Raw genomic sequence first — 57,671 nt, forward strand, 5'->3', positions numbered from 1 at the left:
GAAGTGAAACCTCTTAGCGCTGATGGTAGTGTGGCACTTGCCATGTGAGAGTAAGTCATCGCCAGCTTTTAAATTAGAAACACCCCTAACTAAACGGTTAGGGGTGTTTTTTATTGCGTGGAATTTTTATAAATAAGAAGAGCGTCAAACCAAGACGTTAAGAGTCGGACGAGTCTGTTATTGCTACTCAAAATCCAGCATGCTATAGAAAAGAGATTTTTAATGGCATTATGCAAGAAAGACCCTATACAGATCTGTAAAGTTGAAAGCTCCTGAGAGCTTGGATTGGGCCAGTTATCCCTATGTTATTCCAGCAGTGAATGATCTGGAAACTATTGAATTTCATCCAGAAGTTACATTTTTTGTTGGAGAAAATGGTTCGGGAAAGTCTACTATTCTTGAAGCACTGGCACTAGCATTGGGCTTTTCAGAAGAAGGGGGTACACGTAATGTTCAACTTAATACGGCAACGACCAGCTCGGTTTTACATCAATCTCTACGCACAATAAAAAGTTATAAAAAGCCTCAGGATTATTATTTTTTGCGTGCTGAAAGCTTTTATAACGTAGCAACTTACATGAAAGAGATTGATTATCTAGTTGAATATGGAGGAGATATTCATCGTCGCTCTCATGGAGAGGCTTTCTTAAAACTCTTAACGATGAAACTGAAAGGGAATGGATTATATCTTCTAGATGAGCCTGAGGCAGCTCTTTCTCCTACCATGTTGATGACAACGTTATCGGTAATCGACCGTTTATGTCAGGCACACTCTCAATTTATTATTGCAACACATTCTCCCATTCTTCTGGCTTATCCAAATGCAAAGATTTACCAGTTTTCGGAATCGGGAATTAGACAAGTGAGCTATGAAGAAACGGAACATTTTCGGGTAACAAAGGACTTTCTCAATAATTATCAAAAGAGAGTAACGCAAATTTTGGAACAGTAGTTAAAACTTTTCCTATTTAACCATTTGAAAAATATTTCTTTTTTATAATTTTTATTTTTCTACTTTCTTCATAGATTCACAAGCCTATAATGATTGAGAATCATTTTAAATCTAATAAGGAAATAACATGTCAACTGATCAGCAATTTCCAACACCTACTAACTTAGGTATCGCGGTTTACTCAAATAATGCGGAAGCGATTGGTAATACACCTTTAGTGCGTATCAACCGTCTTATTAAAACGGGTGCAACTGTCTTAGCAAAGGTTGAAAGCCGTAATCCTGCATTTTCAGTGAAATGTCGTATTGGTGCTGCTTTGATTGCGGATGCGGAAAAACGCGGTGTACTGAAAGCTGGCATGCATATTGTTGAACCAACCAGTGGTAATACAGGGATTGCCTTAGCATTTGTGGCAGCGGCAAAAGGTTATCCAATTACCTTGACCATGCCTGCAAGTATGAGTTTGGAACGTCGAAAAGTATTAAAAGCATTAGGTGCAAATCTAGTACTGACGGATCCGGCAAAAGGGATGAAAGGTGCGGTGGATGAGGCTGTTCGTTTAGCTACTGAAAATCCTGAACAATATTTCTTACCGCAACAATTTGAGAATCCAGCCAATCCACAGATTCATACAGACACCACTGGCCCTGAAATTTGGCAGGCAACCAATGGTCAAGTGGATATTCTAGTAGCAGGTGTTGGTACGGGCGGGACCATTACTGGGATTTCACGTTATTTTGAACAGGTTCAGAATAAACCACTGTATTCAGTTGCAGTTGAACCTGCTGAATCGCCGATCATTACCCAAACCAAACGTGGTGAGAGCATTACACCTGCACCGCACAAAATTCAGGGCATTGGCGCAAACTTTATTCCTAAGAATCTGGACTTGGATTTGGTGGATGAAGTGTTACCAGTGAATAGCACTGATGCAATTGAGTGGGCAAGAAAATGTGCAACTCAAGAAGGGATCTTGGTCGGTATTTCGAGTGGCGCAGCATTGGCTGTAGCAGCACAGATTGCAGAGCGTCCTGAAAATGCAGGCAAAACCATTGTGGTGATCTTGCCTGATAGTGGAGAGCGTTATTTATCTTCAGTTTTATTTGAAGGTTTATTTGAGGAAGCTTAATTCCATTATTTAGCCAATAAAAAAAACCATGCTATTTACGCATGGTTTTTTATTTTTGATTATTTTTAAAGTGCTTTTTTCAAGGTTTTTTCGTGATGTTTAACCGAGCGAGCATACTTTTTCCCTTTATGGCGCGTCCAGAAACTACGTTGATATCCTGTAGGGCCGACATTGTAATAAGCTACAGCTTTAGACCAGCTACCCGCTGATCGATAGTAGGTTGAGAGGACATGCGCGCCACAGTTAATATTGACATTTTCATCATAAAGATCGCCTGGGCAAGACTGGCGCCAATGACTGGAAATGATTTGTGTTAACCCAATAGCACCCGTTGGTGAGCGGGCAGCGCTATTGTAATTGGATTCCTGACGAATCAGGGCAGCCAGTAAAGTTGGTGAAACATCGTAACGTTCAGCACTCTGGATAATCATGGGTGATAAACGATTTGCCGTGTTTGGGGAAACAGAATAAGCAGTTTGTAAACCAGACGAGAGTTGATTCGAGCGATTTGCAAATGATCCACTTAAGCTGCTACACGCAGAAAGGCTCACCGCGATGATGATAAGACTAAGCTTTAAAAATATTGAGCCGAGTGCGTTAGAAGCAATACCTTGATTCGATGATGTAGAGACGATTTGCAAAACCAAGACCCGAGACAAAATAAAATTATTAGGATGGTATGCACTCGGTTTAGGTGAGTCAATAGCAGTTGTTTTACCGTATTTATTCTTTTAAAGGTCATATAAAAAAGCCCCAACGTCCTGTTGAGGCTTTTCATATTTGGTTTCTTGCCGCCAACTCCTGTCGACGACCACATCCTGTGTTCTTGTTATTCTGAATGAGACATCCTGTCTCTGTATGATTCATATATTAATGAATGGAAAACGAACTGGATATTCGCCAATCACCCCAACCGATGTAGGTTTTTACTGACAAATTTTATAAAGCTTCTTTTAACGATTGTTCATGTCGTTTGACTGAACTGGCATAACGTTCGGCTTGTTGGCGCATATATGGGCTTCTTCGATAGCCTGTCGGTCCAACATTGTAATAACCCAAGGCTTTTGCCCAATCTCCAGTCGATTGATAGTAATTCGCTAAAATATAGGCGCCACAATTAATATTGACGTGTTCGTCATACAAATCGCCTGGGCAAAATTGCTGCCAGAATTTTGGACGAACCTGAGTTAAACCAACCGCATCAGCAGAAGATCGTGCAAAAGTTCTATAGCTAGATTCCTGACGAATCAGTGCAGCTAGTAAATGGGGTGAAATATTATGTTTTTCTGCTGTTTTTAGAATGATGGGGGCAACGCGATTCGCAGTGGTGGGTGGAACGGAATAAGCGTTCTGAATGCCCGTTGCAAACTGTTGAGACTGACGTACCGAAGGGCCTTGAGTACTGGTACACGCAACGGTTAAATAAGTACTGAAAAGGATAATACTCAATTTGACAAAAGTAATTTGAAACCGAGAAAAGCTAAATTTGTTGTAAATTATCATCGTAAAAAAAGACTGACCATCATATATAAAACATGCGGATAGTAGGTAGCAAGTCGTTGAGAGTCAATGCAGAATAGTAAGTTAAATCGTTTAGTTTTATGTCTTAAGAAAAATGCTAGGACAATAAAAAAGCCCCGACATCCTGTCGAGGCTTTTCATATTTGGTTTCTTGCCGCCAACTCCTGTCAACGACCACATCCTGTGTTCTTATTCTTCTGAATGAGACATCCTGTCTCTCTATGCTTCAAATATTAGTGGATAGCGCACAATGTGTATATTCGCCAATCACCCCAAGTATTGTACGTTTTAACTTACATTAGTTTTCGGTTGGCGTTTGTTCTGGATGAGTTGTCATTTTTCCGCCATAAAGAATTCATGCTATTGCAGTAAAAACGTCATCAAAGCTTGCTTAAATTTGCATGATTTTTTTACCAAACGAATAAAATGATGAACAAGAAAACCTTTTTGGCTGTGATGTGCTGCACAGCTTTTGGGCTGGTTGCCTGTAATGATGATAATAAGCAAGATCAGACCACACCCACAGAAAAAGTGACCGAGCCTACCTTAGTCTCTTTTGCCAAACTTCCTGTAAAAACTTATACAGCTGGCCCAGACTCGGGTAAAGCTGTGAGTGGTGCCAATGGGATTTATCCGCCATTTAAAGGGCAACCCGTACAAGGTTTTTCTGCTGCTTTAAAAAATGATGACGGCAGTTATATGGCGATGGCAGATAATGGTTTCGGCACGCAAGACAATTCAGCCGATTTCTTATTGCGTATTTATAAAATCAAAGCAGACTTTAAAACCAAGAGCAAAGGTACAGGACAAGTGACTGTGCAAGATCTTATTCAATTACGTGATCCGAATAAGTTGACTCCTTTTGAAATCATCAATGGCAATACCACTGACCGTTTATTGACTGGCGCGGATTTTGATCCAGAATCTATGCAACGTGGCGCAGATGGAACGTACTGGATTGGTGATGAGTTTGGCCCTTATCTGCTGCATTTCTCGGCAGACGGTGTGTTGCTAGATGCGCCGATTGGATTGCCGAATCCATTGAATCCGACACAAGAATTACGTTCACCACAAAACCAGCTCAATAAGGCCAATATCAATTATGTTGAGCCATTGGTTGGACGGAGTAGTGGTTTTGAAGGGATGGCAATTTCACCTGATGGCAAGTATTTATATCCATTACTGGAAAAGCCATTGCTCAATGACTCGACTGGACGCTTGTTAATTTCCCAATTTGATATTCAGAAAAAAGCTTATACAGGTCTTTATTATTGGTTTGAGCTGGACAGTAAAGCTACCAATATTGGTGATTTTCAACTCTTTAATGATAAAGAAGGCATTATCATTGAGCGTGATGCCAGCCAGAATAATCTCGGCGGACATAAAAAGCTGATTCGGATTAAGTTCAATGAACCGAAACAAACGGTAGCGCGTGAAGATCTGGTCGACTTGATGAAAATTGCCAATCCAGATGCGCTGTACGGCACAGCGCGAGTAGGGGATATTGGTACAGGTAAAGTTTTTGCTTTCCCGTTTGAGACCATTGAAGATGTGATTATTGAAGATGGTACGACCCTGACCGTATTGAATGACAATAATTTCCCTGGTTCATCGGGACGCAATGCCAAAGAAGCTGATGATAATGAAATTATCCAGATTCGTTTACCCAAAGCATTATTTTAAACAATAGGTAAAAATCGCCGAAATGATCATTCCGCATTTCGGCTGAAGGCGTATACTGATTGGGCATAAGGAGTCCTCATGTCTGAATCAGTGTTGCGCCCAACCCATATCGAGTATGGTTCAAAATCGTTTACTGCGATTTTATGGTCCTTGTTCTTTGCCGGTTTTGCGTCATTTTCATCGTTGTACTGTGTCCAGCCAATGATGCCGATCTTTGCAGAATTCTTTCATGTGACACCCACTCACAGTAGTTTCCCGTTATCTTTTTCAACCGTTGCGCTTGCGATTGGTCTGCTATTTACAGGTTTTATTTCTGATCGTTTTGGCCGTAAGCCGATCATGGTCTTTGCCTTATTCTTGGTCTCAATTTTATTGCTGGTGAGCGCTTCTTTTCCTGTTTGGGAAATTTTCCTGACCACCCGTGTTTTTATTGGTTTGGCTGTTAGCGGCGTTGCTGCGGTAGCGATGACTTATATCGGTGAAGAAATTGCGCAAAAAGATATTGGTTTTGCGATGGGACTATATATTTCAGGCACTGCGATTGGTGGCATGGGCGGACGTTTGATTGCAGGGGTGCTGGTTGATTTTATCTCTTGGCAAGCAGCGACCTATGCGATTGGTTTTATCAATTTCATTATCGCCTGTCTATTTTATTTGTTATTACCAAAATCACAGCATTTCAAACCCTATCCATTCCGCTTTTCCCGTTTTAAGGCAGCTTTTGAGCAGAATTTAAAAGATCCAAAATTACGTATTTTATTTGCCCAAGGATTTATTTTAATGGGTTGTCTGGTGACTGTATTTAACTATATTAGTTATCACTTGCTGGAAGCACCTTTCAATCTTTCACAAACATGGATTGGTCTGATTTCGATTGCTTATCTGGCAGGAATTTACAGTTCACCTAAAGCTGCGCAATGGGGCTTTAAATATGGGCGCGATAAGGTATTGCCAGTCTTGTTATTGACGATGATGCTAGGGTTACTGATTACTTTAATTCCTTCTCTCTGGACGATTCTGCTTGGGCTGATTATTTTTACTTTTTCATTTTTTGCCGCGCATTCCACCGCAAGTAGCTGGGTCTCGGTGCAGGCTGTGCAATACCGTGCAGTCGCGTCCTCGCTGTATTTACTCTGCTATTACATCGGTTCAAGTTTATTGGGCAGTAGCGGTGGGTTGGTCTGGGAAAATTTTGGCTGGACGGGCATCACTTTTATGGTTGCGGTGTTTTTAATCTTTGGTCTTTTGCTGGCATTAAGATTGAAGTCTAGGGCTGTTTCAGAATAACAAGGGAAGTGCCGATTTTATTATTGATTCAAGGTTTTTAACTCTGATCGTGATGTCTGAACAAAAGTTGATACTTCCTTTATTGAAAGTATTGATAAGGTAAAGCAGAAAATAATGCATAAAATATGAACATAATCGTTGTATAAGTGTAAAATATAAAGATAATGATTCTCATTTTATGTGGAGAGTCTTATGCATCGTTCTATCTCTCAATATCGAATTTTTCCAAAAAGTGCAATTTATCTGGCGCTTTATACGTGTTGGGTTGGAACAGCCTATGCTGCCACGGAGGCGGCAACAGCACAGACCAATATTTTGCCTACAATTGTAGTTACAGCAGATGATTCATTGGAAAATAATTACACCAAGAAAAATGCCAGTACTTCGACCAAGCTCAATTTAAGCGTTAAGGAAACCCCTCAGTCGGTCTCGGTGATTACACAAAAACAAATGGAAGATATGGGGGCAACGAATCTAGGGGAAGCTTTATTAAATACTACAGGGATTATTCTAACGGGGGACAATACTGAACGAACCAACTTCTCGATACGTGGGTTCAACATGGGGGATGGCTGGAACTCTAATTTGATGCAGTACGATGGAGTGGCTGTCAATGCAACCAATGTCGCTTCGTCAAAACCCGATATGGCTATGTTGGAAAGCGTTGAAGTATTACGTGGGGCAGCGGGTTTGTTGCAAGGTTCAGGAGAACCCGCAGGCACGGTGAATCTGATTCGTAAAAAGCCAACGGCTGATTTTCATGCTAGCGGTGCAGTGAGTTATGGATCATGGAATACAGTCCGTGGGGAAGTCGATGTTTCCAACCGTTTAAATGAATCAGGAACAGTAAGAGGGCGACTGGTTTTAGCTTATCAAGATGGTGATTCATGGATGAAAGCCGTTACGCGCGACAGTAATTTACTTTACGGAATTATCAGCGCGGACCTGACAAAAAATACTTTACTTAATTTTGGCTATTCCCAACAGAAAGAACATGCGGTGCCAGTGAACAGTTTGCCTCGTTATTCAGATGGATCTGATATTGGACTGGATCGAGATAACTGTGGTTGTGATTACCGAGACTTTTGGGATAAGAAAAATAGCCAGGCTTTTATTGATTTGACCCACCAGTTCGAAAATGGATGGATGGTGAAGGGAAGTTATTTAAGAGCTGATATTGATATGGACATGGCCTTTACCAGCCTTGCCTTTGCTAGCACAGGTGCGATTGATAAGAGTAATCCAAAGGCAACGATCAACAAATATGGCTATCGTTATAATCAGCAACTTGATGTGTTTGATTTCTTTACTAAAGGTACATTTAACTTGTTAGGCCGTGAACATGAGTTAGTTGCGGGGATCAATCATCAGAAAAGTGATATACCTGGACAATGGACCAGCTGGGATACCATGATGGCGGATGGTTCATTGTGGGATCGTCAAGCCAATACCAAACCTGTTGGTGTTGAGCAAATGCAAGTAAATGTGTTTGACTTTGATCCTTATGGTCTACCTTATGCCGCGCCACGTTATGATCAAGATGGCGGCCGTTCGTATGTACAAACTGAGCAAACTGGCCTTTATCTGACGACACGTTGGAACTTGGCTGATTCACTCAAGTTGATTACGGGTGTCCGAGAAAGTAATTTTAAATATGATTCAGAATATCAAAGTAATGTGACGGGTAAATTTGTCGACAGTCGTGCTGTTCATTATAAAAAAGATAATATTTGGACACCTTATGTCGGCTTAACTTATGATTTTAATGATACCTATACGGGGTATGCGAGTTTCACAGATACATTCGTTGTGCAGAATGTCAAAGATCGTAATGAAAAATTGCTTGATCCAGTTCAGGGTAATGTCTACGAAATTGGGGTGAAAGGAAGCTTTAATGACGATAAACTGATCGCATCAATTGCAGCTTTTAGAACAAATCAAATTAATCGAGCTATTCAGGATCAGAGTAGTAAAGGGCAGTGTGCCTTTAATGGTGGAGAAGGATATTGTAATACCTCTGCTGGCGAGGTGATCAGTGAAGGGATTGAAACCGAATTACGTGGAGAAGTATTACCAAATTTAAATCTTTCAGCAGGTTATACCTACAATACAACAGAATATAAAAAAGATATCGCCAAGCAGGGCCAAACTTTCAATGAAACTACACCTGAACATATTGCTCGTTTATTTGCGACGTATAAGTTACCCAACAACTTAACTGTGGGTGGTGGAGTAAATTATCAAAGTGAGTGGTTAATCGGACGTTATGGCTCTAAACCTGCAAAACAGGAAGGCTATGCACTGGTTAACTTGATGGCAAGCTATCCATTGAGTGAAAATATTACGATTGCTGTTAATGCCAATAATGTCTTGGATAAAAAATATTATTCATATTTAACAACAGACTCGAATCGTTATGGCGATCCACGGAACATGAAGTTAACCCTCCGCGCTAAGTTTTAAAATCGTTTGAATCATAGAGGGGTGGTATTTTCAGCCCTCTATGAATTTTGTGTAGGTATTATAAAATTTCTTGGGAATATTTATATTTTGTTTAAACTTTATACAAATAATTTGTTATCTCCTTGTTCTTGAATATTTTATAAACAGGGAAAATGAATGAAATTCATGTTAAAATGATCGGCTTTCATCTTTAGATGTCTCTCCTCCATCTGCTAGCCGAGATTCGCAAGCTATGTCTACTGCCTATACCACGCAGACTGCGCCAAAAGCGCTGTTTGATTACGACAAATATTGGGCGTCGTGTTTTGAACCCGCACCATTTTTGCCGATGTCACGAGAAGAAATGGATCTGCTCGGCTGGGATGCATGTGACTTTATCTTGGTGTGTGGGGATGCCTATATTGACCATCCTTCATTTGTATCGGGTGTGATTGGGCGTGTGCTTGAAGCACAAGGCTTCCGTGTCGGCATCATTGCTCAGCCAGACTGGACCAATGTCGAGAGTTTCCGTGTTTTAGGTAAACCGACCATTGCATGGGGTGTGACCGCTGGAAATATGGATTCGATGATTAACCGTTATACGGCAGATCGTAAAATCCGTTCTGATGATGCGTATTCACCAAATAATGAACCGAACAAGCGTCCAGACCGTGCAGCAACAGTGTATTGCCAGCGTTGTCGTGAAGCTTTCCCTGATGTGCCTGTCTTGCTTGGCGGGATCGAAGGCAGCTTACGTCGTATCGCACATTACGATTACTGGTCAGATAAAGTCCGTCGTTCTATCTTGATGGATTCGAAGGCTGATTTATTGATGTATGGTAATGGTGAGCGTGCCATTATCGATGTGATGCATCGTTTAGCCAAAGGTGAAAAAGTTCACGAGATTACCGATGTTCGCGGTACCGCATTTATTATCAATAAACATAACAAACAATCGAAAGCTAAATTCGTTGAGATCGCAAGTAACGATGTCGATACGATTGGCCGTGTTGATCAGATCATCAACCCTTATGTGATGACTGAAGATATTGACGGCTGTGAAGTTGAAAAAGAAAAAGGCAACTCACTGGCTCAATACCAGAACTTCCAGAAAGAATTCGTTGCCAACCCAATTGTCCGTGAAGGCGACAATCTAGATCCAGATACCCAGATCGTACAGCTTAAGCCTGCACCATCGAAAGCGATTAAACATAAATTACCGCCACGTGAACTTGCTGTGATCCGTTTGCCTTCTTATGAAGAAGTCGCCAATGATCAGGTTCTGTATGCACATGCCAACCGTATTTTGCATCTTGAAACCAATCCGGGTAATGCCCGTGCCTTGGTACAACGTCATGGCGAACGTGATGTCTGGATCAACCCACCACCAATTCCTTTAACTACTGAGGAAATGGACTACGTTTTTGATTTACCTTATGCACGTTTACCGCATCCTGCTTATGGCAATGCGCGTTTCCCTGCATTCGATATGATCAAATTCTCTGTGAATATCATGCGTGGCTGCTTCGGCGGTTGTACTTTCTGTTCGATTACAGAACATGAAGGTCGTATTATTCAAAACCGTTCGGAAGATTCAATTTTGCGTGAAATTGAAAAAATCCGTGATACCGCACCAAATTTCACTGGCATTATTTCAGACTTGGGTGGCCCAACTGCAAACATGTACCGTTTGCACTGTAATGATCCTGAAATTGAAAAGAATTGCCGTAAACCATCTTGTGTTTACCCAGGGGTGTGTCAAAACCTGCATACCGATCACGCACCGTTGGTTCAGCTTTATCGTAAGGCGCGTGACATCAAGGGTGTGAAGAAGATTCTGATTGGCTCAGGTCTGCGTTATGACCTTGCGGTATTAAACCCTGAATATGTGAAAGAGCTGGTTCAACACCATGTCGGCGGTTATCTGAAAATTGCGCCTGAGCATACCGAAAATGGCCCGTTATCGAAGATGATGAAGCCTGGTATAGGCACCTATGACCGTTTTAAACAGATGTTTGAGCGTTTCAGTAAGGAAGCAGGTAAGGAACAATATTTAATTCCGTACTTTATTGCTGCGCATCCGGGTACCACTGATTACGACATGATGAATCTGGCGATCTGGTTGAAGAAGAATGGCTTCCGTGCCGATCAGGTACAGACCTTCTATCCATCACCAATGGCAACCGCGACCACAATGTATTACTCGGGCAAAAACCCATTGTCTAAAGTGGCGCGTTATACGGAAAATGTGGATATTGTTAAAGGTGAAAAGCGTCGTCGCTTACACAAAGCGTTCTTGCGTTACCATGATCCAAACAACTGGCCTCTATTACGTGAAGCCTTGAAAGACATGGGGCGTGTAGATTTAATCGGAAATTCAAAACAGCATTTGATTCCGACTTATCAGCCACAAGGTACGGCTGAAGGTGAATATAAGTCTGCCCGTAAAAAGAATTCTTCTGTTGCAGGAGATTCGGCAAAACGTGGTCAAGGACAATCTCGTTCACAGTCGGGTCAGAAACATCCGCAAAAAGGTCAGGTATTAACCCAGCACAATGGTTTACCACCGCGTGAAACAGGTGAGAAAAGACCTTTTTCGGGCAAGCCAAAGTCTAAAGCAAAAGCCCATCGTTAATTTGATGGCAAAAAAGGCATGATATTTCATGCCTTTTTTATTTACATATTGGGTAAATGTTTATAATTTGACCACAAAACGCGCTGTATTCGAAACATAAACTGACAATAACGACTTGAATAATCAAAGCGTAATGATTATAAATAAAGAGCAGAGGGCAGTTACGACTTTGGTCGTCTGGGAAAACACGATTAAAAAACTTAAGTTTGCACTGCAAAATGAATTTGCTATCGCTGTTATTGATTAAAAAAATTGGCTTAAAGCCAAAAATGATTATAAAAAATCTAAAGGGATTGGTTAGTAATGTATTATTTCATAACAATAGTTGGGTTGCTGTTGATCACAGCACTCGCACTTCGCCGCCTACAACAAAACAGGCGCCAAGATAGTCCATTAAAACGCCGCGGTATTTTAAATATTGCCGAGCAGATTACCCTAATGCGTTTACAAGCCGTTTTACCGCGTCATACCGTATTGGCACATGTGTCTTTTGACGCCCTATTAACAACCAAATTTGCGCATACGCGCCGTAAATATCAAGGTTTAGTGGCTGATTTTGTGGTGCTAGACCAGCAACATCAAGTACTCGCGATTATTGAGATTGCAGACGAGTCTTATGTGAATCGTCTGCATCAGAAACATTATCAGGACAGTTTGCTTGAGTTAGCAGGCTATCGCGTATTGCGCTATAGCAGCATTCCGACCGAGCAGGAATTGAGAGAAGATCTGGTGCCGGATTTGTTTGAACCGATGACAATTCCCACCACAGTGACATCAACCTCAATGCCTAAGATGGAGCGGATGATGAAATATAATGAATTCGCCGTGAAATCGTATTAATCAGGGCGAACAGCGGTTACTGTCATTTCAACCAAAACATCAGGTGCATAGAGTTTAGATTCTACACAGGTACGTGCTGGGGGATGTCCCTCAGCAATCCACGCATCCCATACGGCATTCATGGCTGCATAATCTCGTTCGATATCTTTTAAAAAGATCGTAATCGATAAAATATGAGTCTTGTCTGTACCCGCATCTGCCAGAAAACGATCAATATTATCTAAAGTTTGCTGTGTTTGTGCACTTACGTCGACACTGGTGTCATCTGCCAATTGGCCTGCGAGATGAACAAGATTTCCTGAAATTGCGACTTCGCAAAAACGTGAAGTGACATGAAGTCGTTGCACAGACATAGCTATTCCTTAATCAATCATATACTGACTGGATTGTACTTGATGCGATTGAACAGCAGTGTAATTTTGTATAAATCAGGCTAAAAAAGTTTCTATTTCCATTAAAATATCAGTAGGTGAAGAAGAAATGGAGAGCTGAAGATGAGGGATTTTGATTGGAAAAATAAGCAACTAAAGAACATCGGAAGTGCCCTGTAATCTTCGGATTTGATCGTCACGCCAACCACAGGAGCAGATGCTAAAAGCGAGGTTTTCTTTAGCAAGGCACATAACATGGATAATGTTACTGCGTTGTTTAGAGTACTGAAAATTGCATAAAAAGCAAACATAAATTTGAGCAATAATCACGCTTTTGTATAAAAAAACAGCATTACCATAAAGAAAGCTGTGATTCGTCTTGTGCCGTTTGAAGCTGGTAAACACCTACCCCGACCAGACGGAATTGAAACGCTGGATCGATATGCATTTCATTGAGTAACTGTAAAACCACTTGCCCTAAATCCTGTTGTGATTGTAAGGCCTGTTTAAAGCTTTTACTGTGCTGCAAAACCTGAAAATTCTTGAGTTTAAGTTTTACATTGACCCCGCGTGCGGTCAGTTGTTTTTTATTCAGACTCCGCCAAACTTGCTCAGCAAGAGGCTGCCATGCATGGCGACATTGTTCGAGTGTATAGTCATCATCAAAGGTAATTTCTTTGGAAATTTGCTGGCGTTCGCGTTCCGCTTTCACAGGTCGATGGTCAATTCCCTGCGCATATAAATAGAGCTGTTTGCCATATTTCCCAAAATGATGAATCAGGATATTCTCTTCGATTTTTTGCAGATCACCCAGTGTATGTAAATTGAGCTGGCTTAATCTTTCCTGAGTGACTTTACCGACACCGGGAATTTTGTTTAAGGCTAAATCCTGAATAAATTTCAATACTTGATGTGGTTTAATCACAAATAAGCCATTGGGTTTATTCCAGTCCGATGCGATTTTTGCCAGAAACTTGTTGGGCGCCACACCCGCAGAGGCCGTCAGTCCTGTGGTTGCAAAAATATCGGCACGGATTTGCGCCGCCACTTCGGTCGCACTCGGAATATTCTTTAGATTTTCAGTCACATCCAGATAGGCTTCATCTAAAGATAAAGGTTCAATCAAAGGTGTATATTGCTGAAAAATATGATGGATTTGGGCTGAAACTTCACGATATTTTTCAAAGTTTGGTTCAATCACCACCACATGTGGGCAGAGTTTTCTGGCTTGTCCCATCGACATGGCAGAGCGAAGTCCAAAGACACGGGCAGGATAGGAGGCGGCAGCAATGACGGCACGCGGATGGTGTGAAGATACCACGACAGGTAAATCTTTGAGATCAGGGCGTTCTCTCAGCTCGACTGATGCATAAAAGGCATCCATGTCAATATGGATGATTTTTCGTAATTCATTTGGCATCTTGAATGCCTTGCTGTTTCAGAAAAATCCGCCATTGTTTAGGCGATTCGGCATAAACGTTTAAATCCACAGCTTTGGGAATACCTGCAATTTTTCCCTGACTGCTATGTTGCCAAAACGTCCATTGGCGGTCATCTTTGAGCTCAGGTTTGCCGTCATAATCTCTAACCCAAAGCGGCGTTTCAGTGAAATTCCCCATCAATACAATATGGTAGAAGCTTTTCGAGATATAAAAGATTGGCTGTTTGCCATAATGCTTGTGTAGTTGGTCGTGCATGACCTGAATTTCTTTCAGTAATTGCTCTTTGGTATAGGTGTTAATGCAATTACTGTCATACTCAAGATCAATGGCAGGCGGTAAGGCATCCGCTTTTTTAGGTACGGTCGCGATAAAGTTTTCAGCTTGTACCTTGCCATCACGACACAGACGGTAGAAATGATAGGCACCGACATGTAAGCCTTGTTCACGGGCCTTGAGCCAATTTTGCTGAAAATTACTATCACGAAAATCACCACCTTCGGTGGCTTTGAGATAGACGAATTGATACTGCATCGGAGAGATTTTTTTCCAGTTGATCTCACCTTGATGATGCGAAACATCAAAACCACGAATGGCATAGTCTTGCGCAACAGCTTTCTGTTGGTAGAACAGTCCGAAATAACTCACCACACCCAGCATGACAGCTAAACCGACACTGGCATAGGTCGGATAGTGTTGAGAGAAGGAAGAAGCTACGGATTTCTTTGCCATATTATCAGTGATTATGCGAGGTCGAGATGAGTGCCAGATTTGCAGTATTGATCATGTAGTGATTGTACCCGTTTCGCCTTGGCATTGACCATCTGACTACCAAATTGTTCCACAAATCTACAGGAAGCATAAGGTTCTGCACGTTGCTGATAATCACGCACCCAAGCTTCCCTGATTGCCAAACCTTGAGAATCCACAGGCCATACACCGAGACGCAATCTGTTCATTCCAATGCGCCACGGTTTTGGACTAATTCGGGCTCGAAAACAGTTCTGGTTTTTACACATCCGTACATAGTTAGGATCAGCCTGAATGGCATTAAACAGTAATTGAGCATCCTTTCCATTGGCTTCAAAAGTTTGATGCATTGCCAGAATACGATAACCCTTAGGCGTGCGGTAAACACGCAAATGCCAGTGAGGATGCTGTTGAGAAAAATTTCGGATCAAGGCGAGTGAGCGCTGTTCAGGTGTCGTTGTAAAACGTTGTTGCAGTCTGGATAAGCTTTTGGCAAAAATACGGGTGAATAGCAATGAAATAATCAGTCCAATGACCAAAATCATCCATGACATAAAATAAGCAGCCACAGTGATTGAAAGTAACAATAGCAAGAAAAAAGCAGCAAAATGAACAGTCAAATGAGAGGACTCTGCAAAGTCGATATCAGCAAAAAGCACATCAGGGGTATTTAAACACAAGGCACCATAGCCATTACGCGTAATAATTACATCATCATGCTGAGCAATAATTTCTTCACGAATTGGCAGACCTTCGGCACCGTTATAGGGGACTTTATGCTCAATTCGACGGATATGTTCGCCAGATTTGATTTTCTCAATTGCCTCGGCAACACGTTGTTCCGCATGGACATGTGCTGCCTCTGCACTTTGATCAGACCAGCCAAAACGCTTAAGCGTGTAAGGACGTCCTGCAATGCTAGTTTTTATTTTGGCTTCAGCCCAGTACTGGGGAATAATCATTGAATATTTTCCTTATTATTTTTAATTGGTTTTAATCACAAAGCCTTTATTCGGTGGTTTCTTTTGGAATCTGCCAAAACACCCATGCGGTCAGGATATTGATACAACCCAAAGCAATCAAGGTGGCATGGAATGCAGTACTAATAGATGCGGTCGAGAAATATTGTCCAAAGACATTGATCAAGGTACCTGCCAGCGCCACACCAATACTCATGGAAAGCATCATAATCATCGATAAGAAGCTGTTACCGCTGCTGGCATCCTGTTGAGGCAAGTCTTTTAAAGTTAAGGTATTCATACCAACAAACTGGAGTGAATTCAGTGTACCAAAGATAAAGAGATGCAGGATTTTTAGCCACAGGGGTGTTGCCGCCGTCATCAGGGAAAAACTGGCGATACATAGACCGACTAAAACGGTATTGGTCAGCAGGAAACGGCGATATCCGACCCGTTGAATCAATGGACGTACAATGGGCTTGGAAAATAATGAACCTAATACCATTGGAATCATCATCAAGCCTGTGATGAAGGGTTCGAAACCAAATGCGACCTGTAGCATGAGCGGTAAAATAAATGGAATTGCATTACTACCCAAACGGGCAAAGAAATTACCCAGAACCCCGATTGAGAAAATCTTGTAGCGAAATAATCGCCCATGAAATAGCGCGTTTTGATGGTTATGCGCATGATAGGCATATCCCACCGCAGCAATCATTCCAGTCGTCAATAAACCGAGACTCACCAAACGTGGATATTGTGGTGCTGCGATATTTTCGATTCCCAAAGCGAATCCGACCATTGCCACCATCAATAAGATAAAACCGCTCAAATCAAATGATTTTACCGTCGGTTCTTTCTGGTTAGGCATGACTTTAAGGGTCATGATCATACCCAAAATACCCATCGGAATATTAATCAGGAAAATCCAGTGCCACGTGGTGACTTCGACTAGCCAGCCCCCTAAAGTTGGGCCCATTAAAGGGCCAACCAATCCAGCAAGACTCATCAGGCTCATCGCAGAAAGGAATTGTGAACGTGGAATCAGCTTTAACAGGGCCAAGCGTCCTACAGGCATGAGCAGTGCGCCGCCGATGCCTTGAATCACACGGAAAAATAACAGTTGTTCTAAGTTCTGGGATAAGCCACAGCCGAGCGATGCCAAGCTGAAAATGATCATGGAACTGAGATAAATATTACGGATACCAAAGCGGTCTGCCAGCCAGCCACTTAGGGGGATACAAGCTGCAACGGACAACACATAGGCCACAATAACGCCGTGCATTTGCAAGGGATTTTCATTGAGCTGAACAGCCATTGCTGGAATTGCGGTATTGACGATCGTGGTGTCCAGTGCCTGCATAAAAAAGCCAATGGAAACTAGAAGGACCAATAATCGAAATTCGGGCTGGACTGCTTGATGTGTTGTGGTTGTCATGAGCCTTGATGAGTAAAAATTCAGCTTTAGTTTAATGCAAATAGGCGTGAAATAAAGACAAAAATTGTCAAATAGCGGTCATGAAACTGACATTAAAATGTCATCGAATTTGCATCACCTGATACTAGATTAGCCATACAAAATAAATTGTATGGAATTTGATCATGAAATTTAAAATTTCAGTTTTATTGACAGCGTTACTGTCGGTGGGGTTAGTGGCGTGTAATGATGATAACGACAACACAACGCCAACACCAGAAATCGTTGAACCGACACCAGAAACAATTAAGCTGAGCTTGTTGGGGCGCTACGAAACCAATATTTTTGCCCAAAGTGCGGCTGAAATTCCAGCCTATGATGCTGAAACCAAACGTCTATTTGTTGTCAACGCACAAAAGGGGCTAGTTGATGTACTAGATGCATCTAAACCTGAAAAGCCAATACATATTGCCGAGCTATCTGCACGTACTTATCTGGTCAATTCGGAAGTGAATAGTGTTGCGGTGAAAAATGGCATTGTTGCACTTGCGGTTCAGGCTGAGCAGAAAACGGATACGGGAATCGTGGTATTTTTTAATGCCAAAGATTTAAGCTTTATCAGCAAAGTCAGTGTGGGTGCTTTACCCGATATGCTGACTTTTAGCCCTGATGGTAAAACCGTTTTGGTGGCTAACGAAGGTGAGCCGAATGATGATTATTCAGTTGATCCAGAGGGCTCTGTCAGCATTATCGATATTAGTAATATCAAGCAACCTAAGGCCAGTGTGGCAGACTTCAAAGCATGGAACACGCAAAAAGCTGATCTATTGGCAAAAGGAGTACGTATTTTTGGGCCAAATGCGAGTGTCGCTCAAGACTTGGAGCCTGAATATATTACGATTTCGGCGGACAGCAAAACTGCATGGGTCACATTACAAGAAAATAATGCCATTGCACGGATTGATATTGCTCAGCAGAAGGTCACTGATATTTATCCATTGGGCTATAAAGATCACGGTGTTGTGGGAAATGAGCTGGATGTCAGTGATAAGGACAAGAAAATTGATATCAAAACATGGGCTGGCCTAGTGGGGATGTATCAACCTGACTCGATTGCCAATTATCAAGCCAATGGTCAAACCTATTTAGTGACTGCCAATGAAGGTGATAGCCGTGAATGGTTAAAAGATTCCAAAGCGTATTATGCGGGTAATACCCGTCAAGGTTTTGTTGAAAATATTCGGATGAAGCATTTATTTAACAGTAAGGGCTTCAATACAGGAGGCGACTATCCTGCGCATCTGCAAAAGCTGGCAGTCGGCGTGAAAGGTGCCAAGCTCAATCCAGTCACTTTTGCCTATTGTGGTGCAACAGAAACAGGTGTAGGTGGATGCCGTGATGATGCGCAATTAGGTCGCCTGAATATTGCATGGAATATGGGTTATCAGACCAATGCGGATGGTTCTCCGAAACTGGATGCCAATGGTCTGCTGACTTATGACAAGCTTTATGCATATGGCGCACGTTCATTCAGTATCTGGAATACCCAAGGTCAATTGGTCTGGGATTCGGGTAGCGAGTTTGAAAAGAAAACGGCTGAGTTGTTTCCTGATTATTTTAATAGTGACCATGAAGCAGTTGCGTTTGATGATCGTAGTGATAATAAAGGGCCTGAACCAGAAGGGATTACTGTCGGTACCATTGGTCAAAAAACTTTTGCCTTTATTGGACTAGAGCGAATGAGTGGCATTATGGTCTATGACATTAGCACGCCAAATAAACCGAAATTTATTGAATATTTTACCACGCGTAATTTTACTGAAACCGAGACTGCAAAACAGGGTGATTTAGGGCCAGAAGGTCTGATCTTTATTGCTGCAAAAGATTCACCAAATGGTAAGCCTTTGCTTGTGGTGGGGAATGAAGTGAGTGGTTCCACCGCAGTGTATCAAGTCAATGTGCACTAAACGCTAACCATAAAAAAGCGGATCAAATCGATCCGCTTTTTTTATATTCAAGTCTTAAACTTCAATATGGCTAGGTGCATTCAAGTTTTTAATGACGCTTGAGATGTGTTCAAGCGTTTCACAAACAATCACTTTGGCACGATGTTGAGGCGGTAAAAAGCCTTCTTCAACAGCATGATCTAGTTGTGCAATCAGTGCATCGTAAAAACGGTTAACGTTATAGATAATCATGGGTTTCTGGTGCTGGTTGAGTTGTCCCCATGTCGCAATTTCCAGAATTTCTTCAAAAGTGCCTAAACCACCTGGTAAAGCAATAAATGCGCTGGCACGTTCAGCCATAAGCGCCTTACGCTCATGCATGGTCTGAACAATATGTAGCTCAGTCAATCGATGATGGGCAATCTCATAGTCCAGCATGAACTCAGGAATGACACCAACGACTTCACCGCTATGTTCAAGCACGGTATCGGCGACTTGTCCCATCAGACCAATGCTGGCGCCGCCATAAACAATACCAAAACCTTGAGTAGCAATATGCTGGGCCAGTTCGATGGCCTTATCACGATAGATGGGCTTGTTGCCGGTACGTGAGCCGCAATAAAGGGCAATGAGAGATTGAGTGGTTTTTATGGGAGTAGGGGTAATGCTTTTCTTTTCAGTCATTATTAGAACACTATTCATTCGTTTATTTTCACCTTATCATTTTCGTTGTGCTTGTCTAGGCTAATTGAGGTTTATGACAGTTTTATGCACATTTTACATACAAAGCTGTTTTGTAACGCTTAGAAAGAATTTGCAAACAACATCAACATAAAAAAGATGAATTTCAGTTAAATCTTGCCTATACTGAAAATCCTTTTATTAATTTATGTCCCTCTATGAGTAGTGGTTGTTGTCGCTCCGCATTGTTCTTATTTCCTACAAAAAATGTTTTGGCTCATCGTGCCGACCTTTTAAAAATTCAACTTCATAACAATATTGCTGATTTTGCAGAGGAGTCACGTCAATGATTCTGGAATGGATGTCTGACCCCGCTGCATGGGTTGGTTTAGCAACATTGGTGGTGCTCGAAATTGTACTAGGTATCGATAACCTTGTTTTTATTGCAATTTTGGCAGAAAAATTACCGCCTGAACAACGTAACGCTGCTCGTAGAGTTGGTTTGATTCTCGCCTTACTGATGCGTTTGGGATTGCTTGCGGCAATTGCATGGGTGGTGACACTAACTGAACCACTGTTTCATATTTTTGATCATCCTTTTTCTGGTCGTGACCTGATTTTGCTGTTTGGTGGCGTGTTCTTATTATTTAAGGGCACCATGGAACTGCATGAACGAATTGAAGGTAAGCAAGCGCTGAAAGAAGAAAGCCCAGTACATGCTACTTTCTGGATGGTTATTGTTCAGATTGTAGTTTTGGATGCCGTCTTTTCTTTAGATAGTGTGATCACGGCTGTCGGTATGGTGAAGCATCAAAGTGTAATGATGCTGGCAATGATTATTGCTGTTGGTATCATGCTTTGGGCATCAAAACCACTGATGGATTTCGTCAATAAGCATCCAACAGTGGTGATCCTGTGTCTTGGCTTCCTGATGATGATCGGTTTCTCATTGGTGGTGGAAGGTTTTGGTTTCCATATTCCAAAAGGCTACTTATACGCAGCGATTGGTTTCTCGGTGTTGGTTGAAGTAGTCAATCAGACCATGCGTCGTAACCAAGAGAAGATGGTGACGACAACAGATTTACGTTATCGCACCGCTTCTGCCGTATTGCGTATGTTAGGCAATAAAGGCAATGGCAATGAAAGCCAGAGCAATGAAGCTGAAGATGTATTAGCGACGCAAGCGTATGCCAAAGAAGTCTTTGATGAAGACAATGGTGTGTATCACAGTGTTTTGGTACAAGGTGTACTTGGTTTATCTGAGCGTCCAGTCAAGTCCGTGATGACACCACGTCCAGAGTTGGAATGGTTAGATCTGGACGATGATCCAGCTGAGCTAAAAGAACGTTTAATGGCAATGACTCATTCACGTTTGATTGTTGCACGTGGTGAGCTGGACAATATTGAAGGTATTGTACTCACCCATAAAGTGTTGAATGAATACATTGAAACGGGCGCGATTGATTTCAGTAAACATCTACGTGAACCTGTGATTGTGCATGAAAATGCGCAAGTATTGATGGTCATGGAACAGTTACGTCAGGCACCGTTGCAAATGGCAATTGTCCTGAACGAATATGGTTCGATCGAAGGGATTGCAACGCCGATTGATGTATTAGAGGCGATTGCTGGTGAATTCCCTGATGAAGACGAGCTAGAAGCAGCGGCAGAAAGTCTTGATGATGGTTCGATGTTGCTGGAAGGTTCAACTGACATTCGCCATGTGTCTTTGTTATTGGGCAAAGATTTAGTGGACGAAAGTGAGGAATATTCAACTTTGTCAGGCTATATCTTGTTCCACCTTGGCCGTTTACCTGAAAATGGTGACACGGTTGAAGTTGATGGCTATCGCTTTGAAGTGGTAACAATGGATGGGCACAAAATTGAAAAAGTGCGCATTATTGCCAAAGAGAAGCCTGTCGAGAAATAACAAAGCTGTATTATTCTGAATAGCCTTGAGTTTGACCGTTGTGATGCAATGGTTTTACTCGGGCTATTTTTATTTGAGAATTCAAAATGATTTTGTCAAAGAATTGTCCTTGTGGACATGGACCTTATGCTGAATGTTGTCAGCCCTTGCATTTGAAACAACAGACAGCTCAAAGTGCAGAGCAACTCATGCGCTCGCGTTATAGCGCTTTTGCTTTGCAACAGATTGATTATATTCTGGAAACAACAGCTTTAGGACAACAGTCCGCTTTGGATCGTGCCGCGATTGCCGACTGGAGTCAATCCAATCAATGGCTGAAACTAGAAGTGGTACAACATCAGCCCAAGCTGGATAAAACCCATGCATTGGTTGAGTTCAAGGCACATTATCATGATGGCAAACAAGCGCATGTTCATCATGAAATTTCACATTTTGTCTTGCATCAACAGCAATGGTATTTCCTTGATCCCACACTGGACATGCAAATCACCATGAAACAACCCTGCATTTGTGGCTCGGGGAAAAAATTTAAACAATGTTGTGCACAATTCATCTAACTTTGTCTTAGAATAGCGCACACTTTTACGCCTGATTTAGGGATGTAGGCAGATGTTACTCACCGTAATTTATATTATTGCCATTACTGCGGAAGCGATGACGGGCGCGTTGTCAGCGGGTCGACGTAGTATGGACTGGTTTGGTGTGGTACTGATTGCCTGCGTAACGGCATTGGGCGGCGGCTCAGTGCGTGACGTGTTACTCGGGCATTATCCTTTAACTTGGGTCAAACATCCTGAATATTTAGTGCTGACCTGCGCTGCGGCTTTTGTCACCATCATTATTGCCAAATGGATGCGTCATCTACGCAATATCTTCCTGGTACTGGATGCTCTAGGTCTAATTGGCTTTACCATCATTGGTTGTCAGATTGCCCTATCGATGGGGCATGGTTTTGTGGTGTCTGCAGTGGCAGGCGTATTAACAGGCGTGTCGGGTGGTATTCTGCGTGATATTCTGTGTAATGACGTACCTTTAGTGTTCCGTCGTGAGTTGTATGCCAGTATTTCCTTTGTTGCCGTGATTTGTTATTGGGTGTGTCTGGAAGTTGGTCTGCCGCACGATCTCACTGTAATTTTTACTTTGGTATTTGGTTTTACCTTACGGTTGATCGCGATTTATTTTGGTCTGGAAATGCCGAAATTTATTTATCAAGAAGATGATGCCGAGTCTGCTTCCTCAACAGATGAGCATTGATCTGGTTCAATTAAAAAAGAAAAATACGCGATAATAAGCGACTTTATACAATAAAAGATGCTGGTCTGGATTGCGGCTTTATGCCGCTTATCGGCTGGTCAATCATGAAGAATGTTTAACTTTTGAGGTCTTGCAATCTTCCTGAGACACCATTTGACGTTTAAACAACAACAAGGGCTTGTCACAACGCCTTCATCCACATAGCATACAAAGCATTGACGATAATAAATGATTTTGGATGACTCGCTGAAATGACCAGCCTTGCACATCATGCAACAGAAAACCGTTCCGTAGCCGAATTCACTGAGCAGGCTTACCTAAACTATGCCATGTACGTGATTATGGATCGTGCATTGCCCCATATCAGTGATGGTTTAAAACCTGTACAGCGCCGTATTGTTTATGCGATGAGCGAGCTTGGCCTGAAATCGACGGGGAAGCCGAAAAAATCGGCACGTACCGTCGGTGATGTGCTCGGTAAATATCATCCGCATGGTGACTCAGCCTGTTATGAAGCGATGGTGTTGATGGCACAGCCATTTAGCTATCGTTACCCACTGGTTGAAGGTCAGGGCAACTGGGGTTCACCAGATGACCCGAAATCATTTGCGGCGATGCGTTATACCGAAGCCAAACTTTCTGCTTATAGTGAATTATTACTGAGCGAATTGGGCCAAGGCACCAGTGAATGGCAAGACAACTTTGATGGTTCAATGAAAGAGCCAATCACTTTGCCTGCACGCGTTCCGAATATTTTGTTAAATGGTACCACGGGTATCGCGGTGGGGATGGCAACAGATATCCCGCCACATAACTTGCGTGAAGTGGTGAAAGGAACAATCGCCTTAATTCGTAATCCTGAAACTTCAGATGCGAAACTGGCAGAATATATTCCTGCGCCAGATTTACCTACCAAAGCTGAAATCATTACCCCGCCAGAAGAATTACTCAAAATTCAAACCACAGGTCGTGGTAGTTATCGCATGCGGGCGGTATATGCGGTCGACAAAAATGAGATTGTGATTACTGAACTGCCGTATCAGGTTTCGGGTTCAAAAGTCATTACCCAGATCGCAGATCAGATGATTGCCAAAAAATTGCCATTGGTCAGCGATGTACGTGATGAATCGGATCACGCCAATCCAACCCGTTTGGTGATTGTATTGCGTTCAAATCGCGTCGATGCAGAAACGGTAATGAGTCACTTATTTGCAACTACGGATCTAGAGTCAAGCTATCGTGTCAATCTGAACATGATTGGCGCGGATGGTCGTCCGCAGGTGAAATCGATTCGCCGTATTTTATTGGAATGGATCGAGATTCGTAAGCAAACCGTGACCCGTCGTTTGCAATACCATTTGAATAAAATCGAAAAACGTTTGCATATCCTGGCAGGTCTTTTAATTGCTTACTTGGATATTGATACCGTGATTCGGATTATCCGTGAAGAAGATCAGCCAAAACCTGTATTGATGCAGCATTTTGGTATTGATGACATTCAGGCTGAAGCGATCCTCGAACTTAAACTTCGTCATTTGGCCAAGCTTGAAGAAATGGAAATTCGCCGTGAGCAAGAAGAACTGGAAGCGAAAGCTGCGATTATTCGTGAGCAATTGGCAAATCCAGAATCATTAAAAAACCTGATCATTAATGAATTAAAAGAAGATGCGAAAAAGTTCGGTGATGACCGTCGTTCACCAATCGTTGCGCGCGCGGATGCCGTCCAGATTAAAGAACAAGATTTAATGCCTGCTGAGCCTGTGACTGTCGTATTGTCCGAGGCAGGTTGGGTGCGCGCTGCCAAAGGGGCAGAAGTCGATGCAGCAAATCTGAATTATCGTGCGGGTGACCAGTATCTCAGTCATGCAGTGGGTAAAACCAACCAGCGTGTCTATTTCCTTGACGAGACAGGACGTAGTTATGCCTTGCCAATTAGCAGTCTGCCTTCGGCACGTGGCTTGGGTGAACCGCTCAGTTCAAAACTTTCACCAGCCAGTGGTGTGTCATTTATCCAAGTCTTTATTGATGAGGAGAGCAGCGAGCTGATTGCAACCAGTTCAAATGGTTACGGCTTTAAGAGTCAGGCAGCACAACTAGATACCAATGCAAAAGCTGGGAAAGCCTTCCTGACGGTTGCAGACAAAGCAACGGCTTTACCGCTATTGCCAATTCAGCAAGCCACTCATGTTGCCATTCTGAGTTCATCAGGACGTTTACTGATTATTGATTTAGCTGACCTGCCAGTTCTCAATAAAGGTAAGGGTAACAAGTTGATACAACTTGATGAAAAAGAGCAAATTTTATCCATGACAACCCTGACGTTAGATGAAATAATCCAAATCGATGCAGGACAACAGCATCTGAAATTGAAAGGGGATGATCTTCAAAAATATCTAGGAAAAAGAGCAACAAAGGGGCAACTTTTACCACGTGGATATCAAAAAGCAAATAGACTCTTCATTCAGAGATAAGGCTAGTATTCTGTGATACAAATACGTTATATATGACAATGTATTCAGATTATTTGGATAGATTGACAGGGCAATTCAAAAATTTAAAAAAAATGTTTTGCCATGGAAAGTAACGTTGTTACATTTTTAAGGATTACCACTCGGAGATAAGGGCATTATGGAAAAGATTTGGTTTGCTGAATACCAAAAGACAGGAATTCCAGAAACAGTTGAACTGCCTGCTGAAAACACCTCACTTGTTGATATTTTTGAACGCAATTTCCAAAAATTTGGTTCACGTGATGCCTTTATCTTTATGGATAAAGTTTTAACGTTTAATGAATTAGAAGTCGCTAGCCGTAAATTTGCAGCTTATTTACAAACTTTAGGTTTAGCAAAAGGCTCGCGCGTTGCGGTGATGATGCCGAACGTTTTCCAATATCCAGTTGTTGCGTTAGGGGTTTTTCGTGCAGGTCTGGTGCTTGTAAACGTCAATCCATTATATACAGCACGTGAACTTGAGCATCAGTTGAATGACTCTGGTGCTGAAGTCTTAGTGATTATTGAAAACTTTGCCAATGTTTATCAAAACATTATTGGTAAAACACCTGTGAAGCATGTTGTGGTGGCTTCTGTGGGTGATATGTTAGGTACGTTGAAAGGTACGATTGTGAATTTCGTTTTACGTAAAGTACGTAAGCAAATTCCAGCGTGGAATATTCCAGGCCATACTAAATTCAACGCGGCCTTAAACAAAGCCAACCCAAGCAATTATAAGCGTCCAAGCTTGACCTTAAGCGATACCGCAGTACTTCAATATACGGGTGGTACAACAGGTGTTTCTAAAGGCGCTGAATTAACGCATCGTAATCTTGTTGCAAACTTACTCCAATGTGAAGCGATTTTCTCAAGTAAGTTTGGCGGTTCTGATAGTGCTAAAGGTGATCGCATCGTATGTGCATTACCGCTGTATCACATCTTTGCATTCATGGTGTGTGCACTTTACGGCATGTATAAAGGTCAGGCCAATATCCTGATTCCAAATCCACGTGACTTGCCTGCGGTGGTGGGTGAATTACGTAAATATCAACCTTCATTCTTCCCAGCAGTAAATACTTTATTTAACGCGTTGGTGAATAACGAAGAATTCAAACAGCTTGACCATAGCAATCTTAAGATGGCAATGGGCGGTGGTATGGCGGTGTTGCCATCAACAGCAGCAGCATGGAAGAAAATCACAGGTACCACCATTATTGAAGGTTATGGTTTATCTGAAACTTCACCTGTTGCAACTGCGAATCCTCCTGCTACAACTGAATTCAGCGGCACGATTGGTATTCCATTGCCATTAACTGAAGTTGCGATTCTGGATGATGACGGTAAAGAAGTTGCGCTGGGTGAACAAGGTGAGATTTCGATCCGTGGTCCACAAGTCATGAAAGGTTACTGGAACCGTCCAGACGAAACTGCAAAAGTAATGACGGCTGATAACTTCTTCCGTACCGGTGATATCGGTGTGATGGATTCGCGTGGTTATGTGAAGATCGTTGACCGTAAGAAAGACATGATCTTGGTGTCAGGCTTTAACGTTTACCCAAGTGAAATTGAAGAAGTTATTGCGAAACATCCAAAAGTATTGGAAGTGGCTGCGATTGGTGTTCCAGATGAAAAATCAGGTGAAGTGCCGAAGTTATTCATCGTGAAAAAAGACCCTTCTTTAACCACAGAAGAAGTCATTGCTTATGCAAAACAAAACTTAACTGGCTACAAGTGCCCACGTTATGTTGAGTTTATGGAAGAATTACCGAAATCAAACGTGGGTAAGATCTTACGTAAAGATTTACGTAAACCAGCTTAAAGTTTTTAGGCTTCTCAAATAAGGAAGCATAAAAAAACGCCGCAATTGCGGCGTTTTTTTATTGGGTTCATTTTGAACCTTTTGATTTCATTAACCAGCGGTCAATATAAGGTCGGCCAATACCAACGATGCCCACAAAAACGACCATGGTCGCGAGCTGGAAACGTAATCGTGTCGGATCAATGCCATTAAAACTAAAATAATTATCGGCAACTGCATAGAGCACAATGGCGGTCAGCCAGTGCCAGAGTGTCAGGCGATAAATACCGACTGCATAAAAGGCCACTGTCAGAATCACAAAAGTACCAAGTGTCGATTGCCAGTTTAGATTTGCACAAATCACACTGAGTAGAAATGCCATGATCGGGAGTACAACTTTAAGTACTCGATCAACTAAAATTTGATGCTGGCGTTGTTGAGCAAGCACCTCAAACATTTCTTTTTGATCTGGTTGCGGCATAGGTTGACCTTAAAACAGTATGAAAAAACACAACTTTTACACAAACAATGTGTGTAAAAGAAACGCTTGTTGAACAAGCACACATGAAAGTTCAATAAATTATAAGTTATGATAGCATGATCAGAAGAACTTCAAATGATGGATGTCAGCATGCAAGGTATTAGCGGCATTATATTGATTATTATAGTCGCATGTTTGTTGCCTTATGTATTTACCTTGATTGCAAAATCAAAAGGTGGTTTTCAAGCAAAAGATAATCAGAATCCTCGTGACTTTTTAGCCAAAACAACGGGACTATCTGCACGGGCAAATGCTGTGCAACAAAACAGTTTTGAGAGCTTACCTTTGTTTATTGCTGCGATGTTGATGGCAGAGTATATGGTGGTGCCAGAGTATTTCATTTTGACTTTGGGCTGGGCTTATATCGTATTTCGCGTCATTTATGGCATCTGCTATCTGGCCAATCTCGCCACGTTACGTTCTATCATCTGGTTTTTCTCTCTACTTTGTCCAATTTTACTGTTCGTGATTACGGTCAAAATGACCTGATGACAGCTGGCTATAAAATTCGCCAGCTCGCTACATATCTAGCATCATTTTCGCTGTATTCACGTTATAATCTGTCCGATTTACATCTACTTCACAATATAAACGAGTGTTGATATGAGTTATAGCAATATTCCTGCGGGTAAAGACGCACCAAATGACATCTATGTCATTATCGAAATTCCTGCAAATGCAGCCCCAATCAAATACGAAATCGACAAAGATTCAGATGCGTTATTTGTAGACCGTTTCATGGGTACAGCAATGTTCTACCCAGCAAACTATGGCTATGTTCCAAATACATTGTCTGAAGATGGTGATCCATTAGACGTACTTGTTGTAACTCCACATCCTGTTGCTGCTGGTTCTGTGATTCGTTGCCGTCCAGTGGGCAAATTAAAAATGGAAGATGATGGTGGTATTGATGCGAAACTGATCGCTGTTCCACACGAAAAACTATCTCCACTTTATAAAGATGTTCAAGAATATACGGATCTTCCGCCATTATTGATCAGCCAAGTTGAGCACTTCTTTGCACACTATAAAGATTTAGAGCCTGGTAAATGGGTAAAAATCAGTGGTTGGGAAGGTGCTGATGTTGCGAAAGCTGAAGTACTTAAAGCAATCGAAGCGGCTAAAAAGTAACTTTGAGATGCTCGACCAGATTTTAAAAAATTTAAAATCTGGTCATAAAAAAACTCCATTCATTTGAATGGAGTTTTTTATTGCTTGATCAGCTGTGAATTAGAATAATTTCACAGGAATATCAAGCCAGATACGCCATTCGTTGGTATCGCCAATGTAGGCATTTGTTTGATATTCATCACTTGCACGGTAATACGAGTGACGTAAACGTAAGCTCGCATCTTTGGCAAAACCAGATTGAACCGTGTATTTCACTTGGTTAAAGAATTCACGTTCATGTGCATTATCAGTCAAATTCTTGACTTTGATATCCCAACCATAGACATAGGCGGTGGTCCAACTTAAGCCTGGTACGCCATAACCACCAAAGTCGACGTTATATTGCAACTGTGCAGATTTTTCGCTGTTACCAATAAAGTCAGATAGGTAAGAGTTTGGCAAATAGATACTTTGAGCGCCATCAGCGTTCTCGCCGTAGTCATAACCTGTATTACCATTATTTTGTTGGTAAGCCAGCATCACGCTATGTGGACCTGTGTTATAAGTCGTAGAAAGTGCCCAAATGGTATTTTTACGATTAGACAGGTCGTCAGTTGTACTTGAATACGTACTTGCCTTTTCATCCCATTTAGTGTGGTAAGCACTTAAGTCATATGTTAAACCACTGTCTTTATCTAACGGCTGCTTATAGTTCACATTGATATAATGACGATCTAGCTTATCTTTGCTATCCAAGCCAAAGTACGCCGCATTTAAGTTGTCATCAAATTTGTATTTTGCGCCCCAAACGACAGCACGATCAAGTTTGCGGCCATCAGTATTGATTTGGTCAGAGTACTGATCTTTAGTGAATTTACCGGCAGTTAACTCTAAGCCATCAATTTCACGGCTAGTTGCCAATACACCTTCAAAATATTCAGGTACTAAACGCGCTGTGTTACTTGCTAAAACAGGAATATCGAGAACTTGTGTACCATAAGTCACAGTTGTATTCGAGATACGTGCTTTAACAAAACCGCCGCCACGTGCCCAGTGATCATATGTGTCACCTTTACCATCTACACCATTTAGGCGTTCGCGTGGGATCATGCCGTTACCAGCATTATTGTTTGAGCCTAATTTAAAAGAGCCATCGCCGATCACACCAGCGCCAAAGCCAACTAAACCTTGAGTAAAACCAGTTTCCAGTTTCACCATTGCCGTCTGAGCATATGAGCTAGTGTCTTCGACACCATTCTTTTTGTCACGATTTAAATAACCAGTACGGAATAAAATATCCCCTTTGGCATCTTCAACAAGTCCTTTTGCTTCGCTTTGTTCGCTTGCATATGTTGAGGTAATTAACGCGGCATTAATCAAAACCGCTAAAGTAAGTTTCTTTGCCTTTGGCATAGCTCGCCTCATTAGAAATAATAAATTTGGGATAAAACCGAAATTTTGATCAATTGTATAAGTTATGCATAAAAAAGATAGATTTTTATTAAAATTTTTTAATTATTTTTAAATAAAATACTTATAAAATTTTATGATTTGTTTCTCGTTTAAAAAGTATACATTTTAAGATCAAGTGTTTGATTGTTAGTCATAATGTTGTTTATTTTGGATGTAAAGTAAACAGGTTGTTTTTTGTTTTATTCGAATAAAACTATGTGATTTATTGAGGTATTTTTTCTTTTATTTTAAATATTTATTTTTTCTTTGTGTGAAAAGTGTTCAATTGTTTACTGCCAAAAGAACATCCCGACGAATGACGAAAGGGATTGTCCTAAAAAGAATATTTTTTAAGCGCATTTTAAGTTTTTTTGCCGTGCACTTTTATGGAACATTTCTGTTTTCTGCTGATTTAAGCTTAATTTGAAAGCATTTTGCACTTCCTCAATCCTGACAAAATGCCTCTTTTTTGTGCAAAAAATAATCTTGAATCGGTTGGTGCGTCTAAATCGCTCAAAAAAATATAAGGATGCTCGATCGGCCTTAATTCAGAATCATTAAAAATTTGAGTAAGACGAATTTACTCATTAAGACCACGATGAAATATGGTTTAGCTGAAGTTGGCACAGCAATTGCTAATTACTTTGCGATGCAATTTAAAATTTAAATCAGTCGAATATCCATCATGGGGGAGATCAAGATGATGAAATTTGCATGTAAAGCAATCGCGTTGAGTATTTGTGCAGTGACTTCAACTTTTGCGATGGCAGAAGAAACAAATACACTATCTCAATACGGCCTGAGTTTTTCAGGAACGGCTGCGTTAACGACTGATTATCGTTATCGTGGTATCACACAAACTCAATCTGATCCTGCGGTACAAGGTGGTTTTGCATTAACACATTCATCAGGTCTTTATGCTGGGGTATGGGGTTCAAACGTTAACTTTGGTGGGGCTGATCCTCATCTTGAGCTAGATCCTTATGTGGGCTATGCGACTGAGTTACCATTTGCAGGTAAGCCGACTTTAGATGTCGGTTTATGGTACTACGGTTATCCAAGTGCATCTGACCTGAACTGGTTAGAACTTTACGCAAAACTAGGCTTTAAAAATGTATTAGCATCAGGTGATAGCCTATTAGGTAGTTTGAACTACACCAATGACTTTGCTGGTACAGATGAGAATGGCTGGTATGTGAACGCAACCTATAACATTCCGTTTGCAGATACTGGCTTTGGTGGCGTAGCAAGTGTCGGTTACACTAAAGTGGATAACTATGACTTTAGTGATACAGGTGGCGAAGACGATAATTATGTCGACTGGAAAGTCGGTGTGACATATAGCGTAAAATCAGTATCTGGTTTAACGGCTGAACTTGCTGCTGTAGGAACCAATATTGATGCAGATTTCCAACCGTATAAACGTGGCACAGAAACAGGCGCAGTATTTACCTTGACCAAAGCATTCTAGGCTTGGTTGGATAAACAAAAAGCCAGCTCTATTGCTGGCTTTTTTATATTGAAAGATATTTGCTTGAGGGAAGTCGTTCAAATCTAATCATGACTTGCGATGGATTTAGAATATAGATAATCCCATTCTGATAATCAGAAAGACTAAAAGGAACAAAAAAAATATCCGGATAAACTGACTACCATATCGTAGTGCCAGAAATACGCCGACTAGAGCACCCATGACATTACAGACGGCGATCATTAAGCCAATTTCCCACAGCACATGACCTGTAGGGATAAAGAATAAAAGTGCAGAGCTAAAAGTACCAATATTCACAATTTTCGCTGATGCAGATGCGTTGAGAAAATCAAAGCCAAACACTTTTACAAATAAGAACAGCAGAAAGCTTCCGCTACCCGGCCCAAACACACCATCATAGAATCCAATCAAACCGCCAAAAAAGATCCCCAGAACAATTTCTTTATGCCCACATTTGACATAAGTGCTATGTGCACCTAAGTCCTTCTTGAGAAAGGTATAAATCGCCATCACGATGAGCAAAAAGAAAACAAGATAGGTCATGAATTGCTTGGGAATATGTGCAACTGTCATGGCACCCATAAAGGCAAATATGAATGCTGAAAGCATGGTCGGGATGAGCAACTTCCAGACAAATTTAATTTTATTTACATATCTAAAAATAGAGGAAACGGTACCTGCCCACACGGCTAGTTTATTGGTACCTAAAACAGTGGTAATACTGTGCTGTGGCAAAGCATGTAATAGCGCAGGTATTTGAACCAAACCGCCACCACCTACTGCGGCATCAATCAGGCCACCACAGAACGCAAAAAATCCTAACATGAGTAGTGCGGTGTCATAGGTCATAATCGCCAACCTTTGGGAAAGTTGATTCGGCTGAAAGTGTTAGGTCATTTTTTCGGAATATTTATCCAGCTTATTCATGATGAATTCAGCTTATATCGTTTATTTATTGGTCAATAAAAATGAGCATTCTTCTATTTTTGAAATCAAAACTCTATAAACACAAATGAACGGTGTCTGTTTTCAACATAACTTGTTGCCTTGCGAAACTCAATTGAATTGTGCCGACCTTTAAATTGCATGTTCGCGCAATATAATTAAGGTGTTATTTCTATATATTTTTTCAAATCTTGGTCAACAAAAGAATCCGCATTAGGACGGATTCTTTTGTTGGAAAATCTCGAGAAAAAACTGTTAGGTTTGGTTGCCCCGATAGGATAGTGCTTCGGTTAAATGACTACTTGAGATCAGATCACTTTCTGCTAAATCGGCAATCGTGCGAGCAACACGCAATACACGATGGTAGGCACGTGCAGACAAGTTGAGACGTTGCTGGGCCATCTCAATAATTTTTGTCGAACTGTCATCTAGCAGAACATACTGTTCTAGTAACTTCGGTGATAAAGCCTGATTTAAGCACTGCTGTCTTTGGATCTGTTTGTCGTAGGCAGTGATCACACGTTGCCGCACGCTGGCAGAATTCTCGGTTGGCGTACGATCTTGTAGTTCCTGAGCTTGTAACGGTGGTACATCAATATGTAAATCAATACGATCCAGCAATGGGCCTGAGATACGATTTTGGTAGCGCTGAATACTTTCAGGGGAACATTGGCAACGGCTGTCCTGATTAAAGGCATAACCACATGGGCAGGGGTTCATTGCTGCAATAAACTGGAAATTTGCAGGAAAGGTCATTTGTCGTGCGGCACGAGAAATCACAATCTCTTTGGATTCCAAAGGTTGACGTAATACTTCCAGTACTTTGCGATCAAATTCTGGCAATTCATCCAGAAACAGGACGCCTAAATGAGCCAAAGTGATTTCACCAGGCTTGGGTTGAGAGCCGCCACCAACCAACGCAATTGCTGAAGCTGTATGATGTGGGGCTCTAAATGGACGCTGGCCAAAACTGTGCGGTGCGTTGGCCACCGAATAAATACTGGCGACTTCTAGATTTTCCTGCGCATTGAGCGGCGGTAAAATCGATGGCAGGCGAGAAGCCAATAAGGTTTTACCTGTGCCAGGTGGGCCTTTAAATAATAAAGAATGTCCGCCCGCAGCGGCAATTTCTAACGCTCGGCGTGGACGTAATTGACCTTTGACATCGGCAAGATCAAATTGATAGGCAGATGCGGCTGCGTTTGGTCGTTGTGGTGCAGCTGCCAGCTGGGCATTGCCCGAAAAATGTGCACAAACTTCTTGTAAATGCTGCGCTGCATAAACTTCAAAATCGGGAAGCTGGCTTGCTTCATCCAGATTTTCAGTGGGCAGTAGAAGGCGATGTTTGGCTTGTTGGCAGGCCATTGCGATGGTTAATGCCCCTGAAACAGGACGTAAGTGTCCATCAAGCGCCAGTTCTCCTATAAATTCAAAGCCTTCTGTACTGTGTTCTGGTAATTGTCCAGAAGCAATCAGAATCCCCAAGGCAATCGGTAAGTCCAGTCGAGAACCATCTTTGGGTAAATCGGCTGGTGCTAAATTGATGGTTAAGCGTTTGGTTGGAAACTGAAAACCGCTATTGATGATGGCAGAACGCACACGATCTTTACTTTCACGGACAGCGGCTTCAGCTAAGCCAACAATTGTTAAAGAAGGAAGGCCTGAACTAATGTGGACTTCAACTTCAATCTGAGGAGCATGTAACCCCAATAGCCCTCTCGTATATATCTTGGCAAAAGACATCTTGTTATTGTTCCATTGTGGTGCTTTATTTTTAATCATTCTGAGGTGCGAAATGCACCAAGTTGGTGCTTATTTTTTGTTCTGAATCACTTCTTCAAGTGTTTTCATTTGTTGCTGAAGTTCAGTCAAACGTTGGTTGGCTAACTCAAGCGCTGTTCTTTGGCGGTCAAGTTCTTGTTTTGAAACTAAATCCAGTTTTTCGATACTCTCGTTTAATAAAGCACGCAGATTTTTTTCTAAATCTTTTTTCGGCTGGTCAACTTGCTGCAAAATCGCTTGTAAAAGAGTTTCAATCATAAAGTACTCAATAAGTTATGTATATTTGCTGCTCAGTGTATCACTGCTTGTGTCAATCCTCTAGCACAGTTAAGGCCAGAACGAGGAGTGACTTATAAATCCAGTGAAACAGGAGCAAATGATACTTATTTTCGATGGACTATCTACATCTTCAAGGCTAAATAGGTTATAAAGAAAGCTTATGTCCGATATTTAAAAACCCCCAACCTTTAAATATTGGCATGAAAATTGAACATAAAACCTTACTGGTGAAAATAAGCCGAAGGAAAACAAACATGAAGCTTGTAACTGCAATTGTAAAACCATTCAAATTGGATGATGTGCGTGAAGCACTTTCTGAGATTGGTGTTCAAGGGATTACCGTAACTGAAGTCAAAGGTTTCGGACGTCAAAAAGGTCACACAGAATTGTACCGTGGTGCTGAGTATGTGGTTGATTTCTTACCAAAAGTAAAGATTGAAATTGCAATTAGCGATGAAATGGTTGATGCCGTCATTGAGTCGATTACTCGTGTCGCAAGCACAGGCAAAATTGGTGATGGCAAAATTTTTGTGACCAATTTAGAGCAAGTGATCCGTATCCGTACGGGCGAGACTGGGCCAGATGCTGTCTAAGTTGGCACAAACTTTGCTGAGCTATTAAATATAGCAATAGCTTGCGAAATCAGGTTGGGGGACACGAATGAAAAAAATGCTTATGGCGCTCAGTCTATCTGGCGCACTCTTAGGTGGTTCAGCGGTGGTTTGGGCAGAAGATGCTGCTTCAACGCCTGTTACTGAACACGCTGTAGCAGTTGACACTACAACTGCCTCAACAGAAATTGTTGCAGCAGAAGCGCCAGCTCCTGTGGAAGCAACACCAGCACCTGCTGCGGAAGCAAAGGTCGATACAGGTGATACAGCATGGGTTCTTGTTTCAACTGCGTTGGTGCTGTTGATGACGATTCCGGGCTTAGCTTTATTCTACGGTGGTATGGTTCGTAAGAAAAACGTACTGAGTACCATGATGTTCAGCCTTTCAGCGGCAATTCTTGTAAGTTTGATCTGGGTAACAGTGGGTTATTCTCTGGCGTTCTCTGGTTCAGGTGCTTATGTTGGTGATCTCGCGAAAGCCATGCTGAATGGCGTTGCCTTCGGTGCCTTGACAGGCACCATTCCTGAAAGTCTATTCGTTATTTTCCAAATGACCTTTGCCATCATTACGGTTGCAATTATCAGTGGTTCAATCGCTGACCGTATGAAGTATTCTGCATTTATGGCCTTTATCGCAGTTTGGGTGATTCTGGTTTATGCGCCGATTACACACTGGGTTTGGGCAGCAGATGGCTGGTTATTTAAAGCAGGTGCGTTAGATTTCGCGGGTGGTACCGTTGTCCATATCAATGCGGGTGTTGCGGGTCTGGTTGCAGCGTATATGTTAGGCAAACGTACTGGTCTAGGCCGTGAGTCTATGGCGCCACATAACCTGACCTTAACCGTCATTGGTGCAAGCTTGATCTGGGTTGGCTGGTTTGGCTTCAATGGTGGTAGTGCTTTAGGTGCTGGTGCACGTGCAGGTATGGCGATTCTAGTAACACAAGTTGCTGCCGCAGCTGCTGCATTCTCTTGGCTCATTGTTGAACGTGTGATTCGTGGTAAAGCTTCCGTACTGGGTGGCGCATCAGGTGCTGTTGCTGGTTTGGTTGTGATTACACCTGCTGCTGGTTTCGTTGGTGTAGGTGGCGCATTGATTATGGGTCTTATCGGTGGTGTAGTGTGTTTCTGGGGAATTACAGCATTGAAACGCCTGCTTAAAGCGGATGATGCCTTGGATGCATTCGGTCTACATGCGGTGGGTGGTATTGTTGGTGCGATTCTGACAGGCATCTTCTATAGCGATGAAATCATCAAAGCAGCGAACGTTGCACTCGCCCCAACTTTTGCTGGCCAATTGTGGGTGCAAATCGAGGGTGTATTGGCAACCATGGCTTACAGTGCAATCGTGACCTTCATTATTCTGAAAGTGATTGATCTGGTGATCGGGATCCGTGTTAGCGCTGATGATGAGCGTATGGGTCTTGACTTGAGTCAACATGGCGAACGTATTGAATAACACAGACAAGATGTGATTTAAAAACAGCCTCATGGGGCTGTTTTTTTATGCCTGTAGGGTGCTGGTTCTGCAATTGAAGAAACTTTGCTACACTTAGGCAAAGAGATTAAATAATCGCGCAACTATGCATTGTCCATTTTGTAACGCTGCTGATAGTAAAGTTATCGACTCCCGTTTGGCCGCCGAAGGGTGCCAGATTCGTCGTCGTCGTGAGTGCGTCATTTGTGGTGAGCGTTTTACAACATTTGAAAGTTATGATGTGGTGATGCCACGTGTTATCAAATCGGATGGTAAAAATGAGCCATTTGATGAAGCAAAATTACGTCGCTCATTGATGCATGCTTTACAGAAACGTCCTGTAACCCAAGAACAGATTGAAACCGTACTTAGTGATATCCAGTCGCATATTCGCCGTTTGGGTGAACGGGATGTGAAGTCCAGAACGATTGGTGAAATCGTTATGCAGGCGCTTTTTGCGCTCGATCATGTCGCATATGTACGATTTGCTTCTGTGTATCAGGATTTTCAGGATGTCGATGCTTTTCGTCATCAAATTGAACAAATGCAACAACGCGAAAATGACAACTAAATTAGAGAAATCATGTCTGAGTTAACCCAAGATCATTTATCCGAACAGCAGTACTGGATGCAACGTGCCATTGAACTGGCGCGACTTGGACAATATTCGACGAAACCAAATCCAAATGTGGGTTGTGTCATTGTCAAAGATGGACAACTGATCGGGGAAGGGTATCACCCCAAAGCAGGTCAGCCCCATGCAGAGGTCTTTGCCCTGCGTCAGGCGGGTGACCATGCCAAAGATGCAACTGCTTATGTGACATTGGAACCGTGTGCCCATTATGGTCGAACGCCGCCCTGCGCCGAAGCATTGATGAAAGCACAGGTCAAAAAAGTTGTGGTTGCATGCTCGGATCCCAATCCGTTAGTGGCTGGCAAGGGCGTTCAGATCTTGCAGAATGCAGGCATTGAAGTTGAAACGGGTATTTGTGTTGATGAGGCAAAAACGCTCAACTTTGGCTTTTTAAAAGCCATGTCGACCGGTTTACCTTATGTCCGTTTAAAAGTGGCCTCGAGTCTTGATGGGCGTACAGCAATGGCTTCGGGTGAGTCCAAATGGATTACCGGGACTGAGGCGCGTCAGGATGTCCAGCATTGGCGTGCAATATCAGGCGCCGTGATCACAGGCATTCAAACGGTGCTGGCAGATGATTGCGAGTTAAATGTTCGTGCTTTGACTGATGTTGATGTTTCAACGGTGGTACAGCCGAAACGAATCGTGTTAGATCGCCAAGGGCAACTGCCATTGTCAGCCAAGATGTTACAAAATCCTGAAACAGTGATGGTGATGACACCATTTCGTCAAGAACTTGCCGATTTAGGCGTGATACAATTGACGCCGCAACCTTTAAATCAATTATTGCAGACCTTATCTCAACAGTATCAAATTTATGATGTATTGGTTGAGGCAGGTGCAACTTTATCTACCGCCTTTTTACAGCAAGGTTTGGTTGATGAAATGATTAGTTATGTTGCACCAACTTTACTTGGTCAATCTGCCCGCGCTATGTTCAATGCTAAATTTAGTAAAATGGCAGAACAACGACGATTTGAGTTGGTCGATGTAACCCAACTTGGGCAAGACATTCGCCTGAGATTGCTCCCTATCCAAGAGTTGATATGAATCCAGAACCATCGGTTTATCACAAGCGTCGTCATGCGGCCCGTACGACTGACGAATATCTTTTTCATCAGTTAGTTCCTTATCTTGGGAATAAGCGTCGACTTTTACATTTGATTTTAGAAGCGCTTGAGATTACAGGAACGCTGAATAGCAAGAAAAAGAATCCACCGATTTTTGCGGATTTTTTTGCAGGCAGTGGGGTGGTTTCTCGTTTAGCCCGTCAAAATGGCTATCGTGTGATTGCCAATGACTGGGAGCCGTATAGCCATGCGCTGAATCATGCGATTTTGGCTTGTGTTGATGCACCTGCATTTAAAGAATTGGGTGGCTATCAAAAAGCCATTGATTATCTGAACCGTTTGCCTGAAGTCAAAGGCTGGGTCACACATAATCTATGTCCGCGCAATGATGATGTGTACGACCCTGCACGTGACCGCCTATTCTTCAAACGCCGTAACGGCATGCGTATTGATGCGATTCGTCAGCAGATTGCCACTTGGCAGGCACAGGGTGCAATTAATGATGTAGAAATGAGTGCTTTATTGGCACCGTTACTATATTCAGCAAGTTTTGTCAGTAATACCAGTGGCGTTTTCAAAAGTTTCCATCAGGGCTGGGGCGGACGTACTCAAACGGCACTGGAACGGATCGAGTCATTGTTATGGCTGACACCAAGTCGTTTCTGCGAGATCGGTGATCCTAAACGTCCTGCGGCAGAAATGTGGTGTGTCGATGCCCAGCATCTTGCCAACCAGATGAGTGGTTTTGAAGTGGATGTGGCTTATCTGGATCCGCCGTATAACCAACATGCGTATAGCAGTAATTATCATGTGTTAAATGCGCTGACCTTATGGGATCAAGTCGATTTACCTTCACCTGATACCAAAGGTTTTAAAAGCGGTATTGATCGTGCTTGGCGTAAAGAACGTCCAAGTCCTTATAACTCTTCTAAATATGCCAAAGAGGCTTATGAAAAGTTATTGGAAACCATCAATGCACGTTATATTTTGACCAGCTACTCGACCGACGGAAATATTGAACCCAAAGACTTGCTGACTGCCAATTTAAAGCGCGGTAAAGTCACCTTGTTGACCCAGGATGTACCGCGTTATCGGGTGAGTAAACAGCGTCAGTCTGAGCGGGCACGTGTACTGGAATTTATTGTGATTACCGATACGCATGCCAAGTCTGGACCACCGTTACGACAGTTGTTGGGACAGCTGTATCACTTTGCTGAACTGGGCGGGGTCGATACTACAGGGAATAGCACCCAACTGGCACTTTGGTAAAACAGGACACCACTTTTAAAAAGTGGTGTTTTTGTATTCAGTTTCTTTGTTAAATCGGATAATTAGATAAATAAAATCGGTTTATGTAATAAGTGTCTGTTTTTATAGTAAATATCTTACATTTTTTAGTCGTTTCTATGGTGTCGGTCAGTTTGGTTAAATCTGCTATTAAAAATAATGAAAATTAAAAAAGGTAAATAAAAACAATTAATTGAATTCTATTTTTGTATCCCTTTTAGTTGTTTTTACGCACCTATTTTAGAGAAAAATCTTTTGATCAATCGTTTAAAAATTTACCAAATAATATTGACCAGTTTCAAAAATAAATATAGTTTGCCGAGCTTAATTTAGGGTCTTGCCTATTTGCAGCGATGACCAAGAGAGGTTGTTATGAGTCGCTCGGAACCCACCTTATTGGGGCAATGTGTAGCCGAATTTTTTGCTACCGCAATTTTTTTATCATTTGGTATCGGTGTGGTGGCTGCACTTAAGCTTGCAGGAGCAAGTTTAGGTCTGTGGGAAATCAGCATTGTATGGGGCTTGGCAGTTGCATTGGCTGTCTATTTGTCTGCTGGTATTTCTGGGGCACATCTCAATCCTGCCGTGACCATCGCTTTGGCTCTATTTGCTGGTTTTGATAAGCGTAAAGTCCCGTTCTATATCATTGCCCAAGTCGCAGGTGCTGCGACAGGTGCACTGCTGGTATATGGGCTATATAGCAATTTATTTGTAGATTATGAACAGACGCATCACATGGTACGTGGCAGTGTAGAAAGTCTGGAGCTGGCGGGAATTTTCTCAACTTATCCGCATCATCTATTGTCGCTTGGTCAGGCTTTCATGGTCGAGATGTTTATTACCATGTTATTGTTGTGGCTGATTATGGCAATTGGTGATGACAGCAACGGCTTGCCGCGTGGTGCTTTGGCGCCGATTCTGGTGGGTTTGCTGGTTGCCGTGATTGGTGCTTCTTTTGGCCCATTGACTGGCTTTGCCATGAATCCTGCACGTGATTTTGGCCCGAAAATCGTAGCTTATTTCTCAGGCTGGGGACCAGTTGCGTTTACAGGTGGCCGTGATATTCCTTATTTCATCGTACCCATCATTGCACCGATCGTAGGTGCATGCTTAGGTGTGCTGGGCTATAAATTATTCTTTAGCCATTTTCTGATAAAGAATCAGGTTGCAACCAAAGACACAGCAGAACAGCAAGTCTCTGAAATGCAATAAATGCATGATTCAATCATGTGTAGAAAGAGGGTGGTCAGATGACCGCCCTTTTTATTTGCTTTGGGGATGCCTTGTTATCTCGGGTTCTTTGCTTTAAGGTATCTGATTCACTGTGGCAGACACTGCAATAAAGATAGGTTGAAACTCCCATGTTTACAGGCATTATTGAAAGTTTAGGTAAGGTTGAGAGCCTACAAAGTGTAGGCGGTGATGTTCGTCTACGTATCCAGACTGATTTGGACATGTCTGATGTGCATTTGGGGGATTCGATTGCCACCAATGGGATTTGCCTGACTGTGATTGAGTGGGGTGAAAACTGGTATGCGGCAGATGTTTCCCGTGAAAGCTTGAACCGTACTACGCTTGGGCAATGGAAAGTCGGACAGGCGGTGAATGTTGAAAAAGCGATGTTGCCGACCACACGTTTTGGTGGACACATTGTTAGTGGTCACGTTGATGGGCTGGGTGAGATTACGCTGGTTCGCGAAGACGCGCGTTCTCTGTACTTTGAAGTGACTGCTCCGGTTGAGCTGGCAAAATATCTGGCTGAAAAAGGTTCTGTTACGGTCGATGGCATTAGCCTCACCATTAACCATTTACGTGGCAATATTCTAAGCCTGAATTTGATTCCGCATACCGCTGAACGTACCAATATTGGCACTTGGCAGGTGGGAAGCAAAGTGAATTTAGAAGTTGATGTATTGGCACGTTATATCGAGCGTTTATTGTTAGGTGATAAGGCGGCTGAGCAGAAAACTGAATCGAATATCAGCATGGCTTTTTTAGCTGAAAACGGTTTCTTAAAATAAAAGATAAAGTATAAAAAAGCCCAGTTTAAACTGGGCTTTTTATTATTTCTCGTCCGAGAACTCACTGTTCTTCAAAATATATTCAATTTCATCTTGTGCCAGTGCATGCAGCTTGGCACGGAATACCGTCACTGCTTGCTCAATCAGGCCTTCGGCTTCAAGCTCAAGTCGGACACGGACACTTTCCAGCTCAGACAGAATCTGCTGATCATCAATGGCGATGCGCTGACCGCGTGCATAATCAATACTTGGCTGTTCTGGGTTAGTCTGGTAGCGCTCGGTCTGTTGCGCAATTTCCTGATCGATATGACCACGTAGCGCAAGTAAATTCTCGGTTTGTTGTTCAAACTGACGCGCTTCATCTGCTTGCAGTTGTGCGGCATAAGCGGCTTCAGCTGCACGTTTTTCTTCCAGTGCTTTTTCTAGCGCCAGTTGTTTGCGAATGCGTGCCTGTTCCAGCAATTCTGCTTTTAAATCTGCATAGGCTTGATCAATGCGCTGTTGAGAACGCTGTTGAGCGTTCTCCTCATTCTGTGTCCACGTTTGAATTGAGGTTTGTGGTAATAACAGATCACAGATACGTGCTAAATCTTCCTGATAGGTCTGACGAACCGCCTCAGGTGCATTTAACCAACGTTTTTTAAAATCCTGACCTACATTTAATGCCACAAGACACTCCTAAAATGATGTTTTTTATTGCCAATTTATAATTTAAATGTACGAGGTTCTATACCCAAACGTCGATACATTTTAAATTTTTCCCGCCCAATCTGTTTCGCAGTTTCATTATTTTCAATAATTTCGATAATGTGGCGAAAATCTTGAGTTTGTTCAAGTGCATGATTGTTAAAATTAAACACGATCCAATCATTGGATGGTGGTAAGTCTTTTGAAATACACACTGGACTATGCGGCTGGTCAATCCCATGCGCAATGAAACTTTTTGGATCGAAGCTCCAGAGCATCTCATCCAGTTCATTTTGCAAGTCTGGATCAGCACAGTACCACCAGATGTGGGGATGCTGGTTCAGAATCTTGCGACACAAACGGCAAGCACTTTCGACTTGCCGTTCCTGACTGTTTTCAAAGAGATAAAAACTAATTTTAGCCATTCGTTTGAACACGATTAGCCAAGAATTGCATCAATAATGGCACTGGACGACCCGTAGCACCTTTAGTGGCGCCAGATAACCACGCCGTACCTGCCACATCAAGATGCGCCCAACGGTAGTCGCGAGTGAAACGTTCGAGGAAGCAGGCCGCTGTGATTGCACCGCCGTATGGGCCACCAATATTGGCAATATCGGCAAAAGGTGAGTCGAGTAATTCTTGATACTCTTCCATCACGGGCATGCGCCATACACGGTCAAGTGACTGTTCGCCTGCCTGTTGCAAGTCTTGTGCAAGTTCATCATCTGGCGTAAATAAGCCACTGACCACTTTACCCAGTGCAACCACACATGCACCTGTAAGTGTTGCAATATCAATCACAAGGGCTGGGTTAAAGCGTTTGATATAGGTCAAGGTATCACACAGGACTAGACGACCTTCTGCATCAGTATTTAGAATTTCTACAGTTTGCCCGCTCATGGTCGTTACGATGTCACCGGGACGCGTCGCATGAGCAGATGGCATATTTTCTGCTGCGGCAATTGCACCAACCACATGAATTGGCAATTGTGCTTCACAGAGAGCCTGAATGGTTCCAAGAACTGAAGCTGCGCCGCACATATCAAATTTCATTTCATCCATGCCTAAGCCTGGTTTTAATGAAATACCGCCAGTATCAAAAGTCACACCTTTACCCACCAGCACCACAGGCGCTTGATCAATTTGGGCATTGTATTCGAGAGTAACAATACGACCCGGACGATCCGAGCCTTTGCTCACGGCAAGGAAGGCATACATGCCCAAATCAGCCATTTGCTGCTCATCCAGTACAGTGACTTTCAATAAGTCTGGATATTGTTTAGCAAGCGCAAGTGCTTGATCTGCGAGATATTCAGGGAAACAAATATTTCCAGGACGGTTACCCAGATCACGCGCAAAGTTTTGACCCGACTGAACCGCATGAATCAGCTTTAACTGTGCTTCATCTAACGTGGTCTGGCTGGCAATCAGGTGAATGGTGTCTAGCACGAACTCATTCTTTTTCGACTTAAACTCGTCATAGCCATAAGCCGCTTGCGTGAGGCTCAAGACAAATAGTGCGTGTAAATCGGCAGGTAGAGCTGAAAGATCGAGACTAATTTGTTTAAATTTATTTTGTGATGATTTGATAATGCTTTGTGCAAGTTTTGCTAATTTTGTCGCTTTTAGCTCGTCACTTTTTCCAAGCCCTAATAATTGTGTGTTGGCTTGAACAGAGACATTGGCAAGCAAGGCCAAGTTATCGTTAAAACCTGCTTTGTATTGGGTTGCGTTAAGGACGTCATCTAGATGGTTGATTTGATAAGTATTTAAGTTCTGTTGTAATTGTTCTGAATCAACCAAAATCCACAAAGATTCGCTAGACGCCTGAGTTGGGAATGCGTTTTGAAGTGTAAATTTCATTGTTTGTATAGAACCTAATGAGCAAAAAAGAAAGATAAGTCCATTAAACACTTTCAGATATGAGGTTGCAATCCGCAACAAGCGATAGGTTTTATATTTTTAACATTCGGGTAAACTAGCGTTACCTTCGATTGGTCTTTTGGAAGTATTACTTTGATTATTCGGCGTTATCTCGTCAAACAGGTGGTTTCGACATCTCTCGTCGTCATTGGTTTATTAACCATGATCATGATGGGTGGTCGTTTGATCAAGTATTTTGGCGTAGCAGCTCAAGGTCGTTTGGATGCAGGTATCTTATTTAGCATTATCGGCTATCGCTTACCTGAATTTTTAACGTTGATTCTCCCTTTAGGTTTCTTTATTGCATTAATGCTGGTATTCGGGCGTCTGTATGTCGACCATGAAATGGCAGTTTTAAATGGCAGTGGCGTCAGTCGGAATCAGTTGGCTCGTTTATTGTTGCCAATGACCGTGGTGTATCTGGTGGTACAGACCTGCTTAATGGTCTGGATGGGGCCATGGGGCTTACGTGAGTTTGAAAAATTAACCAGTACCCAAGCGGTGCGGACTGGATTTGATCTGGTGCGTCCGAAAGAGTTTATTTCTTCGGGACCTTACACCATTTATGCAGGCTCGCTTTCAGAAGACCGTAAGAACTTAAAAGATATTTTCTTCTATCAGAAAGGCAATCAGCCCGATAAACCTGATGTCATGATTCTGGCAAAAGAAGCAACACGAGTTGAAGTTGCCAATGATACTGCCAATGTAGTGGATCTCGTTCAAGGTCGTCGTTACGAGATTTATCCGAATCAACCACGTTACACGCAGGCGGAATTCCAGTCTTATCGCTTACGTTTAGAAAATGACAAAGACGTAAAATTTGAGAGTGGTGATGTTGAAGCATTATCCATGTCCAAGTTATGGGAAAAACGTGATGATCCTGTCGTGCGTAGTGAACTGGGCTGGCGTGTGTTTGGTCCATTTGTGATTATCGTGGCTTTAATGCTGGCGGTCGCATTGTCTGAGGTGAGTCCGCGACAAGGTCGTTACTACCGTTTGATTCCCGCGATCTTTATCTTTGCCAGCTTGATTGTATTATTGATTGCGATTAAGACCCGAATCAGTAAGGAAGAGCTTGATATCTGGGCTTATCCAGTGGTTCTTCTTGTTTATGCCATTGCCGCAGCAGTTTTTGCGCGAAAACAAAAACTGGCACCAAAATTTAAGAGAAGTATTCAGCGAGTGGGGTTGTGATGTTAGCACGTCGAATAGTCGCCAAACATGTGACAAAAACCACGATCCTGGCCATGCTGGGAACTACGCTGGTGTTATCTTTCTTGCAGGTTCTGTTTACCTACTTAGGTGAATTAGGCTCGCTCAAGCCCGACTATAATGCGTGGCAAGCTTTCCTGTACGTGATGTGGGGTGCGCCGCATTATCTATATGAAATCCTTCCTGTCGCAGCCTTGATTGGTTCCGTACTGGGGCTTGGGGCATTGGCATCAAACAGTGAATTGATCGTGATGCGTTCTGTCGGGATTAGCTTATGGCGAATCGTCGGCTGGGTAATGCGTTCGGCACTGTTATTGATTGTATTGTCTTTTGTTCTAAGTGAATGGGTGATTCCTTATACTAACGAGCAGGCACAAAGTATCAAGAAGCAACGTAGTGTGGCTGCGTTGGGTGAAGTCAAAGGCTACTGGACCCGTGAAGGGCAGCGTTTTATTTATATTGATTACGCCAACTCAAAAGGCCAGTTACGTAATATCCAGTCGATTGATTTTGATCAGGACTACCGTTTGCAGTCTTTTGTGAATGCTGAAAAGGGCCAGTTTGTTAAAGATGGTCAATGGACTTTAGAGCAGTCACATCAGGTTGATTTATTGGCACAAGGTAATGCCATTAAAACCGATCATGATCAACAAGCATTGGGCTTGGCATTACAGCCGAAATACGTGCATATGGTGACATTAGATCCTGAAGATTTATCACCAAGCCAGTTGATTAGTTTTATGCGCTATATGGATGAATATAGTCAGGTACCGAAAACCTATGAACTGGCGTTCTGGCAAAAAGTGACCTCGCCGTTTGCCTTGATTACGCTGGTTTTAATTGCCTGCTCGTTCATTTTTGGACCACTACGTCAACAGTCGATGGGCTTCCGTCTGGTGATTGCCTTATTTACGGGACTTGGCTTCTTCTACTTACAAGATTTCCTCGGCTATGCAAGTTTGGTCTATGCACCATCTCCAGCATGGTTTGTGCTGATGCCTGTAGTTCTCATCTTTATGGTGGGAAGTTACCTACTCTATCGTGCAAGATAATGGATCTTTCATTCATGGGCTCTATCATCGGTATTGATGAAAGCCATGAGTGAGGTCATAGAGAAATACCTTAAACTTCGGTAAAATATACCGATCAAATGATCGACAAATAGAGAGTCCATTATGACGGATGCAAATGCTGGCAAAATTCCTCACGTTCTCGTAATCATGGATGGCGTAGGACATCGTGAAGCAGTTGATGACAATGCCTTTCTGGCAGCAAAAACACCCAACCTCACGGCAATGAAAGCAAAGCATCCGAATAGTTTAATTTCTGGCTCAGGTGAAGATGTGGGCCTGCCTGATGGTCAAATGGGCAACTCTGAAGTCGGGCATATGAATCTGGGTGCAGGTCGTGTGTTGTATCAGGACTTCACTCGTATTACCAAAGACATTCGTACGGGTGCTTTTTTTGAGCATGAAGTTCTGGTGGATGCGGTTGAAAAGGCTAAAGCAGCGAATGGCGCCGTGCACGTGATGGGCTTGTTATCAGAAGGCGGTGTTCACTCGCATGAAGATCACATTGTCGCAATGTGCGAATTGGCGTTAAAACGCGGTGCAAAAGTGTATTTACATGCTTTCCTTGACGGCCGTGATACACCACCACGTAGTGCTCAACCTTCATTAGAAAAACTGGATGCCTTATTTGCACAATACCCAAATCAAGGTCGTATTGTGTCGATGATTGGCCGTTATTTCGCGATGGATCGTGACAATCGTTGGGATCGCGTTGAACAAGCGTATCGTTTAATGACGGAAGGCGAAGCCGTACGTGTCGCCAATTCAGCAGTTGAAGGTTTAGAGCAAGCCTATGCAGCCAATGAAAATGACGAGTTTGTGAAAGCAACACGTATTGGTGACACTGTCAAAGTTCAAGATGGCGATAGCATTGTTTTCATGAACTTCCGTGCCGATCGTGCTCGCGAAATCACCCGCGCTTTTGTGGAAAAAGATTTTGCTGGTTTTGAACGTAAAGTGGTGCCGAATTTATCTAAATTTGTCATGTTGACGCGTTATCAGGCCAGCATTGATGCACCAGTTGCGTATATGCCAGAAGGCCTTAAAAACTCGATTGGTGAATACCTGTCTGATTTGGGTAAAACCCAATTGCGTATTGCTGAAACTGAGAAATATGCGCATGTGACTTTCTTCTTCAGCGGCGGTCGTGAAGATGAATATCCAGGTGAAAAGCGTATCTTGATTCCATCACCGAATGTTGCAACTTATGACTTAAAGCCTGAAATGAGCGCTTATGAAGTGACAGATGAGTTGGTGAATGCCATTAATTCAGGTGAGTTTGACTTGTTGGTGGTGAACTATGCCAACGGTGATATGGTCGGGCATACGGGTGTGTTTGATGCGGCGGTAAAAGCGGTTGAAACGGTGGATACCTGCTTGGGTCGTGTTTACGATGCCGTGATGGCAAACAAAGGACACATGTTAATTACTGCGGATCATGGTAATGTAGAGCAAATGCAAGACTATGACAGTGGACAGGTTCATACCCAACACACCACTGAGCTGGTGCCATTTATTTATGTTGGCCCAACTCAGGCAACGATTGCGGAAGGTGGTGTATTGGCTGATGTGGCACCAACATTACTGCATTTAATGCACATTCCTGTACCGCCAGAAATGCAGGGTAAGAACTTAATTACTTTAAAATAAGGTGAAGCAATGACCCAGCACAACAACATTTACCGAGCCTTATGTGCAAGTTTGTTGATGTGTTGGGGGCATAGTATTTATGCGGCACCGATTACGCATTCATCGGGATGGACGGAAGATGCGCCTCCGACGGCTGAAGTCCCGATTGAATCGATTCAACAATTTGTCCAGATCTACGGTATTGTTAAAGATAACTATGTCGATAAGAAGTCGGACGATGCATTATTTCAGCAGTCAATCAAAGGGTTGGTCAGTGGTTTAGACCGTTATTCCCGTTATCTCTCGGCAGAAGAATATCGTCAACTGATTCAATATACCGAAGGGGATTTGGCCTCTGTCGATTTTAATTTAAATTATGATGCGCATTCTAAATCTTGGCAGATTCAGGATTTAAAAGCAGGTTCTGACTCGAGTAAGCTGGGTTTACGTAATGGACAAGCCATTGTTAAAGTGGACAATCAGGAATTAAAAAATCTCAATAAAGATCAGGTGCAAGGCCTGCTGTATGGCTCAATTGGTAGTACCGTACAGATCCAGCCAGAGAATAATAACAGTACCACCATTCTAGTCAGAAACAAGAAAGTAGAAACCGATATTGAACCTGTTTTAATGCATAATCAGGTACTTGTACTTAAAATTAGAGTTTTCCAGCAAGACACCGCCAATGAAATTAAGCGTTTAATCGAAGAATATAGTTCAGCCAAACTTAAGGCCGTTGTTCTGGATTTACGTAATAATCCCGGTGGTCTATTGTCTGCCGCAGTTGAGTCAGCGGATTTGTTCCTGAATCAGGGACTGATTGTGACCACCAAAAGCCGTTCGGAAGGCGATCAACAATTTCAGGCTTTACCTTCCTTTGAATTTCAAAATCTGAAACTGGGTATTTTAATTAATAAACGCTCAGCCTCGGCTGCTGAGGTTTTTACCGCTGCCTTGAAAGAACATAAGCGAGCTTGGGTTGTGGGTGAAAATAGTTATGGTAAAGGTGTGGTGCAGAAACTGTTTCCTTTACCGAGCGGCGCTGCCTTGCAAATGACGGTATCGCATTACTACACCCCTAATGGCAACATGATTGAAGGGCAAGGGATTCAACCGAATCAGATTTCGCCTTTAGCACCTGAAATGAAAGAAGATACTTATCTTGAACATGTCACTGATCTGGTGTTAAAAAGCCGATACTAAAAAATAAAGCTCCTTTTTAAGGAGCTTTATTTTTAAAGATTATTCGTCATCTTCGGTATCTAAACCAAATTTTTTCAGGCGATAGCGTAAAGAACGGAAGGTCATTCCCAACTTTTTCGCCGCTAAAGTGCGATTCCAATGCGTCAGATTCAGCGCATTTAGAAGAATTTCTTTTTCGATATTTTCTAAATAGCGTTCTAAGCCTTCAGGTGGAAGCTTTTTCGAACTCATTGTTGGGCTAGCAGAATGTTGTGGGGTTTCCACTTCTTCTGGGGTCGTATTGGCAAATGAAGGTGCTGGATGTGCAATTGAGCTGCGTAATGGAGCCGTTTGCAAATGGGCCAGATCAATCGATTCATCATCGCTTAGTGTCATTGCACGTTCAATGATATTGCGTAGTTCACGCACATTTCCCGGGAAATATTGCTGTAATAAGAACTGCTCTGCACGAGAGGAAAGCGTCTTAACAGAGACTTCCCATTCCTGACTAATCTTTTGAATAAAATGATTGGCCAGTAGCAGAATATCCTGACCGCGCTCACGTAATGGCGGCAAGACCAGATCCATGACATGAATACGGAAGAACAAATCTTGTCGGAATCGGCCTTGTTGGACGAGCATTTCAAGATCTTGATGGCTGGCACTAATCACACGGAAATCGACATCAATTTCCTGATCTGAACCGACAGGGCGAATTTTCTTTTCCTGTACAGCACGTAGTAGTTTGACTTGCATATTTAAAGGCAATTCAGCAATTTCATCTAGAAATAAACTACCGCCGTGCGCAGAAAGAATTAAGCCTTGCTTATCCTGTGTTGCACCAGTAAAGCTGCCTTTCTTGTGTCCAAATAACTCGCTTTCCATCAATTCAGTTGGAATCGCACCGCAGTTAATGGCAATAAAAGGCCCTTCGCTACGGTTACTTAAACGATGCACCAGATTGGCAACCACTTCTTTACCTGTGCCTGATTCACCTGTAATGAATACAGGCGCCTGTGAGCGCGCAATCTTCTTTAACGCAATACGAAGTTGCTGGATTGGTGCTGAACGTCCAATCAGAAGCTTATTTTCTAAAGCGGTTTCAGCAGCTTCCTGTTCAGGCTGTGGTCGATTCAAAGCTTTCTGGATCAACTGATCCAAGTGCATTTGATTCACGGGTTTGCTGACAAAATCAAACGCACCTGCTTTGAGTGCTGCGATTGCAATGTCCATGTTGCCATAGGCCGTTAGAACGGCAATCGGCGTGTTGGGATAGTTTTGGGTCACATGTTTGACCAAATCTAAACCGTTACCATCTGGCAGGTTTAAATCTGTTAAGCATGCATCATACTGGAACTCAGTAAAGAATTTTTTTGCCTGTTCGACACGATAAGCGATATGTGTCTTGATGCCCATGCGCGCAAGCGTCATCTGCATTAAAAGACATAAGTCCTCTTCATCGTCTACGAGCAAGACGAGTGGTTGTTTTGTTGCCATTTCCCCGAAAAACCTAATCTAATCTATGAATTTTGAGCATTCCATCCTGAAACATGCTCCTTGTTGTCGCTCTATATAGGTGAGCTTTGCATGATTCGCCTCACAAAATGTGTGAGACAAGTACAATCCTAAACCAGTTCCTTTAATTTCGGTACTAAAAAATGGTTTGAATAACTGAGAAATATCCCGTTTTGAGACACCCATCCCAAAATCGATGACATCAATGCAGATTCGACCTTCTTTTTCATGCACATCCACTTCGATAAAAGGGGCATCTGTTGCGTTATGGCGTAACGCATTACGGATCAGATTAATCAGTACCTGACGTAATTGTTTTTCATCAAATATGATCACAGTCTGTTCTACTAGTTTTAGCTGGATCATCTGTTTTGCGTCAGCCAGATCTTCATTCAATAAACTTTCAAAGAACGGGGTGAGCTGGATGGGTTGTGCTTCTGTCGGTCTATTGCGAGCCATCGCCAAAGTATCTTGGACAATGCTATCAATGCGTTTGGCTTGCTTGCTAATCATCCGTGACAGCATCTCTTGCTGATGTGCATCACTGTCTTTTAGGAGTTCATTGGCCTGTACAATTGCGGCCAATGGATTGCGAATTTCATGGGCAATACTGGCAGAAAGTTGTCCTAATGCCGCCAACTTGAGTTGCTGTACCTGCTGGGTTAATTTTTGTGCGTCTTTTAAGATCAACAAGACCAGTGCCTGCTCGGGCACAATCAAATGTTTGACTCGAACATGAACTGTATACGGGCTTTGTTGCGATTCAAAACTAAACTCTTCACCGTCCTTTAAATCACTAAACTTAATCAGTTCAAATAGATCTGGCTGCAACTTGATCAATGGTGTTTTTTCAAGAGAAACAGGAAGATAAATACCCAGTAATGTATTGGCCGCCGGATTGGTCAAGACAATATGATTACTTTCATCCAGTACCAAATAACCGTCTTCAATTTGCTCGAGAATATAACGGTTAATATTTTGCAGCTGATGAATTTCAATCGATTGATGGAAAGTAAGGGTTTCTAAAATTTTAAAACGTTGAACTGCAATTCGGCCAATGGCATGCACAACAAAAAATAAAAAAGCCAGAAAAACACTATTGCCAAGATGAGTTAAGTTGATTGCATCAAAAAAATCACCTAAAAAGCGCTGGTATACCACCATGATGACGGCAAATAGGGTAATGATCAGCGATAGCTGTGAATTTAATAAAATGGCTGAGGAGAAAATAATGATGACATACAGCAAGCTGAGTTGCAGGTTTGGCCCACCGGATGAAAATGTGATTAAACTCAAGCAGATGACATCAATCAGGAAGATAATAATCAGCTGTCTGGACACTTGTACAGGGACTAAGTGCAAGATAAAAAGCTGAATGATATTTAGTGTGATATACGCGATCAGGGTATAAAAATATAAAGCTGGATAAATATAATTGGCGCTTAATTGCTCAGCGGTCAATAAATAAATCAGCAGCAGGCTAACGGCGATAATCAGCCGATAGCCGCTATACCAAACGCCCAGTCGATAGACGGTCTGAGAGACCGATGATGCAATTTTCCCTAACATAGGCGTTGACTATTATTTTAAGAATTTTAAGGTTTAATCAGTCCATAGCGTATCGCAAGATGCGTCAGTTTGACATCACTATCAATCGCCAGTTTTTCAAAAATACGATAGCGATAAGTATTTACGGTCTTCACGCTGACAAATAATTTATCTGCAATTTCCTGTGCGCTGATACAGTTGACCACCATCATTGCCACCTGCATTTCACGTTCTGACAATGCATCAAAAGGAGATTGCTGGGTATCAGAAAGATAGGAGCTGGCCAGTTGCTCGGCAATATCTGCACTGAAATACTTGCCGCCTTGCATGACTTTATTAATCGCACGAACCATTTCAGAAATTGGCGCACCTTTGGTGATATAGCCTTTTGCACCTGCTTTGAGTAAAAGGGATGGGTAGGGCTCTTCCGCCAGACCGCTGACAGCAATGACCTTGGTTTCAGGCGCACTCTGCAATAAACGTCGCGTTGTCTCAACTCCACCAATGCCAGGCATATTCACGTCTAGCAATACCACTTGGGGATGTTTCTGGCGAACCAGCGCAATCGCTTCTTCTCCAGACTCAGCTTGTCCGATCACCTCAACATCGGGGTGGTCTTCCAGCATACGGCAAATCCCTGTGCGCACGAGTTCATGATCATCAACAACGAGAACAGTGATCAAGAAGACCTCCTTTTTTCAAAAACACTGGTTTTTTGTTACATAAAGCAAAATTAGCTTGCAATGAAACGACAAAATTAGCAATCCTATTCTTCGTTTCTAGCGAATAGTTGTACACAATTGTGTCTACAAAAGCTTTACCCGATTTGTTCAAATGTAAGGCATAATGGTGGTAAGCGCAAATGTGCAGCGTCCTGAGTTGAGTATTGTGTCGTGAAAAATTCTAAAAAATCTATCATGCATGTTCTAAGCATGTCTATCTTGTTGGCGTGGAGTTCAACAAGTTTTGCTGAACTGGTTGTGAATAACAATCCAGCTTCTTCGCGTGCGAGTGGTTCAGCAACATTAAACTGGTCTGCAAGTGATGCGAGCCAGTTAATGGAAGATGATGAACCCTTAGAGATTGGCCCTCAAGGTTCAACCTCTGTGACCACAACAGTGCGTAACAGTGGTTCAGCATCAATTACATCAAGTGCACCTCAGCAGTCGACACAGATTCGCGATACGTTTGGCTATAGCAGCCAGCCGTCAGTGAATGCACGTGCTGCTCTGGTCATGGATGCACAAACAGGTGAGGTGTTGTACAGCAAAAACAGTAACATGTCGGTTCCGATTGCTTCAATTACCAAATTGATGACGGCCGTAGTGACTGCTGATGCGCGCTTAAACATGTCAGAAGAAATTACCCTTGAGTCAATTGACTTTGCGGGTGCGGGTGGTAAAAACTCAAGCTCAACTTTACGTGCTGGCGATAAGATGAATCGCGCAGAAGCATTGTTATTTGCTTTGATGAAGTCTGAAAATCCAGCGGCAGCTGCATTGGCGCGTACTTATCCAGGTGGTCGTCCTGCATTTATTGCAGCGATGAATGCCAAAGCGAGGCAATTGGGCATGACTTCGACACGTTATGCTGAGTCAACAGGACTTGATCCACATAATGTCTCTTCTGCACGTGATTTAGGAATTTTAGTTAGTACTGCTTCACAATACGGTCTTATCCGTCAATTCTCAACCACACCAACCTATGACTTTAATCTAGGCTACCGTGTACTCAAGTCAAATAATACCAATGCTTTAGTCCGTAACGGCGGCTGGAACATTAACCTGTCAAAAACAGGTTATATCAATGAAGCTGGTCGTTGTGTCGTAATGCATACGACTGTGAATTCGCGTCCAGCGGTTGTGGTGTTATTGGGTGCGCCAAGTTCGCAAGCACGTAATAGTGATGCAACCAATTTATTAAGCTGGTTAAGCACTTTGCCAAAACGTGTTTAATCCCACTTGATGTAAAAAAACGCTTCATAATGAAGCGTTTTTTTATCGTTAAAATTTACTTATCTTATATGAACGCATAAAAAAACCAGTTGCAGGCAACTGGTTTTTTTATTTCAGAATGTATGCTTACATATTTGAAAGAATCGAGTCTTTAACCTGATCCATTGTTGCATCAATTGACAACATCACTGCATCAGCACATTGCTTGATTGCAGTATCTGGATCTTTTAAGCCGTTACCTGTCACGGTACATACAATCACAGAACCTTCAGCAATTTTACCTGCCTTGATGTCACGGATTGCACCGCCAATTGAAGCGGCAGAAGCAGGTTCTACAAATACGCCTTCGTACATTGAAAGTAAGCGCTGTGCTTCCAAGATTTCGCTGTCTTGAAGCTCATCGAACCAGCCTTTAGAGTCACGTACTACTGCTTTAGCATGGTTCCAGCTCTGTGGATTACCGATACGGATTGCAGTTGCAACTGTTTCAGGATTTTCAACAGGTGCACCACGTAAGAATGGTGCAGCGCCAGAAGCTTGGTAACCAACCATGGTTGGTAGGCCTTCTGGTTTAGGACCTGTGAACTGATCTGTAGCCGCATCATAAATGACTTGTTCGAACTGATCCGCAGGTTGGTTTGCTACAGCTTCGGTATAACCCATCCAGTGTGCGGTGATGTTACCCGCGTTACCGACAGGCAAGCAGTGATAATCAGGTGCACGACCCAATGCTTCTACGATTTCATAAGCAATGGTTTTTTGACCTTGCAAACGATACGGGTTGATCGAGTTTACAATCGTTACAGGTGCCTGATCAGCAACTTCTTTGACCAAACGCATACCATCGTCGAAGTTACCACGAATTTGCATGGTGATGGCGCCGTACATCATTGCCTGCGCCATTTTACCCATCGCAATTTTGCCTTCCGGGATCAAGACGAATGCTTTGATACCTGCACGAGCTGCATAGGCTGCCGCTGCTGCTGAAGTATTACCTGTAGATGCACAGATAATCGCTTTAGAGCCTTCTTCAACTGCTTTGGTCACCGCCATGGTCATACCACGGTCTTTAAAAGAACCAGTTGGGTTCAGACCTTCGTATTTCACATAGATTTCGACGTTTTTGCCAATAATACGTGGAATGTTCTCTAGTTTAATCAGTGGAGTATTACCTTCACCTAAAGAAATTGCGCGCGTAGTTGCAGACACAGGTAAACGGTCACGATAACGATCTACAAGACCAGTATAACGATTGGCATTCGACATGATGGTGTTCCAATATAAGGTAGAGAAAAAATCCCGCTCAACAAGCTCCCTTTCAAAAGAGAGCAGTTCCATTCTTGAGTGAAGAAGGGTGAGGGGATTTAAACTGATTAACTATCGAGCGATTCTAAACGAATTCTCACGATTTCGCCACGAATTGCAGGTAATGCTTGAATTTGTGCAAGCGCTTCGTCCATTTTAGATTCAACGATCGGATCTGTTAAAATCACGATTGGAATCAGGTCTTTTAAGCGTGATTGCTGCATGATGGCATCAATACTGATGCCTGCACGGCTAAGAATAGTAGTCACATCTGCCAATACACCCGTTTGGTCTTCAGCATTCAGGCGAATGTAATAACCCGTGGTCATTTCTTCGCGACTGAGGATTGGCACATTGGTGAGTGCTTCAAAGGCAAGTTGAGGAATTGTTCCGGCGCCATCTTCGGTATACGAAATATCACGTACGATATCAATCACATCAGCAACGACAGCAGAGGCGGTCGGGCCTGCACCTGCGCCAGCACCATAATAAAGTGTTGGACCAACGGCATTGGCTTGAACCAAGACGGCATTTTTCACGCCATTGACATTGGCAATCAATTCTTCCGCAGGGATCAAGGTTGGGTGTACACGTAGCTCAATACCTTTGTCAGCGCGACGTGCAATACCTAAGTGCTTGATACGGAAACCAAGTTCTTCTGCATATTTCACATCTTGAGCGGTGATTTTGCTGATGCCTTCGGTATAGACCTTATTGAACTGTAAAGGAATACCAAATGCACATGAAGCCAAAATGGTGAGTTTATGTGCCGCATCAATGCCTTCAACATCAAAGGTAGGATCAGCTTCAGCATAACCAAGTTCTTGCGCTTCTTTTAACACATCTTCAAAGGCACGACCTTTTTCACGCATTTCAGTCAGAATGAAGTTGCCTGTACCGTTAATGATGCCAGCAAGCCATTCGATATGGTTGGCTGCAAGACCTTCACGGATGACTTTAATGATTGGGATACCGCCAGCAACTGCTGCTTCATAAGCAATCTGCACAGCGTTGTCTTCTGCTGCCTTAAATAGCTCATTACCATGTTCAGCAAGTAACGCTTTGTTGGCTGTCACGACCTGTTTGCCATGTTTAATGGCTTCCATGATGACTTCATAAGCAGGATGAATACCACCCATGACTTCGACCACTACATCAACATCAGGTTGACGTACGATCTCCATCAAGTCATCACTTTGTTTGATCCCTTCGAGTTGTAAATCTGGACGTGGACGGCGTGTGCCTACGTGTGTAATTTGAATTTCTCGACCGGTACGGCGTTTAATTTCCGCAGCATTTTCTTGTAGTAATTTAAGGGCTCCACCACCTACAGTACCAAGACCGAGTATCGCCAGACGAACTGGTTTCACGTCACACTCCATTATATTCAATCATTTTAATGAAGCTTGATCATAGCT

General features: G+C 42.6%; 48 protein-coding genes and 1 pseudogene. 28 read left to right on the forward strand and 21 right to left on the reverse strand.

Annotated elements, in window-relative coordinates; genetic code table 11:
- Window positions 1-230: 230 nt before the first annotated feature.
- Both PJ15_RS13920 and cysK read left to right on the forward strand, forming a co-directional pair.
- Window positions 231-952: pseudogene (locus tag PJ15_RS13920) on the forward strand (AAA family ATPase).
- Between the two features lie 127 nt (window positions 953-1,079).
- The gene (gene cysK, locus PJ15_RS13925; RefSeq protein WP_047431794.1) at window positions 1,080-2,081 is read left to right on the forward strand and encodes a cysteine synthase A; all 1,002 of its coding nucleotides are present in this window, start codon (window positions 1,080-1,082) and stop codon (window positions 2,079-2,081) included.
- 65 nt (window positions 2,082-2,146) lie between these two features.
- On the opposite strand, the gene PJ15_RS13930 is transcribed toward cysK, so the two are convergent.
- Window positions 2,147-2,665 (reverse strand): lytic transglycosylase domain-containing protein, encoded by a 519-nt coding sequence (locus PJ15_RS13930; protein ID WP_200046199.1) that lies wholly within the window; start codon window positions 2,663-2,665, stop codon window positions 2,147-2,149.
- A gap of 355 nt (window positions 2,666-3,020) precedes the next feature.
- Window positions 3,021-3,584, reverse strand: a complete 564-nt coding sequence (locus PJ15_RS13935) for a lytic transglycosylase domain-containing protein (RefSeq protein ID WP_004773907.1) — start codon at window positions 3,582-3,584, stop codon at window positions 3,021-3,023.
- 447 nt (window positions 3,585-4,031) lie between these two features.
- Here PJ15_RS13935 and PJ15_RS13940 point away from each other — a divergent pair, with 447 nt between their 5' ends.
- The 5 genes from PJ15_RS13940 to PJ15_RS13960 all read left to right on the forward strand — a co-directional run bounded on the left by PJ15_RS13940 (window position 4,032) and on the right by PJ15_RS13960 (window position 12,489).
- Window positions 4,032-5,285 (forward strand): esterase-like activity of phytase family protein, encoded by a 1,254-nt coding sequence (locus tag PJ15_RS13940; protein ID WP_047431797.1) that lies wholly within the window; start codon window positions 4,032-4,034, stop codon window positions 5,283-5,285.
- Window positions 5,286-5,363: 78 nt separating this feature from the next.
- A complete protein-coding gene (locus PJ15_RS13945) occupies window positions 5,364-6,572 on the forward strand; it encodes an MFS transporter (protein ID WP_005255635.1) in 1,209 nt (402 codons plus the stop codon).
- A gap of 192 nt (window positions 6,573-6,764) precedes the next feature.
- Window positions 6,765-9,035, forward strand: coding sequence for a TonB-dependent siderophore receptor (locus tag PJ15_RS13950; RefSeq protein ID WP_047431800.1), 2,271 nt, complete (start codon window positions 6,765-6,767; stop codon window positions 9,033-9,035).
- 232 nt (window positions 9,036-9,267) lie between these two features.
- Entirely contained in the window at window positions 9,268-11,649 is a 2,382-nt protein-coding gene (locus tag PJ15_RS13955) for a YgiQ family radical SAM protein (protein WP_005255630.1), read from the forward strand.
- Window positions 11,650-11,952: 303 nt separating this feature from the next.
- Window positions 11,953-12,489, forward strand: coding sequence for a DUF2726 domain-containing protein (locus tag PJ15_RS13960; RefSeq protein ID WP_004773912.1), 537 nt, complete (start codon window positions 11,953-11,955; stop codon window positions 12,487-12,489).
- Here PJ15_RS13960 and PJ15_RS13965 read toward each other — a convergent pair.
- The 5 genes from PJ15_RS13965 to mdtD form a co-directional block, all read right to left on the reverse strand.
- A complete protein-coding gene (locus PJ15_RS13965; protein ID WP_004773913.1) occupies window positions 12,486-12,842 on the reverse strand; it encodes a RidA family protein in 357 nt (118 codons plus the stop codon). The two genes, PJ15_RS13960 and PJ15_RS13965, sit on opposite strands and share 4 nt — an antisense overlap.
- A gap of 370 nt (window positions 12,843-13,212) precedes the next feature.
- Window positions 13,213-14,280 carry a DNA polymerase IV gene (gene dinB, locus PJ15_RS13970; protein WP_047431803.1) on the reverse strand — a complete coding sequence of 356 codons (1,068 nt, stop codon included), beginning with the start codon at window positions 14,278-14,280 and terminating at the stop codon, window positions 13,213-13,215.
- Window positions 14,270-15,031 (reverse strand): GH25 family lysozyme, encoded by a 762-nt coding sequence (locus PJ15_RS13975; RefSeq protein WP_047431806.1) that lies wholly within the window; start codon window positions 15,029-15,031, stop codon window positions 14,270-14,272. The genes dinB and PJ15_RS13975 overlap by 11 nt, the downstream gene beginning before the upstream one ends.
- 11 nt (window positions 15,032-15,042) lie before the next feature.
- Window positions 15,043-16,011 carry a hypothetical protein gene (locus PJ15_RS13980; RefSeq protein WP_047431809.1) on the reverse strand — a complete coding sequence of 323 codons (969 nt, stop codon included), beginning with the start codon at window positions 16,009-16,011 and terminating at the stop codon, window positions 15,043-15,045.
- Window positions 16,012-16,057: 46 nt separating this feature from the next.
- Window positions 16,058-17,446, reverse strand: coding sequence for a multidrug transporter subunit MdtD (gene mdtD / locus PJ15_RS13985; RefSeq protein WP_047431812.1), 1,389 nt, complete (start codon window positions 17,444-17,446; stop codon window positions 16,058-16,060).
- Between the two features lie 164 nt (window positions 17,447-17,610).
- On the opposite strand from mdtD, the gene PJ15_RS13990 reads away from it, so the two are divergent.
- Window positions 17,611-19,392, forward strand: coding sequence for a choice-of-anchor I family protein (locus tag PJ15_RS13990; RefSeq protein ID WP_047431814.1), 1,782 nt, complete (start codon window positions 17,611-17,613; stop codon window positions 19,390-19,392).
- Between the two features lie 54 nt (window positions 19,393-19,446).
- On the opposite strand, the gene PJ15_RS13995 is transcribed toward PJ15_RS13990, so the two are convergent.
- Entirely contained in the window at window positions 19,447-20,073 is a 627-nt protein-coding gene (locus tag PJ15_RS13995) for a TIGR00730 family Rossman fold protein (protein WP_032810853.1), read from the reverse strand.
- A gap of 325 nt (window positions 20,074-20,398) precedes the next feature.
- On the opposite strand from PJ15_RS13995, the gene PJ15_RS14000 reads away from it, so the two are divergent.
- From PJ15_RS14000 to PJ15_RS14020, 5 genes are all read left to right on the forward strand, one after another.
- Window positions 20,399-21,982: a TerC family protein gene (locus PJ15_RS14000; RefSeq protein WP_047431817.1), complete on the forward strand. Its 1,584-nt coding sequence runs from the start codon at window positions 20,399-20,401 to the stop codon at window positions 21,980-21,982.
- An 86-nt stretch (window positions 21,983-22,068) separates the two neighbouring features.
- Window positions 22,069-22,539: a YchJ family protein gene (locus PJ15_RS14005; protein WP_047431821.1), complete on the forward strand. Its 471-nt coding sequence runs from the start codon at window positions 22,069-22,071 to the stop codon at window positions 22,537-22,539.
- Between the two features lie 52 nt (window positions 22,540-22,591).
- Window positions 22,592-23,236: a trimeric intracellular cation channel family protein gene (locus tag PJ15_RS14010; protein ID WP_004773926.1), complete on the forward strand. Its 645-nt coding sequence runs from the start codon at window positions 22,592-22,594 to the stop codon at window positions 23,234-23,236.
- Between the two features lie 251 nt (window positions 23,237-23,487).
- Window positions 23,488-25,707, forward strand: a complete 2,220-nt coding sequence (gene parC, locus PJ15_RS14015) for a DNA topoisomerase IV subunit A (protein ID WP_047431824.1) — start codon at window positions 23,488-23,490, stop codon at window positions 25,705-25,707.
- 157 nt (window positions 25,708-25,864) lie between these two features.
- Entirely contained in the window at window positions 25,865-27,544 is a 1,680-nt protein-coding gene (locus PJ15_RS14020) for a long-chain-fatty-acid--CoA ligase (RefSeq protein ID WP_004773931.1), read from the forward strand.
- Between the two features lie 67 nt (window positions 27,545-27,611).
- Here PJ15_RS14020 and PJ15_RS14025 read toward each other — a convergent pair whose 3' ends face one another.
- On the reverse strand, window positions 27,612-28,004 hold the full coding sequence (locus tag PJ15_RS14025) for a hypothetical protein (protein WP_047431828.1): 393 nt from the start codon (window positions 28,002-28,004) through the stop codon (window positions 27,612-27,614).
- 150 nt (window positions 28,005-28,154) lie between these two features.
- Here PJ15_RS14025 and PJ15_RS14030 point away from each other — a divergent pair, with 150 nt between their 5' ends.
- Both PJ15_RS14030 and ppa read left to right on the forward strand, forming a co-directional pair.
- Complete coding sequence (locus tag PJ15_RS14030; protein WP_004773934.1) at window positions 28,155-28,553, forward strand: MAPEG family protein; 399 nt, start codon at window positions 28,155-28,157, stop codon at window positions 28,551-28,553.
- A 114-nt stretch (window positions 28,554-28,667) separates the two neighbouring features.
- Window positions 28,668-29,195, forward strand: a complete 528-nt coding sequence (gene ppa, locus PJ15_RS14035; protein ID WP_004656389.1) for an inorganic diphosphatase — start codon at window positions 28,668-28,670, stop codon at window positions 29,193-29,195.
- Window positions 29,196-29,294: 99 nt separating this feature from the next.
- Here the strand turns inward: ppa and PJ15_RS14040 are convergent, their stop codons facing one another.
- A complete protein-coding gene (locus tag PJ15_RS14040; protein ID WP_005255607.1) occupies window positions 29,295-30,587 on the reverse strand; it encodes an OprD family outer membrane porin in 1,293 nt (430 codons plus the stop codon).
- A 739-nt stretch (window positions 30,588-31,326) separates the two neighbouring features.
- Between PJ15_RS14040 and PJ15_RS14045 the strand changes: the two genes are divergently transcribed.
- Window positions 31,327-32,097, forward strand: coding sequence for a TorF family putative porin (locus PJ15_RS14045; RefSeq protein ID WP_004773937.1), 771 nt, complete (start codon window positions 31,327-31,329; stop codon window positions 32,095-32,097).
- Between the two features lie 105 nt (window positions 32,098-32,202).
- Here PJ15_RS14045 and PJ15_RS14050 read toward each other — a convergent pair whose 3' ends face one another.
- The 3 genes from PJ15_RS14050 to PJ15_RS14060 form a co-directional block, all read right to left on the reverse strand.
- Window positions 32,203-32,967: a sulfite exporter TauE/SafE family protein gene (locus PJ15_RS14050; protein ID WP_047431831.1), complete on the reverse strand. Its 765-nt coding sequence runs from the start codon at window positions 32,965-32,967 to the stop codon at window positions 32,203-32,205.
- 351 nt (window positions 32,968-33,318) lie between these two features.
- Entirely contained in the window at window positions 33,319-34,806 is a 1,488-nt protein-coding gene (locus PJ15_RS14055; RefSeq protein WP_047431900.1) for a YifB family Mg chelatase-like AAA ATPase, read from the reverse strand.
- 69 nt (window positions 34,807-34,875) lie between these two features.
- Window positions 34,876-35,103 carry an accessory factor UbiK family protein gene (locus PJ15_RS14060; RefSeq protein ID WP_004773944.1) on the reverse strand — a complete coding sequence of 76 codons (228 nt, stop codon included), beginning with the start codon at window positions 35,101-35,103 and terminating at the stop codon, window positions 34,876-34,878.
- A 275-nt stretch (window positions 35,104-35,378) separates the two neighbouring features.
- Between PJ15_RS14060 and glnK the strand changes: the two genes are divergently transcribed.
- From glnK to PJ15_RS14095, 7 genes are all read left to right on the forward strand, one after another.
- Complete coding sequence (gene glnK, locus PJ15_RS14065; protein WP_004656379.1) at window positions 35,379-35,717, forward strand: P-II family nitrogen regulator; 339 nt, start codon at window positions 35,379-35,381, stop codon at window positions 35,715-35,717.
- 67 nt (window positions 35,718-35,784) lie between these two features.
- Window positions 35,785-37,194, forward strand: coding sequence for an ammonium transporter (locus tag PJ15_RS14070; protein ID WP_047431835.1), 1,410 nt, complete (start codon window positions 35,785-35,787; stop codon window positions 37,192-37,194).
- Window positions 37,195-37,318: 124 nt separating this feature from the next.
- Window positions 37,319-37,783 (forward strand): transcriptional regulator NrdR, encoded by a 465-nt coding sequence (gene nrdR / locus PJ15_RS14075; protein ID WP_004773947.1) that lies wholly within the window; start codon window positions 37,319-37,321, stop codon window positions 37,781-37,783.
- 12 nt (window positions 37,784-37,795) lie between these two features.
- Window positions 37,796-38,896: a bifunctional diaminohydroxyphosphoribosylaminopyrimidine deaminase/5-amino-6-(5-phosphoribosylamino)uracil reductase RibD gene (ribD, locus tag PJ15_RS14080; RefSeq protein WP_047431838.1), complete on the forward strand. Its 1,101-nt coding sequence runs from the start codon at window positions 37,796-37,798 to the stop codon at window positions 38,894-38,896.
- Window positions 38,893-40,185 (forward strand): DNA adenine methylase, encoded by a 1,293-nt coding sequence (locus tag PJ15_RS14085; RefSeq protein WP_004773949.1) that lies wholly within the window; start codon window positions 38,893-38,895, stop codon window positions 40,183-40,185. Before ribD ends, PJ15_RS14085 begins: the two co-directional genes overlap by 4 nt.
- A 390-nt stretch (window positions 40,186-40,575) precedes the next feature.
- The gene (locus PJ15_RS14090) at window positions 40,576-41,415 is read left to right on the forward strand and encodes an MIP/aquaporin family protein (protein ID WP_004773950.1); all 840 of its coding nucleotides are present in this window, start codon (window positions 40,576-40,578) and stop codon (window positions 41,413-41,415) included.
- A 149-nt stretch (window positions 41,416-41,564) separates the two neighbouring features.
- The gene (locus tag PJ15_RS14095; RefSeq protein ID WP_004773951.1) at window positions 41,565-42,224 is read left to right on the forward strand and encodes a riboflavin synthase; all 660 of its coding nucleotides are present in this window, start codon (window positions 41,565-41,567) and stop codon (window positions 42,222-42,224) included.
- 42 nt (window positions 42,225-42,266) lie between these two features.
- On the opposite strand, the gene PJ15_RS14100 is transcribed toward PJ15_RS14095, so the two are convergent.
- The 3 genes from PJ15_RS14100 to PJ15_RS14110 are packed head-to-tail and all read right to left on the reverse strand — an operon-like array spanning window position 42,267 to window position 44,777.
- Complete coding sequence (locus tag PJ15_RS14100; RefSeq protein WP_047431842.1) at window positions 42,267-42,893, reverse strand: hypothetical protein; 627 nt, start codon at window positions 42,891-42,893, stop codon at window positions 42,267-42,269.
- 35 nt (window positions 42,894-42,928) lie between these two features.
- The gene (locus PJ15_RS14105) at window positions 42,929-43,336 is read right to left on the reverse strand and encodes a DNA polymerase III subunit chi (RefSeq protein WP_047431845.1); all 408 of its coding nucleotides are present in this window, start codon (window positions 43,334-43,336) and stop codon (window positions 42,929-42,931) included.
- Entirely contained in the window at window positions 43,329-44,777 is a 1,449-nt protein-coding gene (locus PJ15_RS14110) for a leucyl aminopeptidase (RefSeq protein WP_047431846.1), read from the reverse strand. The genes PJ15_RS14105 and PJ15_RS14110 overlap by 8 nt, the downstream gene beginning before the upstream one ends.
- 153 nt (window positions 44,778-44,930) lie before the next feature.
- Between PJ15_RS14110 and lptF the strand changes: the two genes are divergently transcribed.
- The 4 genes from lptF (at window position 44,931) to PJ15_RS14130 (ending at window position 49,951) form a co-directional block, all read left to right on the forward strand.
- Window positions 44,931-46,031: an LPS export ABC transporter permease LptF gene (gene lptF / locus PJ15_RS14115; RefSeq protein WP_004773955.1), complete on the forward strand. Its 1,101-nt coding sequence runs from the start codon at window positions 44,931-44,933 to the stop codon at window positions 46,029-46,031.
- A complete protein-coding gene (lptG, locus tag PJ15_RS14120; protein ID WP_004773956.1) occupies window positions 46,031-47,101 on the forward strand; it encodes an LPS export ABC transporter permease LptG in 1,071 nt (356 codons plus the stop codon). The genes lptF and lptG overlap by 1 nt, the downstream gene beginning before the upstream one ends.
- Window positions 47,102-47,224: 123 nt before the next feature.
- On the forward strand, window positions 47,225-48,769 hold the full coding sequence (gene gpmI, locus PJ15_RS14125; protein WP_047431849.1) for a 2,3-bisphosphoglycerate-independent phosphoglycerate mutase: 1,545 nt from the start codon (window positions 47,225-47,227) through the stop codon (window positions 48,767-48,769).
- Window positions 48,770-48,778: 9 nt separating this feature from the next.
- On the forward strand, window positions 48,779-49,951 hold the full coding sequence (locus tag PJ15_RS14130) for a S41 family peptidase (RefSeq protein ID WP_047431852.1): 1,173 nt from the start codon (window positions 48,779-48,781) through the stop codon (window positions 49,949-49,951).
- A 39-nt stretch (window positions 49,952-49,990) separates the two neighbouring features.
- Here PJ15_RS14130 and PJ15_RS14135 read toward each other — a convergent pair whose 3' ends face one another.
- The 3 genes from PJ15_RS14135 to PJ15_RS14145 are packed head-to-tail and all read right to left on the reverse strand — an operon-like array spanning window position 49,991 to window position 53,676.
- Window positions 49,991-51,427, reverse strand: a complete 1,437-nt coding sequence (locus PJ15_RS14135; RefSeq protein WP_004773959.1) for a sigma-54-dependent transcriptional regulator — start codon at window positions 51,425-51,427, stop codon at window positions 49,991-49,993.
- Between the two features lie 18 nt (window positions 51,428-51,445).
- Entirely contained in the window at window positions 51,446-53,014 is a 1,569-nt protein-coding gene (locus tag PJ15_RS14140) for a sensor histidine kinase (RefSeq protein WP_047431854.1), read from the reverse strand.
- 26 nt (window positions 53,015-53,040) lie between these two features.
- A complete protein-coding gene (locus PJ15_RS14145) occupies window positions 53,041-53,676 on the reverse strand; it encodes a response regulator (protein WP_004773961.1) in 636 nt (211 codons plus the stop codon).
- Between the two features lie 210 nt (window positions 53,677-53,886).
- On the opposite strand from PJ15_RS14145, the gene pbpG reads away from it, so the two are divergent.
- Window positions 53,887-54,948, forward strand: a complete 1,062-nt coding sequence (pbpG, locus tag PJ15_RS14150; protein WP_123773889.1) for a D-alanyl-D-alanine endopeptidase PBP7/8 — start codon at window positions 53,887-53,889, stop codon at window positions 54,946-54,948.
- A gap of 126 nt (window positions 54,949-55,074) precedes the next feature.
- Here pbpG and thrC read toward each other — a convergent pair whose 3' ends face one another.
- Window positions 55,075-56,214: a threonine synthase gene (gene thrC / locus PJ15_RS14155; protein WP_004656353.1), complete on the reverse strand. Its 1,140-nt coding sequence runs from the start codon at window positions 56,212-56,214 to the stop codon at window positions 55,075-55,077.
- Window positions 56,215-56,321: 107 nt separating this feature from the next.
- Window positions 56,322-57,623: a homoserine dehydrogenase gene (locus PJ15_RS14160; protein WP_004773963.1), complete on the reverse strand. Its 1,302-nt coding sequence runs from the start codon at window positions 57,621-57,623 to the stop codon at window positions 56,322-56,324.
- Between the last annotated feature and the right edge of the window lie 48 nt (window positions 57,624-57,671).

The organism is Acinetobacter sp. neg1 (genome assembly GCF_000788125.1).
GTDB lineage: Bacteria > Pseudomonadota > Gammaproteobacteria > Pseudomonadales > Moraxellaceae > Acinetobacter > Acinetobacter vivianii.

What these genes read in the sequence shown, in the direction of transcription:
- PJ15_RS14060 (WP_004773944.1), bottom strand. Translation starts at nt 35,103, where the DNA reads ATGATTGAAACTCTTTTACAAGCGATTTTGCAGCAAGTTGACCAGCCG.
- PJ15_RS13975 (WP_047431806.1), bottom strand. Translation starts at nt 15,031, where the DNA reads ATGGCAAAGAAATCCGTAGCTTCTTCCTTCTCTCAACACTATCCGACC.
- PJ15_RS13945 (WP_005255635.1), top strand. Translation starts at nt 5,364, where the DNA reads ATGTCTGAATCAGTGTTGCGCCCAACCCATATCGAGTATGGTTCAAAA.
- PJ15_RS13950 (WP_047431800.1), top strand. Translation starts at nt 6,765, where the DNA reads ATGCATCGTTCTATCTCTCAATATCGAATTTTTCCAAAAAGTGCAATT.
- PJ15_RS13940 (WP_047431797.1), top strand. Translation starts at nt 4,032, where the DNA reads ATGAACAAGAAAACCTTTTTGGCTGTGATGTGCTGCACAGCTTTTGGG.
- PJ15_RS13935 (WP_004773907.1), bottom strand. Translation starts at nt 3,584, where the DNA reads ATGATAATTTACAACAAATTTAGCTTTTCTCGGTTTCAAATTACTTTT.
- lptG (WP_004773956.1), top strand. Translation starts at nt 46,031, where the DNA reads ATGTTAGCACGTCGAATAGTCGCCAAACATGTGACAAAAACCACGATC.
- ribD (WP_047431838.1), top strand. Translation starts at nt 37,796, where the DNA reads ATGTCTGAGTTAACCCAAGATCATTTATCCGAACAGCAGTACTGGATG.
- gpmI (WP_047431849.1), top strand. Translation starts at nt 47,225, where the DNA reads ATGACGGATGCAAATGCTGGCAAAATTCCTCACGTTCTCGTAATCATG.
- PJ15_RS14025 (WP_047431828.1), bottom strand. Translation starts at nt 28,004, where the DNA reads ATGCCGCAACCAGATCAAAAAGAAATGTTTGAGGTGCTTGCTCAACAA.
- PJ15_RS14005 (WP_047431821.1), top strand. Translation starts at nt 22,069, where the DNA reads ATGATTTTGTCAAAGAATTGTCCTTGTGGACATGGACCTTATGCTGAA.
- PJ15_RS14110 (WP_047431846.1), bottom strand. Translation starts at nt 44,777, where the DNA reads ATGAAATTTACACTTCAAAACGCATTCCCAACTCAGGCGTCTAGCGAA.
- ppa (WP_004656389.1), top strand. Translation starts at nt 28,668, where the DNA reads ATGAGTTATAGCAATATTCCTGCGGGTAAAGACGCACCAAATGACATC.
- glnK (WP_004656379.1), top strand. Translation starts at nt 35,379, where the DNA reads ATGAAGCTTGTAACTGCAATTGTAAAACCATTCAAATTGGATGATGTG.
- PJ15_RS14070 (WP_047431835.1), top strand. Translation starts at nt 35,785, where the DNA reads ATGAAAAAAATGCTTATGGCGCTCAGTCTATCTGGCGCACTCTTAGGT.
- PJ15_RS13995 (WP_032810853.1), bottom strand. Translation starts at nt 20,073, where the DNA reads ATGAATAGTGTTCTAATAATGACTGAAAAGAAAAGCATTACCCCTACT.
- dinB (WP_047431803.1), bottom strand. Translation starts at nt 14,280, where the DNA reads ATGCCAAATGAATTACGAAAAATCATCCATATTGACATGGATGCCTTT.
- PJ15_RS14135 (WP_004773959.1), bottom strand. Translation starts at nt 51,427, where the DNA reads ATGGCAACAAAACAACCACTCGTCTTGCTCGTAGACGATGAAGAGGAC.
- PJ15_RS13960 (WP_004773912.1), top strand. Translation starts at nt 11,953, where the DNA reads ATGTATTATTTCATAACAATAGTTGGGTTGCTGTTGATCACAGCACTC.
- PJ15_RS14045 (WP_004773937.1), top strand. Translation starts at nt 31,327, where the DNA reads ATGATGAAATTTGCATGTAAAGCAATCGCGTTGAGTATTTGTGCAGTG.
- PJ15_RS14010 (WP_004773926.1), top strand. Translation starts at nt 22,592, where the DNA reads ATGTTACTCACCGTAATTTATATTATTGCCATTACTGCGGAAGCGATG.
- PJ15_RS14020 (WP_004773931.1), top strand. Translation starts at nt 25,865, where the DNA reads ATGGAAAAGATTTGGTTTGCTGAATACCAAAAGACAGGAATTCCAGAA.
- PJ15_RS14000 (WP_047431817.1), top strand. Translation starts at nt 20,399, where the DNA reads ATGATTCTGGAATGGATGTCTGACCCCGCTGCATGGGTTGGTTTAGCA.
- parC (WP_047431824.1), top strand. Translation starts at nt 23,488, where the DNA reads ATGACCAGCCTTGCACATCATGCAACAGAAAACCGTTCCGTAGCCGAA.
- PJ15_RS14140 (WP_047431854.1), bottom strand. Translation starts at nt 53,014, where the DNA reads ATGTTAGGGAAAATTGCATCATCGGTCTCTCAGACCGTCTATCGACTG.
- PJ15_RS13955 (WP_005255630.1), top strand. Translation starts at nt 9,268, where the DNA reads ATGTCTACTGCCTATACCACGCAGACTGCGCCAAAAGCGCTGTTTGAT.
- PJ15_RS14130 (WP_047431852.1), top strand. Translation starts at nt 48,779, where the DNA reads ATGACCCAGCACAACAACATTTACCGAGCCTTATGTGCAAGTTTGTTG.
- PJ15_RS13980 (WP_047431809.1), bottom strand. Translation starts at nt 16,011, where the DNA reads ATGATTATTCCCCAGTACTGGGCTGAAGCCAAAATAAAAACTAGCATT.
- PJ15_RS14095 (WP_004773951.1), top strand. Translation starts at nt 41,565, where the DNA reads ATGTTTACAGGCATTATTGAAAGTTTAGGTAAGGTTGAGAGCCTACAA.
- PJ15_RS13965 (WP_004773913.1), bottom strand. Translation starts at nt 12,842, where the DNA reads ATGTCTGTGCAACGACTTCATGTCACTTCACGTTTTTGCGAAGTCGCA.
- nrdR (WP_004773947.1), top strand. Translation starts at nt 37,319, where the DNA reads ATGCATTGTCCATTTTGTAACGCTGCTGATAGTAAAGTTATCGACTCC.
- PJ15_RS14105 (WP_047431845.1), bottom strand. Translation starts at nt 43,336, where the DNA reads ATGGCTAAAATTAGTTTTTATCTCTTTGAAAACAGTCAGGAACGGCAA.
- PJ15_RS13990 (WP_047431814.1), top strand. Translation starts at nt 17,611, where the DNA reads ATGAAATTTAAAATTTCAGTTTTATTGACAGCGTTACTGTCGGTGGGG.
- mdtD (WP_047431812.1), bottom strand. Translation starts at nt 17,446, where the DNA reads ATGACAACCACAACACATCAAGCAGTCCAGCCCGAATTTCGATTATTG.
- PJ15_RS14030 (WP_004773934.1), top strand. Translation starts at nt 28,155, where the DNA reads ATGCAAGGTATTAGCGGCATTATATTGATTATTATAGTCGCATGTTTG.
- PJ15_RS14085 (WP_004773949.1), top strand. Translation starts at nt 38,893, where the DNA reads ATGAATCCAGAACCATCGGTTTATCACAAGCGTCGTCATGCGGCCCGT.
- PJ15_RS14050 (WP_047431831.1), bottom strand. Translation starts at nt 32,967, where the DNA reads ATGACCTATGACACCGCACTACTCATGTTAGGATTTTTTGCGTTCTGT.
- PJ15_RS14055 (WP_047431900.1), bottom strand. Translation starts at nt 34,806, where the DNA reads ATGTCTTTTGCCAAGATATATACGAGAGGGCTATTGGGGTTACATGCT.
- cysK (WP_047431794.1), top strand. Translation starts at nt 1,080, where the DNA reads ATGTCAACTGATCAGCAATTTCCAACACCTACTAACTTAGGTATCGCG.
- PJ15_RS14040 (WP_005255607.1), bottom strand. Translation starts at nt 30,587, where the DNA reads ATGCCAAAGGCAAAGAAACTTACTTTAGCGGTTTTGATTAATGCCGCG.
- thrC (WP_004656353.1), bottom strand. Translation starts at nt 56,214, where the DNA reads ATGTCGAATGCCAATCGTTATACTGGTCTTGTAGATCGTTATCGTGAC.
- PJ15_RS14090 (WP_004773950.1), top strand. Translation starts at nt 40,576, where the DNA reads ATGAGTCGCTCGGAACCCACCTTATTGGGGCAATGTGTAGCCGAATTT.